A 56,425-nucleotide genomic window follows, 5' to 3' on the forward strand; every position below is an offset into this window, starting at 1 on the left:
AGGCTGTCCCTGCTGATGATGAGCGTTCTCATGGTGTCCTCTTCGTTCGCAATGTCAGGAGCAGCTCGCCATGCCCGGCCGCCATCCCAGCGACTGCGCGGGGATCAGGGCCGGCGAGGGCGGCACGTTCACGGGTATCGGCAGCAAAGGCGTCATCGGCACATAGGGCACAGGGTCGCAGGCGCCGGACGCCGTACTGCAAATGGCGGCGCGCACGTAGCGGATGCAGTCGCCGCCATTAGGGTCGCGCGCGCAGTTCGCCTTGTTCGCAGCCGGGCAGGCGGGCATGGAGCTGACCGGCGACAGCGCGCCGCTGCCGGCCTGCGACAGGTATTCGATACGCAGCCGCGCCGTGGTCAGGAAAGGCGCCAGCGGCACGCTGGCGCCGCCCAGGATGGCATTGCTGCGCAGCTGGCCGATGGCACCGGCATCGGAGAAGTCGGTAACAGCGGCGGCGCGCGCGGCGCGGCGCGTCACCTCCTGCACCGTGGTCCAGACGTAGAGCATGCGCGCGAATTCGAGCGTGAGCAGCATCACCGTGAAGAAGATCAGCACGCAGAGTGCGAACTCCACGGTCACAACCCCGTACTGGACATTTGGCTCAGGGCGCATAAGGCACCGTGTCGTCCGTGATAATCGTCGTGCTGCTGGAACCCAGCATGTACTGCACCAGGCCGTCGCCGACACCGTCCGCCGACACGGGCATCGACATGATCAGCCGGAAGCTCTGCGGCTGCGTCAAGCTGGCGCAGACATTGCCGTCGCATTCGATGCCGATGCCCGCGGGATTGATCGGCGTGGTGACGCCCGCGTCCTGCAGCAGCTCGGCAACCGTGCTGCGCGCGTTCGCCATCACCTGCGCCGTCGCTGCGGGATCCATCATCTGCTCGGGCGAGGCGTCGGCCATCACCAGTGCTGCGGAATACATGGCCCGGTGCAGCACGATCGCATGCCAGCCCAGCCGCGCGCAGAATAGCAAGGACGCCAGTAGCAGACTCGCCGAGAACAGCACCAGCGCCAGCTCGACGGCGGCAACGCCGCCCTGGAATCGTGTATGACGGGGCGCCTTCATCGGTACAGCTCCGCGGCGTACATCAGCGAGGCCGGATCGACCACACCGGTGAATTCCCCCGGCACCACGGTGCTTGTGGCGGGCGCCGTGAGCAGGAAGCGCGCCACCGCCAGCACCTGGGCCTGCACCTGCGTCCCGGCGGGCACCGGACAGGAGAGCAATGGGATGTACATCAGCCTGCGCCCCTTGCGGCCGGGCAGCGCGGGCGCGGTCTGGTAGGAGGAACCCGAGTTTGAATATGGCGCAATCAGCGGATAGCCGATGGCGGTGGTGGATGGGGAGCCGGGATAGAGCGAAGGCATCTGCGTACGCGACAGCGCCGCATTGGCCGGATAGCTGCGCGCAGGACCGTAGGCCCACAGCACGCCATAGTTGCCGGGCGCCGTGGCCGCCAGCGGCGGCGCGAGGTCGGCGATAGTTTGCAGCGGCAGGCCGGCGCCGGTCGGCGCCGTTTGCGCGGTGATACCGGTGACGGCGTTGTTCATCCAGCTCGGCGCAGCGTAGGACTTCACATTGGTATCCGGCGGCGCGCCGCCGGTGCTGCAGGCGGGCGTGCCGGTGTAGGTGCCGAAGCGCGAATTGAGCCGGCTCCACATGTCCGCGCCGCTACTGCGGCGCAGGTTCAGCGCACCGCCCGCGAGGTTCAGGTAGGCCACTTCGCCGTTGCAGAGAAAGGGCGCCATCGCGGCATCCTCGGTGTTGGACGGCACGTTCGGGCGGCCCGGCGCATCCACCGGGTTCACCAGGAACAGCTCGCCGCTGGTGGCGCCTGCCGCGGGGTTCATCTGCAGCAGGTTGTAGTTCACGCCATGGCGGAAACCGTATTCCACGATCTCGCTGACCGGCGTGGCGGCCGGGTTGAGGCGCTGTGCAGTGGGCGTGCTGCTCATTGCGCAGATGGCGAAAGGCGTGATGCCCAGCCGTGATTTGCCCGCCACCGCCACCGCGCTGAGATCCGCCGCGACTGCGCTGGGCAGGAAAGCGTCGATGAACACGGCGGACACGCTGCGCAGCGAGGCGGCCAGCTGGCCGGTATCGACGCGCGCATAACGCATGGTGTCGGCGCTGGCGGCCGCCGCGCCCGCACTGAGCCAGGCGCTGTCCGGTGCGTCCGGATCGGCACTGAAGCTCAGCGCCCGCGGGTTCCATGTGATCGGTGCACCGGCCACCAGGGCCTGCTGCGCAATCAGCTGCGCGCGCGCCGCGGCATTATTGATGCCGGCTGCCGTGCCGTTCAGCTGGTGCGCCGCCGCCATCGCAATCTTGTCCGCCGCATTCTGCAGCTGCAGCTTGCGGTAGTACACCAGGCTCAGGTCCAGCGACATGCCGACGAAGGCCAGGATGACCGTGACCATCACGGCATAGATCACCAGGAAGGCGCCGCGCTGGCGATGCAGGGACTCGTTCATTTTTGCCCCGTTACGCCGACGGTGAAAGCGCCGGTCTGCTGCACCGGCTCGGAGAAGGACTTCTGGTAACGCTGCTGCGCAGACGCCGCGCTGCGGCCATCCTGGCCTGCCGTACTGTCGCGGCGGCGGCTCGTATCCGGCTCGAGCACCTGCTGCGCAAAAGCGGCGCGGGTAATTTCGCCCTCGGGCTGGCGCGGCGGCGGCGCGCTCGCGTGCAGTGCCGCGCAGCCGGCGGCGCCGGCGCAGAGCATGAGCAGTAATTGGCGTGTCATGGCGATGCTCCTCATTTGAGGCGGTAGCCGGAGGGGCGCGGCGCATCCGCGCCGGCGGCAGGCGGTGCGGCAGGCTCCAGCCGCCCGCCGAGAAAGAGTTCCGCCCGGCCCGTGCTGCCCACCGCATCGGTCGGCAGCACGGGCGCGGCGGGCAGCGGCTTGACCAGGCGTGCCGTAATCACGAACAGCAGCTCGCTGCGGTCCTGCTGGAAGTCGGTGCTGCGGAACAGGGCGCCGAGCACGGGAACCTCGCCCAGCAGCGGCAGGCCGTGGATGCTGCTCACCTGGTTGTTGCGGATCAGGCCACCGATGGCGAAGCTCTGGCCGTCATGCAGCTGCACCGTGGTCATGGCGCGGCGCGTGGTGATCAGCGGCAGGATGGCGCGCGCATTGATTCCCTGCGCATTGATGCCCACGCCGTCGCGCGACAGTTCGGATACCTCGGGCGCCACATGCAGGCTGATACGGCCGCCGGACAGCACGGTGGGCGTGAAGCGCAGGCCCACGCCGAACTCCTTTTCCTCCAGCGTTACCTTGTTGTTCTCCTGCTCCACCGGCACCAGGATCTTGCCGCCCGCGAGGAAGCTGCCTTCCTGCCCGCTGATGGCCACCAGCGTAGGCTCGGCCAGCAGGCGCACCAGGCCATTCTGCCGGTCCGCTTCAATGGCCAGGCGGTTGCCATTCGATTTGGTGAGGTTGATGCCACCGCCCGCCATGCCGCTCAGGAAATCGGCCGCCACCGTCGCGGTCCAGCTGCCGATGCCGCGTTTGAGGGCAAGGCCGCCTTCCAGCGTATCCAGCAGGGTGCGCGAGACTTCGGCGATCTTCACTTCCAGCATCACCTGCTGCGGCGCACGCACGTTCAGCAGGTTCACGATGCGGGCCTGGGATGGCGTGGGCGCCGCATTGGCCTGCAGCGGCGGCAAGGTGGGACCGCGCTGGTCGTCCTCGCCGCGCGTGTCGCCGCGGGCATCCCGGCTGTCGCGCAGGTTGCGCAGGGGGCGGCGCACATAGGCCTGCGCGAGTTCCAGCGCCCGCGCCAGCACCACGCCGTCTTCCACGGTGCCGCTCAGCACCAGCGAATCCGCCGCCGCGCTGACGCGTATGTCCTTCTCTTCCGGCAGGTGCCGGGCCAGTGCCGCCTGCAGTCCGCCTGCGTCCATGGCCACCGTCACATCCAGCATGGTGCAGGCGCCGCTGCGGCCCTGCACGATCAGGTTGGTGGCGCCGATTTCGGCGCCCAGCAGATAAAGGGTTTGCGGCGCCACCAGCATGGCCTGCAGCACGCCCGGGTTGCCTACGCTGCGGCTGGCCACCGGCTCCGGCAGGCGGTAGAGCATGGATTTTCCCAGCTGGATCGAGAGCGCAGCAGGCGTGCCGGGCTCGCCGCTGCATTGCGGCCCTTCGCTGCGCACGGCTGCGGCAGCTGCTGCAGGGGTTGCGCCGGCGCTGGAAGCCAGCAACAGCCCGGCCGCGGCGGCAAGGATTCGATGGCGGTGCATGGCTGCTCCTCAAAGGCATTCCTTGCTGCTGCGAAGACCATCGATCGCGCCGATGCAGTAGCGCGGCGGCTCGGCGCGGCTCTGGGCCGGCGCGGGTGCAGGCGGCGGCAAGACAGCAAGCTGTGTTGCCGGCGGCGCCCCCGGCAGGCCGGCGGCGCCAAGCAAAGTTCCTTTGGTTGCGCCGGATGTGGTGCCGGGATGCGGATCGACCTGGTTGCGCAGCACCAGCGACAGGCTGCCCACGCTGCGCGCCAGGTCCAGTTCCTCCGCCTGCTCCGGCGTTACTTCAAGAGTCACCGCGTTCACTACGCGGGGCCGCGTTTCGTCGCGCCCTACTTCCTGGGCCACGGCCAGCACCAGGATCCGTTCCAGCACGATTTTCGAGATGGCGTGTTCGTGCCTGGCGCCGGCTTCGGTCTGCGTGTTGACCAGGATATCGACGAAGTTGCCGGGCAGGGCGAAGCCCGCCACGCCCACCACGTCGTTCACGCGCACGGTAATGGCGCGCTTGCCTTCGCCGATCAGTGCGGACAAGCCGCCCATGGTGCCGGCCGGCGCCAGCCGCGCCTCGGTCAGCGCTTCGCCGCGCAGGATGCTGGTTTTCAGCACGCGGCCATTCAGGGTGGAGGGATCGCGCACGGCGCCTGCGGGCAGGCTGTCCGAGGGCCAGTCGGCCAGCTTCAGCATGTCCGGCGTCAGGCGCTGGCCAAGGCTGACGTCCGCCGCGGCCACCACCACGCGCTCGGCGTTCGGCGTCTGGCGCAGCAGCCAGCGCGAGGCCAGCATGACTGCGGCCAGCCCGGACACCACGGCCAGCGCCAGCATCAGCAGTGCGCGCCGGTACTTCATTCTATCCTCGCAAACAGGCTGGATTCGCTGCCGGAGGACAGCTGCGGCGCGGCGGCGGCGAACATGCTGGCCCAGGCCTGGTCCATGGCCGCGACGCTGGCGCGCGGCGGCTGGCCGCCATAGGCGGCGAAGTCCACGATGCGGCCCAGGATCTCGCGCGGGAAGCAGGCCAGCAGCGGCTGGCCGCTGCCCCGGTGCAGTTCATCGACCAGGTAGGCCAGCGCGCCTTCATCCGCGTCCACGCCGATGGCGCGGCACTGCTGGCGGAACAGCAGGCGGTAAGCCGCATCCGGCAGCGGCCCCAAATGCAGCTTGTAGCCGACCCGGCGCAGCGCGCCCGCATCGAGCAGCAGCTCCGGCTCCTGGCTCGTCACCAGCGCCAGCACGGCGTGGAAAGGCACGGCGAATTCGCTGGCGCCCTGCAGCGAGAGCACGTCCTGCTGCTGTTCCAGCGGGCGGGCAAAGCGCGCCAGCAGTTCGTCCGCCGGCACGCGCTGGCGGCCCAGGTCATCCACGATCAGCAGGCCGTGGTTCGCCTTCAGGTGCGATGGCGCCTGATGGCAGCCGTGCAGCGCGTCGCGCCGCAGGTCCAGCATGGGCTGCGTGAGTTCGGCGCCCAGTTGCACCACGGGGCGCTGGCACAGGGCCCAGCGCGCGTCCGTATTGCGGCCGCCGCCATGGCGCGTCTGCTGCGGCAGCGTGGGCGCCTGGTGCACGGCGGGATCGTAGAGGCGCACGATCTCGGGCCCCACCGCCAGCGCATACGGCACGCCGATCACGCCCTGCAGCAGGCTGCCCAGCTTGCGCGCCAGCGTCGATTTGCCGCTGCCCGAAGGACCGTAGAGAAACAGCGCGCGGCCCGAATGCAGCGCCGCGCCGATCACCTCGCGCGCCTGCGGCGGCGTGCAGTCTTCGGCAAACACCGCGGCAATGTCCTGCGCCGTCACGCGCGGCAGCGCGGCAGCCTGGCGCTGGGCGATGGCGCGGTACACGTCCAGCGGCACCGGCGCCGGGCCGGTATAGGCGCTGCGTTCCAGCCAGGCCGCGGCGCGCTGCCGGCCGGGGCCGGTGAGCTGGTACTGGATATCGATATCGGATTCGCCGCGCCAGGCAATTTCCGCCATCTGCTCGGCCACCAGGTAGTCGAGCACTTCGCGCAGCACGCTGACCGGCAGGCGCAGGCGGGTGGCCAGCACCGGCAGGTGCGCCTTGCCGCAGACATACAGGGTCTTTGCGCACAGCTCGCACAGCAGGCTCAGTTCAAGGCCGGTTTCCTGTACCGAGCGCGGCGCTTGCGGCAGTACCGGCCAGCCGGCGTCCTTGTCTTGCCCTGTGCTTGCTTGGGAATGCTCGATCATGCCGTTTCTCCTGTTGAGGACACGATGTTAGCGAGACGTTTCCTGTTGGATATTGACGCGCAGCAAAAGCTAGCGTTGCTGCCAGACCAGCCAGGCCATGGTGCCGAACGCGATGGCCACGCCGTAAGGCATGCCGCTGCGCTCCTGTTCCGCCGCATGGCCGTAGGACAGCCACAGCATGGCGAGCACGCCGCCGCACAGCGCCGCCAGCATGGCGGCCACGAGGGCGGCAGCCGGGCCGAGGAAGGCGCCCACCATCGCCATCAGCTTCACATCGCCGGCGGCCATGCCGCGCAGCAGGTACAAGGGCAGGAAGACCAGCAGTCCCGCCACGGCGCCGCCGGCGCAGTCCAGTGCAACAGACCACTCCGGTTCGGCAAGGCAGCGCAGCACCAGCGCCAGCAGCAGGCCCGCCGCCACCAGCACATTCGGTATCTTGCGCAGCGCCAGGTCTGTGGCGGCCGCCTGGGTAACGAGCCACAGCAATACCATTTCGCTCGCGCTGAGCATGGCAAAAAAGACCCCCGGTCCGGAGACCGGGGATCAACCTCGTTCAGGCGCCGTTCAGCTGATTGACTATCGAGGCAAAAGCAGAGGTCAGGCCGCCGTTCAGCGTGGCGAACAGGGTGCCGAGCGCGGCCGCCATCAAGGCCGCGATCAGACCATATTCGATGGCCGTAATGCCCCCTTCGTCCCGCACGAACTGCCGTACTGCTCCTATCAGTGCGTTCATGATGTGCTCCTTGAAGTAGTAAGAAGACTCTGACGCCGACTGCGCGCCATTGCCTCCACTATAGGAGTTATGCCTCGTGGCAAGTTGACGGTACGCAAGTTTTCCGCATGGAATCTTTTGATCTGGCGCGACGCAGAAATGCGACAACTACGGGCTCTCTGCCAAGTTGGAGAGCTCCAAGGCCCGCCCAGCAGCTGAGCTTGATCTGGCGGGCGCTGCTGCCGAAAAGTGAACGGTAAAATCGCAAAGATTACAAAGAAATTTCGCAAAGGATAATTGCCTGAAATGCAAAAAGCCTTTATGCTGATCAGCTGTCCTTCAGAAAGGCTCCGTGCTTCTCGTCACTGCGCGCCTTGATACAAGGAAACACTGGCGGCTTGCTGCAATGAGTATTGAATTATTCAGAGATCGAGCATGGATTCCCTACTGAAACACATGGTGGACATGACCGGCCACCGCGATCACACGATGCTGGACATCTCCGTGATCTCGGCGGTGCAGGAACTCGCGTGTGCCAGCCGCACCCGCGTGCTCTCGCTCGCCGCCGTGCGGGGACAACTCTTTGTGCGGCCGCGCGCTGTGATCAATGCCGGCTCGGCGGCCCGCATGGAGGACCTGAGCGATCCCTCCAACCCCGGTGAACCGATCAGCAACTTCCCGGCACTGGCGGCCTGCATCGTGCGCCACGAATCGAATGCAGATACGGTGGATGCGCAAGGCAACCATACGCTGTGGATGCCGATCTGGATCGGCGACAAGGCCAGCACCTGCCTGGAGATCGTCAATCCCACGCCCTACACCAGCGACACCATCCACATCATCGGCGGCGTGGTCAGCGTGTACCGCAACTTCCAGAACCTGCTGGACTACAGCGAGCGCGATTCGCTTACCGGCCTGCTGAACCGCAAGACCTTCGACGACCAGCTGGCCAAGATGCTCAGCGCCAGCAACGAAAGCGACACGGTGTCGCTGCCGCCGGGCGACACGGAACGCCGCCATCACCACGAAGAAGAGAAGCAGTGGCTGGCCGTGGTGGACGTGGACCACTTCAAGCATGTGAACGACAAGTTCGGCCACCTGTACGGCGACGAAGTGCTGATCCTCATCGCCAACCTGCTGCAGTCTTCCTTCCGCGCCCAGGACCGCGTGTTCCGCTTCGGCGGCGAGGAGTTCGTGGTGCTGCTGCGTTCCACCACGCTGGAGAACGCGAAGAAGATCATCGACCGCTTCCGCATGAATGTGGAGCAGCACGACTTCCCGCAGGTGGGCAAAGTGACCGTGAGCGTGGGCTTCGTCAGCATCAGCGCCTTCGAAGCGCCGGTGATCATCCTGGGCCGCGCCGACCAGGCGCTGTATTACGCGAAGAGCCACGGCAGGAATATGTCCTGCCATTACGATGAACTGGTGAGCGGCGGCCTGCTGCAGACCGTCGAATCGAACGATACCGCTGAATTCTTCTAATTCAGCGTCATAAACCGCATCGGGTCTACATTCCACTTGGCCGGCGTTTCGTGGCCAACGATCTTGTCCGCGCCGCCCGCCCCCATGGGGCGCGACAGGTCCACCGTTTCCGGCTTGATGTAGAGGTTCTTCTTGGTGTGGAAGAACACGTTCACTTTCGGCGCCAGCAGGTTGGTTTCATGCGGCTCCACCACCACGCCCAGGCGGCCCGATTCCAGCAGCACCAGCGTGCCCACCGGGTAGATGCCCACGCAGCGCATGAACTCCTGCACCATCTGCGGATTGAAGTGGAATTTGCTCCACTCGTAGATCTTGCGCAACGCCGCCGCGGCGGACATGCCCTTGTGGTAGCAGCGGTCCGCCGTAATGGCGTCGTACACGTCCACAATGGCCGCCATCTGGGCCAGTTCGCTGATGCTGTCGCCGGCCTGCTTGTCGGGATAGCCGCTGCCGTCGCGCCGCTCGTGGTGGTGGCGCGTGATGTCGAGCGCAATCTGCGGCACTTCCGGCGACTGGCGCAGGATGTTGTAGCCGTCTTCCGGATGCTTGCGGATGATGGCGAATTCCTCGTCCGTCAGCGGGCCGGGTTTATTCAGGATGGCGTCCGGCACCAGGGCCTTGCCCGTATCGTGCAGCAGGCCGCCGAGGCCGGCCTGGCGCGTGATTTCGGGGTCCATGCCGCGCGAATTGCAGAAGGCCACCAGCAGCGCGCACACGCTTACCGAATGCAGGAAGGTGTAGTCGTCCTTGGTCTTGATGCGCAGGAGGCCCAGCAGCGCGCCCGGATTGCGCAGGATGGATTCGGTAATGTTCTGAACCACTGGCTGCACGGCGCCGATTTCCACCGCCTTGCCAAGGCGCACGTCGGCCATCACATTGCGCACCACGCCGGAAGCTTGGTTGCGGATCTGGGCCGCGCGCTGCAGCTCCTCGCTCAGCGAGGTCTTGACGATGCGGATAGGCTGCGCCGCCAGCTCCTCCACCTCGCGCTCGGTGGCCTGCTGCGCTTCTGCCAGCGTGGGCGCATCCTGCACGTCGAGGCCTTTGCTGGCATCGATGACAACATCGTGAATGCCTGCCTTGATGATCTTGCGGATTTCCTCTTCCTCCGTCAGCAAAAAGCGGTTGCGGACGAATGGATGGGTCATCCAGTCGCAGCTAAGGTCATGAATGAACATGCCCACCTTGAGCTGGGACGAATCGACTTTCTTTAACATGATCGGCCAGAAGTGAGGGGAGAAGGGATCGGGAGGAGCTAGAATGAGTATATCAAAAATAGTTGCCCAAAAGGACTAACTGAGGCCGGGGGAGACAAACTTTCACATGGAATTGCGACAACTTCGGTATTTCGTCGCCATCGTCGACCACGGCTCCCTGTCGCGCGCGGCGCTGGTGCTGCACGTGGCGCAGCCTGCGCTCACGCAGCAGTTGCGCCAGCTCGAGGAGGAGCTGGGCACACAGCTGCTGCACCGCAGCGCGCAGGGTGTGCACAGCACGGATGCGGGCAAAGTGTTCTATGAACACGCGCTGGCCATCCTGAAGCAGGTGGCCGATGCCAAATCGGCGGTCACGCAGTCCGCCGAACGTCCGGCGGGTGCGGTCACGCTCGGCCTGCCGCACAGTATCTCCGGCGCGCTGGCGCTGCCGCTGCTGACAGCCGTGCGCGAACGCTATCCGGAAATTACGCTGCAGCTCACCGAAGAACTGACCGGCAATCTTGGCGAACAGCTAAAATCCGGCCGCGTCAACCTGGCCGTGCTGTTCGACGACGGGCAGCTGGCAAGCTTCGCCACCACGCCGCTGGCGGAAGAAGAACTGCGCTTCATCTGCCGCAGCGACGCCGCCCCGGCGCAGGACAGCATGACGCTGGCCGAAGCGCTGGCAAAGACGCTGATCCTGCCCGGCCTGCAGCATGGCGTGCGGCCGCGTATCGAGAGCACGGCGCGCAACGCCGGGCTGCACACGGCGAACGTCATCGAAATCAATTCGATCGCCATCCTCAAGTCGGCCATCCTGGCCGACATGGGCGCCACCATCCTGCCGGTGGCGCCGGTGCTGGCCGAGGTGGAGCGCGGCGCCATGCGCGCGCTGCCGATCCGCGATCCCGCCATTTCGCGCACGGTGGTGCTGTGCGCATCGAAGAATATTCCGCTGACGAACGCCGCCAATGCGGTGAGCCGCCTGGTGTCGCAGGTTGCCGGCTCGCTGTGCGAAAGCGGCAAGTGGATCGGTGCGCACGCCATTACGGCTCCCTGAGCACGGCCTGCATCGCTGAGCGGTCCAGGCTCCCTTCCCGCGCGGCCGACACCACGCAGGCCACACCGTGGCCGATGACATTGGTGAGCGCGCGGCATTTCATGGTGCGGTCGATGCCGAGCAACAGCGCCACCATATCGACCGGCACAATCTGCAGCACGGCTACCGTGGCCGCCAGCGTGGTGATGCCGGAACCGGCAATGCCGACAGCGCCTTTGCTGGTCAGCAGCGCAACGCCCAGCAAGGCCGCCAGTTCCTGCCAGCCCAGCCGCACATGGGCTGCCTGCGCAAGGAACAGCAGCGCCAGCGCGATATACAGGTTGGTTCCCGCCAGGTTAAGCGAATAGGAAAAAGGCAGCACCACGCTGCTGACGGGACGCGGGCATCCCATGCGTTCCAGCTTCTCCGACATGGGCGCCAGTGCGGCCAGCGAGGAACTGGTGAAGAACACCAGATAGAGCTCGGTGCGGATATAGCGGATGAAGCGCAGCAGCGGCATGCCGGCGAAGCGTGCCGCGGCGCCCAGCACCAGCAGCACGAACAGCACCGAGCTGGCATTGATCGCCACAATGAACTGCAGCAGCGGCAGCAGGGCCATGCTGCCGTAGCGGCCCACGGTGTACGACATGGCGCCGAAGGCCGCCACGGGCGCTAGCCGCAGCAGCGCACCCACGGCCAAGAACAGCATGCCGCGCGCACGTTCCACCCAGGCCAGTGCACGGTCGCCGCGTCCGCCCGCACGGCCGAGTAGCAGGCCAACGGGCACCGCCGCCAGCAGCAACCACAGATTGTTGACGTGCAGCGCGGGCACGGCGAGCAGGAAAGCGAAAAGCCCCTGCGCGGCAGGCGCCGGCGCCAGCGCGCCTTCCGCCGCCTCGCTGGCCTGTGCGGCGTCAAAGCCCGCGCCGGGCTGCATCACGACGCCCGCCAGCAATCCGGCCGCCAGCGACAGCACAGACATCAGCAGGAAGTACAGCAGCGCGCCCGCAGCCACCCGGCCCAGTTTATGGCCGCGGCTCATGCTGGCGGCGCCGGACAGCAGCATGCACACAACGAGAGGATTCATCAGCCAGGCCAGCAGGCGCACGAAGGCGTCACTCAGGGGCTTCATCTGCATCGCCGCCGCGGGCGCCGCCAGGCCGAACGCCAGTCCGGCGCACACCGTGAGCGTGAGCAGCAGGAAGGGCCGGCGGTAAAAGCGCATGGCGTTCAGCGCTGCTTCGCCTGGCGCAGGCTCAGTTTCAGGAAATGCTTCATGGTCGGCGTCTGCCCTTCATCGCGGCACACGAGCGTGAGCGGCGCGCCAAGCGCGGATGTAGCATCGCGGATGCTGCAATACACCACGCTTTCGCTATGGAAGCCCTGCATCGACGCGGGCACCGCCGAGACGCCCGCACCGGCGGCCACCAGGCTGATATTGGTCAGCATGCGGTCCACCTCCATCGCCACGTTCGGCACAAAGCCCGCCTGCACGCAGGCTTCCACCAGGTTGGCATACATGCCCGGCGCGCCGTTGCGGCGCACCAGGATGAAACGCTCATCGCGCAAGGCCGTGAGGGGAATGCTGGGCCGCGCCTTGCCCTTGTGCTTTGCCAATGCGGCATGGCCAACCGGCAGCACCAGCAGCAGTTCTTCTTCCAGCAAGGTGTGGAACTGCAGGCCCGGCGGCTGGCTCACCGGCCGCCGCAGGAAGGCGATATCGAGCTTTTCGCGCGCTACCGCTTCCGTGAGTTCAGCCGCATTGCCTTCCCTGAATTCCACGTTCACTGCGGGCCAGGCTTCGCGGTAGGCACGCATCACGCGCGGAATCAGCGGATGCGCGGCGGCGGAACTGGTGAAGCCTACGGAGAGCTGGCCTTCCGTTCCTTCGCTGGCACGCGCGGCCCGGGCCGCAGCGGCGCTCACGTTGGCAAGGATGGCGCGCGCCTCCTGCAGGAACACTTCGCCTCCTGCGGTCAGCGCGGCGCCTTTGGGATGGCGGCGGAACAGCTCGAAGCCAAGCTCCTGTTCCAGCGCGCGAATCTGCTGGCTCAGGGGCGGCTGCTGCATATGCAGGCGTTCCGCGGCGCGTGTGAAATGGCCTTCTTCCGCCACCACAACGAAGTAGCGCAGGTGTCTCAGCTCCATCCGTCTATCGATATATTCTAAGTATGGGACTGCTATTTTCAAGATATTTTACATTGATGAGGCGCCTCGGTAGCATCGGCTCATCAAAAAAGGAGGAGACGATGCACACTTCGATACACCGCGCTGCCTGCGTGGTCCTGGCGCTCGCCGGCACGCCGCTGTGGGCCCATGAAACGGCCACCTGCCCTGCCGGGCTGGAAGCGGTGGCGCAGTGCTACCGCGGCAGCGACGCGAACGGCGCCAAATACTGGATCGCGATTCCACGCCAGTGGAACCATATGCTGGTTGTGCATGCCCACGGCGGGCCGCGCCTGTCGCAGGCCACCAATGACAACAACGTGGAAGACCTGGAACGCTTCGCCGTCACCGTGAGGCAGGGGTTTGCCTGGGCCGGCTCTACCTACCGCCGTCCCGGTTACGGCGTGAAGATGGCGGCGGAAGATACCGAGAACCTGCGCAAGATATTCATCGAACGCTTCGGCAAGCCCGAGCGCACCATCCTGCATGGCCAGTCCTGGGGCGGTAACGTCGCCGCCAAGGCAGTGGAACTGTATGGCGGCAGCTACGACGGCGTTGTGCTGACCAACGGCATGCTGGCGGGCGGCACCCTGAACTACCTGCACCGCGCCGACCTGCGCGCCGTCTACCAGTACTACTGCAACAATCATCCCAGGCCCGAGGAACCGCAGTATCCGCTGTGGATGGGGCTACCCGAAAACTCGCAGCTGAAGAGCAAGGACCTGGAAGCGCGCGCCAACGAATGCCTCGGCCTGAAACTGCCCGCAGCACAGCGCAGCGCGGAACAGCAGCGCAAGCTGCGCAATATCCTCGCCGTGGTGCCGGTGCCGGAACGCACCCTGCTCTCGCACCTGACCTGGGCCACCTTCACCTTCCGTGACCTGATCAAACGGGTGGGCGGCAAAAATCCTTTCGACAACCGCCATGTAGCCTATCGCGGCACCGACGACGATGCGGCATTGAACCGCGGCGTGCAGCGCTTCGATGCCGATCCTTCCGCACTGGCCCAGCTGGCCGACGATTCGGACCTGAGCGGCAAGCTGCCGGTACCCGTCATCACCCTGCACGCCATCGATGACCCCACCGCGCTGGTGGAATACGAAGACGTTTATCGCAGCAAGGTGGCGGCAGCGGGACAGTCCGGCAGGCTGCTGCAGACCTTCACCCGCGAACACGATCACAGCAAGCTGTCGGATGCCGAGTATGCGGCCGTCTTCAATACCCTGCTGCAGTGGACCGCCAGCGGCAAGAAGCCTTCGCGCGCCGACGTGGATGCGGCCTGCGCCCGCGCCGAAGCGCAGTTTCAGGGCGGCTGCCATTTCGACCTGAACTACCAGCCGAAGGCGCTGTTCGAACGCGTGCCGCCGCGTAAGCCGGCCAACTGAATCACCACACCACAATAAAACGGAGACATACAATGAAGCGTTCTACCCTCGTAGCAGCGATGCTCGCTGCCCTGTCCAGCCACGCCTATGCCCAATCGGGCGTGGTGGTTTACGGTTCCTTCGACGGCGGCCTGCGCCACGAAAGCAATATCGACCCGGCGGGCAATGGCGTTACCACCATGAGCTCCAACGGCACATTCCGCTCGAACCGCCTCGGCTTTCGCGGCAGCGAAGATATCGGCGGGGGCATGAAAGTGAACTTCGTGCTGGAGGCAGGCTTCGACTCCGGCACCGGCGCGCTGAACAACAGCAACGGCGTGCTGTTCCAGCGCGAAGCGCACGTGGGCGTGTCCGGCAAATTCGGCGCCATCGATGTGGGCCGCAACTACACGGCAGCCTACCGCACCATCATCGCTTTCGATCCGTTCAAGTACCGCTATCCCAGTGTGACTTATACGCTCTCGTCCACCGCCGGCACGCGCAAGGACAACGACATCCAGTACACCGGGCGCTTCGGCAACTGGACGGCGCGCGCCGAGTACGCGCTCGGCGAACAGCCGGGCAGCAGCGATAACGGCACCACCAAGGCGCTGGGCCTGAACTACGCCTCCGGCGGCCTGAAGGCGGGCGCGGTGTACACGATGTCCGAACAGAACGTGGGCACCACGGCCAACCAGAACTACCGCGACTTCGACCACTACGCACTGGGGGCCTCATACGATTTCGGCGCCCTCACCCTGGCCATCGGCCACGTGAAGCAGGAGCAGGCCACCGCCACCACGCGCGACAACACCTCGGCCTGGGACTGGTTCGGCGGCAGCTACCAGATTACGGAGCGTTTCGACATCACGGCCGCCGTCTACCGCAACAAGGCCTACAACACCAAGGCTACCGGCCCGGCGGCAGTGGGCGACTCGCGCAAGGACCTGTACATGGTCGGCGTGACTTACGATCTCTCGAAACGGACCATTTTCTATGCGGAACTGGACCGCACTCACCTGGAAGGCGGCTTCGCTACCGGTGGCAACACCAAACTGGGCCAGACTCGCCAGCGTGGCATGGCAGCGGGGATCATGCACCAGTTCTAGGCCATCATTTTTTCTTATAGCCCCATCCCCAATCCGTATTTCCGTATACGTTAACTTGGCTCTAAACTGGTAAGAAATCCGCTAACAGCGGCGACGCCAGCCCGATCCTGCCAGCGCTTACCCGGCGCAAGGCGGGAGTCGGGCTGCTTCTGAATACCATTTGGAGACAAGCCATGCCCGATACCACGGCGCCTGCAGAGCCAGTCACGCTCAATTCCGTCAGCCTCGACGACAAGTACACCGCCACCTCCGGCAAAATTTTCCTCTCCGGCATTCAGGCACTGGTGCGCCTGCCGATGATGCAGCGCCTGCGTGACGCGAAAACGGGCCTGAACACCGCCGGCTTCATCTCCGGCTATCGCGGCTCGCCGCTGGGCGGCCTCGATGAAACGCTGTGGAAAACCCAGAAGCACCTGGAAGCCAACCATATCCAGTTTGTGCCGGGCGTGAACGAGGACCTGGCGGCAACTGCCGTGTGGGGCACGCAGCAGGTGGACCTGATCGGCCCGGCCAAGTACGACGGCGTGTTCGCCATGTGGTACGGCAAGGGCCCGGGCGTGGACCGCTGCGGCGACGTCTTCAAGCACATGAACCACGCCGGCACGGCGAAAAACGGCGGCATCCTGCTGGTGGCGGGCGACGACCATGGCGCGTACTCCTCCACGCTGCCGCACCAGTCGGACCATATTTTCTCGGCTTGCATGATTCCCGTGCTGTATCCCTGCAATGTGCAGGAATACCTGGACCTGGGGGTGCATGGCTGGGCCATGTCGCGCTTCTCCGGCTGCGCGGTGGCCTTCAAGGCGCTGGCCGATACCGTGGAATCCAGCGCATCGGTGGATGCCGACCCGTTCCGCGTTGAAGTGAAGATTCCGAAGGACTTCGCGATGCCGGAAGGCGGCCTGAATGCACGCCTGTCCAGCATCCCGCTGGGCCAGCAGGCGCGCAACCAGGAAGCGCTGATGCAGGACTATAAGATCTACGCGGCGCTGGCCTATGCGCGCGAGAACAAGCTGAATCACACCACCATCGATTCGAAGGACGCGAAGCTGGGCATCATCGCCAGCGGCAAATCCTATCTCGACGTGCTGGAAGCGCTGGAAGAACTGGGCATCGACGAAGAGATGGCCGCCAAGGTCGGCCTGCGCCTGTTCAAGGTCGCCATGCCCTGGCCGCTGGAACCGGACAGCGTGCGCGAGTTCGCACAGGGCCTGGACGAGATCCTGGTGGTGGAAGAAAAGCGCCAGTTCGTGGAATACCAGCTCAAGGAACAGCTGTACAACTGGCGCGACGACGTGCGCCCGCGCGTGATCGGCAAGTTCGACGACAAGGGCGAGTGGGTGGCGCCGCGCGGCGAATGGCTGCTGCCGCCGAAGGCCGACTTCTCCGTGTCGCAGGTGGCGCGCGTGATCGCCAGCCGCGTGAAGCAATACATCACCGACACCAATATCCAGGACCAGATCAAGGCGCGCCTCACCTTCCTCGATGCGAAGGATGCAGTGCTGAAGAAGGCCATCAACACGCCCTTCCGCCCGGCCTTCTATTGCTCCGGCTGCCCGCACAATACCTCGACCAAGGTGCCGGACGGCAGCTTCGCGCTGGCCGGTATCGGCTGCCACGTGATGGCGACGTCGATCTACCCTGAGATGAACAAGCTGACCACCCATATGGGCGGCGAAGGCGCACCGTGGATCGGCCAGGCCGCCTTCTCGCAGGTGCCGCACGTGTTCCAGAACCTGGGCGACGGCACCTACTTCCACTCCGGCTACCTGGCGATCCGCGCTGCGGTGGCGGCCAAGGTCAACATCACCTACAAGATCCTGTACAACGATGCTGTGGCAATGACGGGCGGCCAGCCAGTGGACGGCACTGTGTCCGTGCCGATGATTGCGCAGCAGATGGCTGCGGAAGGCATCAAGCGCATCGCACTGGTGACGGAAGACCTGTCGCGCTACACCGACCGTTCGGCGCTGCCGTCGATCGTGTCGCTGCATGACCGCAAGGATATGGACGCCGTGCAGCGCGAACTGCGTGAAGTCTCCGGCGTATCCGTGCTGATTTACGACCAGACCTGCGCGGCCGAGAAACGCCGCCGCCGCAAGAAAGGCGAATTCGCCGATCCGAACAAGCGCATGGTGATCAATGAAGCCGTGTGCGAAGGCTGCGGCGACTGCGGCATCCAGTCCAACTGCGTGTCCATCCTGCCGAAAGAAACGGAATTCGGCCGCAAGCGCGCCATCGACCAGAGCTCCTGCAACAAGGACTACTCCTGCGTAAAGGGCTTCTGCCCGAGCTTCGTGACGGTGGAAGGCGGCACGCTGAAGAAATCGAAGGCCGGCGCCAGCAAGGAAGCGGCTGCCGCCGACGACTGGAACCTGCCGATGCCGGTGCTGCCATCGTGCGAGCATCCATACAACATCCTGATCAACGGCATCGGCGGCACGGGTGTGATCACCGTCGGCGCGCTGATGGGCATGGCCGCCCACCTGGAAGGCAAAGGTGCTTCCGTGCTGGACATGACCGGCATGTCGCAGAAAAACGGCTCTGTTACCTCGCACGTGAAAGTGGCGAAATCGCCGGCCCACCTGCGCGCGCAGCGCATCGCCACCGGCGAGGCCGACCTGGTGCTGGGCTGCGACATGCTGACGGCGGGCGCCGCGGATGCGGTGTCGAAGATGCGTCCGGGCCGAACCATGGCCGTGGTGAACCTGCACGAACAGCCGCCGGGCACCTTTGCGCAGAACGCCGACTGGGAATATCCGGCAGAAGATGTGCGCGCGCTGATTACGGAATCCGTTGGTAACGATGCGAACGCCGTGGACTTCGTGGACGCCACCAAGCTGGCCACGGCGCTGATGGGCGACTCCATCGCCGCCAACCTGTTCATGCTGGGTTACGCATGGCAAAAAGGCCGCATCCCGCTGAGCGAAGCATCGCTGCTGCGCGCCATCGAGATGAACGGCGTGGCCGTGGAATCGAACAAGAAGAGCTTCCTGTGGGGCCGCCGCGCCGCGGTGGACCTGAAGCGCGTTGAACGTGTGGCCACGCCGGCTCAGGCGATTGTGGTGCAGATGCCGCAAAGCCTGGACAACGTGATCAAGAAGCGCGTGGAACACCTCACCGGCTACCAGAACGCGGCCTATGCGGCATCGTTCGAAGAACTGGTGTCGCAGGTGCGCAGCAAGGAAACCGCGCTGGGCCTGGGCAACAAGCTGACGATGGCGGTTGCCAAGTCGCTGTCCAAGCTGATGGCCTACAAGGATGAATACGAAGTCGCCCGCCTTTACACCGACGGCCGCTTCGTGGAGCAGATGGCGCAGCAGTTCGAAGGCAACTTCTCGATGAAGTTCAACCTTGCGCCGCCGATCTTCGCGAAGAAAGACGCGAAAGGCCGCCTGGTGAAGGCCGAATACGGTTCGTGGATGTGGAGTGCCTTCAAGCTGCTGGCCAAGTTCAAGGGCGTGCGCGGCACGGCGCTGGACATCTTCGGCCACACCGCCGAGCGCAAGATGGAACGCGCGCTGATCGTGGAATACCGCCAGCTGGTGAGCGACATCCTCGCGCGCCTGACGGCCGAAAACCACGAGCAGGCGGTAGCGCTGGCCAACCTGCCGGAGAAGATCCGTGGCTTCGGCCACGTGAAAGAGGCGGCAGTTGAAGCCTACCACGCCGAAAAAGCCCGCCTTTTCGCCACTTTCAGCAATCCCCAGGCCCACGCGGCCTAATTAAATGGGGACAGACGGGGGCGCCGAGCCCCGGATTAATTAGGGTCTGTCCCCAATTTTTAAGCAACATTCGCTTGACTTGACGTTAACGTAAACGTCATATAATGAAAGCTCCTCTCGGAAGGACACCCATGAACGATCTCTCCAACGCCAAGAAAATTGCCGCTGAGCCTGAGCTGAAGCTGGCTAACAAGGTGCGCTTCGTGACGGCGGCCTCGCTGTTCGACGGCCACGACGCTTCCATCAACATCATGCGCCGTATCCTGCAGTCGAACGGTACCGAGGTGGTGCACCTGGGACACAACCGCTCGGTCGACGAGGTGGTGACTGCGGCCCTGGCGGAAGATGTGCAGGGCATCGCCATCTCCAGCTACCAGGGCGGCCACGTTGAATACTTCAAGTACATGATCGACCTGCTGCGCCAGCGCGGCGGTTCGCATATCAAGGTGTTCGGCGGCGGCGGCGGCGTGATTGTGCCGAGTGAGATCAAGGAGCTGCACGAGTATGGCGTGACCCGCATCTTTTCGCCCGAAGACGGCCAGCGCATGGGCCTCGCCGGCATGATCCAGTGGATGGTGCAGCAGTGCGATATCGACCTGTCGCAGTATTCGCCAACTTCGCTGGCCCCGCTGCGCGAAGGCGATATCACGGCACGCCATCGTCCGCTGGCACAGCTGATTACGGCGCTGGAGAACGGCAAGGCTTCCGATGAACTGCGCAAGGAACTGAATGCCGCCGCCGAAGGCCTGGCAGTGCCGACGCTGGGTATTACCGGCACCGGCGGCGCGGGCAAGTCTTCGCTGACCGATGAACTGATCCGCCGCATCCGCCTGGACCAGGGCGATGCACTGAATATCGCCGTGATTTCCATCGACCCTTCGCGCCGCAAATCCGGCGGCGCGCTGCTGGGCGACCGTATCCGCATGAATGCGATCAATCCGTGGAACGGCAATGCCCGCGTGTTCATGCGTTCGCTGGCCACCCGCGAGGCGGGGTCCGAGATTTCGCAGGCGCTGCCGGACGTGATCGCGGCCTGCAAGGTGGCGGGCTTCGACCTGGTGATCGTGGAAACCTCCGGCATCGGCCAGGGCGACGCCGCCATCGTGCCGCACGTGGATGTGTCCATGTATGTGATGACGCCGGAATTCGGCGCCGCATCGCAGCTGGAAAAAATCGATATGCTCGATTTCGCGGACTTCATCGCGATCAACAAATTCGACCGCAAGGGCGCGCAGGACGCGCTGCGCGACGTCGCCAAGCAATACCAGCGCAACCGCGAGCTGTGGAGCCAGAGCCCGGACACGATGCCGGTGTTCGGGACCCAGGCATCGCGCTTCAACGACGATGGCGTGACCGCGCTGTACCAAGGCCTGTTGCCCAAGCTGGCGGAATTCGGCCTGCGTTCGCAGCCGGGCAAGCTGCCGGCCGTGAACGTGCGCTTCAGCAGCGGCAAGAATGTGATCGTGCCGCCTGCGCGCGCCCGCTACCTGGCGGAGATTTCGGATACTGTCCGCGCCTATCACAAGAACACCCGCAAACAGGCCAAGCTGGCCCGTGAACGCCAGCAGCTGCTGGAATCGAAGCGCATGATGGCCGCCGCAGGCAAGGATGTTTCCGAGTTCGACGACGTGATCGTGGACCGCGACCATTCGATGGACACCGCCGCCAAGAAGCTGCTGGCCATGTGGCCGGACATGCAGGAGGCCTACGCGGGCGACGAATACGTGGTGAAGATCCGCGACAAGGAAATCCGCACCGGCCTGATTCAGGAAACGCTGTCCGGCACCAAGATCCGCAAGGTATCGCTGCCTAAGTATGAGGACCACGGCGAGCTGCTGCGCTGGCTGATGCTGGAAAACGTGCCGGGCTCCTTCCCGTTTACGGCCGGCGTGTTTGCCTTCAAGCGGGAGGGCGAAGATCCAACCCGCATGTTTGCGGGCGAAGGCGACGCATTCCGTACCAACCGCCGCTTCAAGCTGGTGTCCGAAGGCCTGGATGCGAAGCGCCTGTCCACCGCATTCGACTCGGTCACGCTGTATGGCGCCGACCCTGCGCTGCGTCCGGACATCTACGGCAAGGTGGGCAACTCCGGCGTGTCCATCGCGACGCTGGACGATATGAAGGTGCTGTACGACGGCTTCAACCTGTGCAGCCCAAGCACTTCGGTGTCGATGACCATCAACGGCCCCGCGCCGACCATCCTGGCGATGTTCATGAACACCGCCATCGACCAGCAGATGGACAAGTTCGTGGCCGAGAACCACCGCCAGCCCACCGATGACGAAGCGGCGAAGATCAAGGCATGGGTGCTGCAGAACGTGCGCGGCACCGTGCAGGCGGACATCCTGAAGGAAGACCAGGGCCAGAATACCTGCATCTTCTCGACCGAGTTTTCGCTGAAGGTGATGGGCGATATCCAGGAATACTTCGTGCACCACCAGGTGCGCAATTTCTACTCGGTGTCGATCTCCGGCTATCACATTGCGGAAGCGGGGGCGAACCCGATCTCGCAGCTGGCCTTCACGCTGTCGAACGGCTTCACCTTTGTGGAAGCCTACCTCGCGCGCGGCATGCACATTGACGATTTTGCGCCGAACCTGTCCTTCTTCTTCTCGAACGGCATGGACCCGGAATACACGGTACTGGGCCGCGTGGCCCGCCGTATCTGGGCCGTGACCATGCGCGACAAGTACGGCGCGAACGACCGCAGCCAGAAGCTGAAGTACCACATCCAGACTTCCGGCCGCTCGCTGCACGCGCAGGAGATCGACTTCAACGATATCCGCACCACGCTGCAGGCGCTGATCGCCATCTACGACAACTGCAACTCGCTGCACACCAACGCCTACGACGAAGCCATTACCACGCCGACCGACGAATCGGTGCGCCGCGCGCTGGCGATCCAGCTGATCATCAACCGCGAGTGGGGCCTGGCGAAGAACGAGAATCCGAACCAGGGCTCCTTCATCATCGAGGAGCTGACCGACCTGGTGGAAGAAGCCGTACTGCAGGAGTTCGAGCGCATCGCGGAACGTGGCGGCGTGCTGGGCGCCATGGAAACCGGCTACCAGCGCGGCAAGATCCAGGAAGAGTCGCTGCTGTACGAACACCGCAAGCACGACGGCTCGCTGCCTATCATCGGCGTCAACACCTTCCGCAATCCGAAAGGCAGCGAAGCGCCGCAGACCATCGAGTTGGCGCGTTCCACCGACGACGAAAAGCAATCGCAGCTCAAGCGCCTGGAAGAGTTCCACCAGCGCCATGCCGACGTGGCGCCCGCCGCGCTGGCAGCCCTGCAGAAAGCTGCTATCGACAACGAGAACGTGTTCGCGAAGCTGATGGACGCTGCGCGCGTCTGCTCCCTGGGCCAGATCACCACCGCGCTGTTCGAGGTGGGCGGCCAGTACCGCCGCAATATGTAAGTCCTGCCGCGTTTGCGGCGCATCAATGCAATGATGTGCCGCAAACGCTACCGTTGTAGCTCACTGCCATGGCCTCCACCCGCAAGAGGACAGGAAATGAGATACGCACGCCTGACGCCGGGCCACGGCTTCAAACCTGCCAACAGCTTCCTCTATTATTTGCAGCGCCTGATCGTATCGCCACCGCTGCGTGGCGTGTGCGTACGCCTGCTGCGCCAATGGGTGCGCCTGCGCCAGGGGGACAGCGGCGGCCTGCCCGCTTCCTCACGGCTGTTTGCCACCCTGAGTGCGGACGGTTACGTCGCCCTTGGCCTCCTGCTCGACCGCGGGCAGTGCGAGGACATTTACCGCCACTTCGAAGACCGTATCATGACCGACCGGCACAACGCGCGCCGGCAATTCACCATCGGCCGCGTGCCGCCAGAAACGCGGCTGGCCGAGTATTCCCTGCGCGATATCGTGGCCTGCCCGCACATCATCGAACTGGCCAATTCGGAGTTGCTGCTGGCGCTCGCCGAGCGCTACATCGGCTGCAAGCCGACCATCTCCCAACTAGGCGTGCGCTGGTCCTTCCCGATTCCGGAAGGCCGCAGCGACTTGCAGACCTTTCACCGCGATTCGGAAGACTGGCGCTACTTCAAGGTGCTGGTCTACCTCACCGACGTGGGCGACGACGCGGGGCCGCACGTCTACGTGCGCGGCACCCATCTCACCCGGGCGCCGCTGCGCCTGCAACTGCAGTCCGATACCGAAATCAGCGGCATGTACGGAGCGGACAAGTTGATCACTGCAACAGGTCCGCGCGGATTTGGCTTCGCCGTCGATACCGCCGGGGTGCATAAAGGCGCCTCGCCCACAGGCAGCAGGCGGCTGATGCTCCAGATTCAGTATTCGCTGTTCCCCAGCTACGCCTACCTCTATCAGCCGGAGCCTTACCGGGGCTCGCAGCAGCTCGACCCTTACATCAACCGGCTGATTGTTGCCTGACCGATGCCGTCAGCACGAGTTCCGGCTGCCATAAGGTTTGCAGCTCCGCCGCCGGCTTGCCTTCGTTCAGGGCCAGCAGCATATCGGCCATGACGCGGCCTGCCTCGCGGGCACGCGGCTGTTCGATGGTGCTGACCGCAACGGGACTGTCCTGCAGGCTGCCCCACACGATCAGCGAGATCTCGTCACCGATCGCAATGCCGGCATCCAGCAGCGCACGCACGGCGCCGGCGCCGGCGAAATGGTTGTCCACGATAACGCCCGTAGGGCGTGGCGAGAGCTCCAGCAGCCGGCGCATGGCGAGATAGCCGCTACGCTGCTCGATGGTGGTTTCGATCAGGTAGCGCGGGTTCACCGTCGCGCCGTCCAGGGACGAGATGAAGGCGGCCCGCCGCTGCGCTGCGAAGTTCAGCTCCAGCGGCGCGCTGATCATGGCAATGCGCTGGTGCCCATGTGCGCGCAGGCATTCAACGGCCTTGCGGATGCCCGCCTCGTTGTCGTAATCGAACCAGGCATAGGGCTCGCTCAGCTGCGTGCGGCCATGCGCCACAAAGGGGAAGCGGGATTTCGCCAGGTAGGCGATACGTTCGTCATGCACCAGCGTGCGGCTGACGACCAGGCCATCCACGCGTTTGCCGCGCACCATCTGCTCATAGGATGGAAGTTCGTTCGCCGCCGACACAGGCGCGATGATGAGGTTCATGTGCGCCGCCTCCAGCGCTTCGGACATGCCACCTACCACATCGAGGAACATGGGGTCGCCCAGGTCGGCGGGCAGCAGCGGATAGATGATGCCGAATACATTGCTGCGGCCCACCGCCAGCGTGCGCGCCGCGGGGTTGGCCTGGTAGCCCGCCGCCTGCGCCGCTGCCAGCACGCGCTGGCGCGTGCGGTCGCTGACCTCGGGATATCCGTTGAGGGCCCGGCTCACTGTCGTTTTCGACATGCCGAGCAGGTCAGCGAGGCTCTTGAGATTCATCCGCTGATTATAGCCGAGCCATCCAGGCCGTTATCCGGCGTGCTGTCCACGGCGCGCTTGAAGAACCAGAGCATTACCAGCACCACGGCGATCGGCACCAGCGTGAGGTAGAAAGCGGTGTGGCCGCTGAAGGCGCCGAACACATAGCCGGTGATCAGCGAACCGGTGGTGCCGCCCAACGCGGAGAAAATCACCAGCAGGCCGGTCATGGCCGAGTGCTGGTTCTTCGGCAAAGAGCTGAGCATCACGGAATTGATGCCGGGGTAGATGGGCGCCATGAAGAGGCCAATCAGGGGGAAGATGAAGGCGGCCACCGGCGCGTTCAGCCAGCCGATATCCGGGTTTGCTTCCACGCCGTGCGTAAGCGGCAGCGCCACCAGCACCACCGCGCCCATGCCGACCAGGCAGGCATTCATCACAGGATACCAGTTCAGGCGGCGCAGCAGGAAACCTGCGGACAGGCGGCCCGCAGCCAGGCAGGCCGCAAAGATGCTCGTCACCTGTACGCTCATCGCCGCAGGCAGCTTGAGGATTTCGTTGTTGAAGGTGGGCAGCCAGGTGCCCACGCTCTGCTCGATCAGCACATACAGGAAGGCGGTGATGACGAAGACGCAGACCAGCGGCTTGAAGAACAGGCGCAGCATGGCGGTGAAGTCCTGCGCCAGCGAGCGGTCTTCCGGCAGCGCGGCCAGCGATTCGTCGAAATGCGTAGTCGCCAGCAGTACGAAGGTGAGCGCGCACAGGGCGGCCAGCACCCAGTAGACGTGCAGCCAGCTTTGCGACCTGGGATCGCTGGAATCGATGAAGAAGCTGAACACCCAGTAGGCGCACAGCACGCCAATCATGAAGAAGCCTTCCAGCGTGTTCATGATGCCCGCGTGGTGCTTGCGGCTGGTGGCGATGAGCCCCAGCGTGGAGTAGACCGAAACCTTGGTCAGTGCGAACGCCACGCCAACGGAGAGGAACAGCAGCTTGGTGGTGAGGAAGCTCGGCACCAGCGGCATGGAGAGCGATGCCAAAGTGACGATGGCCAGCGCGATCAGCATCGCCTTCTTGTAGCCCAGGCGTGGCAGGAAGGAGGCTACAAGGAAGGACACCACGGCAATCGGCAGGTCCTTGAACCCTTCCAGCACGCTGGCGGCGGACTTGCTCACGTCGTAATTGCCGATCACCTGCAGGATGACCGTGCCCACACTGTTCAGCAGAATGGCGAACACGAAGTAGATCAGGAACAGGATATACAGGATGCGCTGGTTTTTCATTTTGTCTCCTCAGCCTCTCTCGTTTTTTTAGTAGGCGTTCAGTTGGAAGTGCTGCAATCCCGGTATGACGACGTCGGCCTGCGCCAGTATCGCCGGATCGCCGATGCCGAGGGCGAACATGCCGGCCGACTTGATCGATGCTACGCCAGCGACGGCGTCTTCAACGCCCAGGCACTCTTCCGGCGCCACGCCAAGTTCGCGCGCGGCCTTGAGGAAGATTTCGGGATCGGGCTTGCCGCGGGCGATGGTCGCCGCATCCACCACATAGTCGAACTTGTCGCGGATGCCCAGCGAATCCAGCACCGAGAAGGCGTTCTTGCTGACAGACGCGAGGCCGATCTTCAGGCCTGCAGCGCGGCAGGCATCGAGCGCTTGCACGGCGCCGGGCAGCAGGTCGGCCGGCGACATGGACGAAATCAGCTCTTTATAGTGCTCGTTCTTGTCGTGCGCCAGCGCCAGCTTTTCTTCCGGCGTGTATTGGCGCTTCGCGCCGGCGAGGATCAGGTCCAGTGAACCCATGCGGTCGATGCCTTTCAGGTGCTCATTCGCCTCTTCGTCGAAGTGCACGCCCTGGGAATCGGCCAGACGTTTCCAGGCGAGGTAGTGATAGCGCGCGGTGTCGGTAATGACGCCGTCGAGATCGAAGATGACTGCTTTGAATCGGCTCATGGTTTCTCCTCAGGCCAGCGCACGGCTGGCTGCCGCTTGCGTCAGTTCCACTGCCTGGCCGCGATGGCTGAAGGCCAGCGACTCGCCGCGCAGCAGCGTGTAATCCGTTTGATTGCCGCTCACGCGCACCTGCAGCAGGCAGCCCTTGATGTGAATCTTGAACTGGTAGTGCTGCCACTGCTTCGGCAGCGTGGGCGCGAAACGCAGCTCGCCGTTCACCACGCGCATACCGGCAAAGCCGTAGGCCACGCCCATCCAGGTGCCGGCCATTGCCGCCGTGTGGATGCCGTAGTGCGTGTTGCCGTGCGTGTCGTCCAGATCGAGGCGGGCCGTCTCCATGAAGTAGTCGTAGGCTTTGTCGTGGTAGCCCACTTCGGAGGCGATGATGCTGAAAATGCAGGAGGACAGCGAGGAGTCGTGCGTGGTAACGGCTTCGTAGTAGTCGAAGTCGCGGCGCTTGTCTTCCAGCGAGAACTGTTCGCTCAGGAGCAGCAGCGCCAGCACCACGTCCGCCTGCTTGCACACCTGGTGGCGGTAGATCACCATCGGGTGGTAGTTCAGCAGCAGCGGGAATTTGTCCTTCGGCGTGTTGGCGATGTCCCACACTTTCTTCGACAGGAAGCTGTCGTCCTGCGCATGGATCTGCAGCGCGTCGTCGTATGGCAGCAGCATCAGGTCTGCCGCGCGGCGCCATTCGGCCGCTTCCGAAGCGTCGAGCTGCATGGCGGCCGCGATGCGGGCGTAGTCCGCCGGGTATTCGGCTGCCAGCTTGTCCGCCAGCGAGGCTGCGAAGCGCAGGTGCAGCTGCGCCATCGCGTTGGTGTAGTAGTTGTTGTTGACCAGCGCCGTGTATTCGTCCGGGCCCGTTACCTCGTTGATGACGAAGCGGCCGTCGCGGTTGTAGCTGCCGATGCCGGCCCAGATACGCGCCGTTTCCATCACGATTTCGGCGCCGGCCTGCACCAGGTAGGCCTCGTCACCGGTGGCGTCCAGATAGAGCTTGATGGAATAGGCGATGTCCGCATTGATGTGGTACTGCGCGGTGCCGGCCGGGAAATAGGCCGAGCATTCCTCGCCTGCGATGGTGCGCCATGGGTAGAGCGCGCCCTTCTCGTGCGACATCTGGCGTGCGCGCTTGCGCGCCATTTCCAGGCCCGCCCAGCGGTAATCCAGCAGCTTGCGCGCGATCTCCGGCTTGTTATACAGGAAGAAGGGGAAGATGTAGATCTCGGTATCCCAGAAGTAGTGGCCTTCGTAGCCTTCGCCCGTGACACCCTTCGCCGAGATGTTCGTTTTGCCGTCGCGGCCCACCGATTGAAGCAGGTGGAACTGGTTGAAGCGGATGCCTTGCTGGAGCGCGTCGTCGCCCGCGATTTCCACGTCGGCCTGCTGCCAGAAGTCCGCGAGATAGGCGGCCTGGCGCGCGGCCAGCGCATCGAAGCCATCGGCGCGCGCGCGGTCCAGCGCTTCCTGGCTGCGCGCCATCAGTTCCGATTCCGCGTAGTCGCGCGAGGAGAAGTAGCTGCCGTACTTGGTGAGCGCCACCGTCTGGCCGCGTGCCGCCTGCACCGTGTAGCGCTGCTCCAGGCGCAGGCCCGCCTGGCCGTAGCTCAGCACATGCGGCACATCCAGTTCCGATGCATTGGCCGATACCAGCGTGAAGCCGCTGTTGCGCGTGTCCTGGATCAGGGCCGAGAAATGCTCGCGCTGTTCCACGCCCTGCAGGTGCAGCGCGGGGCCGCTTACTGCGGAACCCACGCGCGGGTCATCGCCTGCTTCCAGGTTCTTCACGGCGCCGTCCAGCGTGGACACCAGCCGCACCGCGCCGGCGAAGTTCAGCGGCGTAACTTCGAAGCGGATGGCGAACAGGTGCTTGTTCTCGAAGCAGACCACGCGCCGGCTGTGGATCGCCACCTTGCGGCCGAACGGCGAGGTCCATTCCAGGCGGCGCTCCAGGATGCCGGTACGGAAATCGAGGCTGCGTTCATACTTTTCCACGGTGCCGGTGAGCAGGTCGAAGCGCTCTTCCTCCAGCCACAGCGACACCCCCTTGGCGTTCGGCACATTCAGCATGAACTGATTGGTGCGCGCCAGCGCGTAGGCGTTTTCCGGATAGTGGATCGGCTCCGATTCGTAAAAGCCGTTCAGGTAGCTGCCGTCCAGCGAGGTGCCCGCCGGGCCGCTGTAGCCTTCTTCCGCCGTGCCGCGCAGGCCGATATAACCGTTCCCCAGCGCGAACAGGGTCTCGTCCAGAAAATGCGAAGCGGTGTCGAAGCTGGTCTCCCGAATGCACCACGCGTCCAGAGGAAAAGTATGCACAATCCGTCCCTTTTTCTAATTCAAACCGGTTTGGATTCCGGTTTCTGTGATTTTTTAAGAGCAAACATCGTAAGGAAAATCAGGTCTGGCGAACCATCAGCGTGGTGGGCAGGACTTCCGATGCCACCGGCTGGCCGTTCATCAGGTCCAGCATCTTCTTCGCCAGCAGCACGCCGCCGTCACGCAGATACTGGTGCACGCTGGTCAGCGGCGGCACAAAGCTGGCCGCGCCCGGCGTGTCGTCGTAGCCGATGACGGAAACGATTTCCGGCACCCGCAGGTTTTTCTCGGCCAGGGCACGGATGGCGCCCATGGCCAGCAGGTCGCTCGCGGCAAACACGCCGTCGCAGACCTGGCCCTTCTTTTTGAGCAGCGCCGAAATGCAATCGAAGCCCGCCTCAAAGGTGAATGCCTTGGGACGCATGATGTGCACCGAGCCCTGCCCGCCCATGCCGTCGATAAAGCCGGCACAGCGTTCCTGCACCTCGGCGTGGTCTACGTCGCCAAGGAAAACCAGTTTCTTGCGCCCCTGTTCCAGGAAACGCTGCGCCGCGCTGAAACCGCCCTTGCGGTTGTCGCTGCCGACCACGATGGTGTCCGAGCCCGCTTCGGGCGCACCCCATACCACCAGCGGCAGGCCGGTCTGTTTCAGCGCCGTCACCGCCTCGCCGTGCGAACCCTGGCCCAGCAGGATCAAGCCATCGGCGCCCTGCACCGGCGCCGTGTCCAGCAGCTGCTTCGAAGTCAGCACCACGCTGTAGCCTGCCGTCGTCAGCTCCTGGGTAATGCCACCCAACAGCTCCAGCGGATAGGGATCGGACATCGGCCGGCCGCGCGCGGGTGTCATTTCCACCACAACCGCCACCGAATATGAGCGCCCCATGCGCAGGTTGCGCGCGCTGACGTTCAGCCGGTAGCCCTGTTCGCTGGCAATCTGTTGCACTTTCTGGCGCGTTTCCTCGGTAACGAGCGGGCTGTTGCGCAGGGCGCGGGAGACGGTGATCTTGGACACGCCGGCCAGCTTGGCCAGGTCTTCCATCGTCAGTCCGGCTTCGCCGTTGCGCACGTTTTTCGTTGATGCCATTCAGTCGCTCATTCTTATAAACAGGCCAGCGAAATCATTATGACAGATTTCGCACAACTGTTGAAAGAAAATGACATCGATAACATTTCGATTGACATCGATATCATTTATTGATTCAATGACAGTTCCTACCGTGGCATCGCGCATTCAAGGTGCGTATTGTCCAGGAGACGACAATTTCCTATAAGAAAGCCCAAGCCCATGAAAACCCCGCGTAAGCTCCTGCTGTCCTCCATTTCCCTTGCCGTCCTGACCCTCATCAACCAGGCTCAGGCGGCTGAACCGCAAGCCGCTGCTGCCGAACAAGCGGCCGCCCCGGCGCAAAAAGACGCTGCCCAGTCCGATATCCAGCAAGTGGTGGTGACGGGCGTGGCGACCGGCGGCCTGCGCCGCCTCGATTCCGCCTTCTCCATCAGTACCGCGAACGAAGAACAGCTGAAAGCCGCGGCGCCCAGCAGCACCGCCGATATCCTGAAGCTGGTGCCTGGCGTGTATGCCGAATCCACCGGCGGCCAGTCCGGCGCCAACATCGAAGTGCGCGGTTTCCCGTCCGGCTCGGATTCGCCTTTCGTGTCCGTGCAGATGATGGGCAACCCGATCTATCCGGTGCCTACCCTGTCCTTCTTCGAAGGCTCCTCCGCCTTCCGCCTGGACGACACCATCGAACGCGTGGAAGTGCTGCGCGGCGGCCCGAGCACCATCTTCTCGAACGGCCAGCCGGGCGCGACGATGAACTTCATCCTGAAAAAAGGCAGCGATACGCCGGAAGGCTCGATCCGCTTCTCCACCGGCACGGGCGAACTGCGCCGTGTTGACGTGTTCTACGGCGGCAAGATCAGCGATGGCTGGTACGGCACCGTGGGCGGCTTCTACCGCAACACCAATGGCGTGCGCGACGCCGGCTTCCCGGCCGACAAAGGTGGCCAGATCACCGGTACGCTGACCCGCAAGCTGCAGGATGGCGAACTGACCTTCTATGCGCGCCGCACCGACGACAAGAACGCCTTCTACACCGGTGTTCCGCTGATTTCCAGCAACGAAGGCCGCACCATCACCGAGTTCCCCGGCTTCGACCCGCTGACCGGCACCCTGATGAGCGGTGAAATGCGCCGCTTCACGGTGGAAGCCGCGCCGGGCAAGACCCTGAATTACGACCTGGGCGACGGCCGCGGCCTGAAGGCCACCGTGCTGGGCGCCGACCTGGACACGAAGTTCAGCGGCTGGAACCTGTCCAACAAGTTCAACTACTTCAAGGGCGACCTGAACACCATCGCCATGTTCACGGGTAATAACCCGCTGACGATGGGCGCCTACAACGCGGCGGCCATCAATACCCACCGCAATGCCGTGGCGGGCCAGACTGCCACCACGGCAACCGCCACCTACCTGGACGGCACGCCGGTGGACGCGAACCAGCAGGTGGTGCAGGCCGGCCTGTGGGCAGTGGAGAAGAAGCTGGAATCCTTCACCAACGAGCTGCGCGTGAGCAAGGAGTGGATGAAAGATAACACCGTCACCATCGGCGGCTACTTCGCCAACTACTCGTCCGATGACGTGTGGTACCTGGGCAGCAGCCACCTGATGACGGCCGTGCCGAATGCGCGCCTGATCAATGTGAAGCTGAACAACGGCGTGATCGTGTCCAACAACGGCAAGGACGGCAATGTGTTCTATGCGCCGGTGGCTTCCTATGACGGCAGCAACACCGCCTTCTTCATCTCGAACGACTGGAAAGTGAACGACACCATCCGCGTGGACGCCGGTGTGCGCCGCGAACGCCAGAAGATCGACGGCACCATCTCGAACCTGACTTCGGCCGATACCGACAACAATCCGCTGACCGTGTACAACAACGGTACCTCGATGCCGAACGGCTCGAATACCTACCTCACGCGCACCGATTCGGCGAATTCCTTCACCATCGGCGGTAACTACAAGCTGAGCCGCGACGCCAGCGTGTTCGCCCGCGCCAATACCGGCCACACCTTCATTGCCTTCGATGACCTGCGCAATGCCGGCAACCAGAAGAGCGTGGATGACCGCAACTTCCTGCCGACGCCGAAGATCAAGCAGTTCGAGGCAGGCTTCAAGACGGCAAACCAGCTGTACACGGTCTACCTGAACTACTTCCACACCGAGTTCGATGGCATCGCTTTCCAGCAGATCCTGTCCAACGGCCAGGTGCTGAACTCGACCAGCGGCTCGAAAGGCAACGGCGTGGAATGGGAACTGGCGCTGCGCCCGGTAACCAACCTGACCCTGCAGCTGTCCGGCGACTACCAGAAATCGGAGTACAAGGATAATCCGGCCACCGCCGGCAAGGTGGTGCAGCGCCAGCCGAAGCTGCAGTACCGCTTCACGCCGACCTACCGCATCCCGCTGGGCGACAACGAGCTGAAGCTGTACGGCACCTACACCCACATCGGCGACCGCTGGGCTGACCAGGCCAACCTGCAGTACCTGCCTTCGTACAAGACCGTGGACCTGGGCGCCCTGTTCATCATGAACGACAAGGTGGAATTCCGCATCAACGCCACCAACGTCACCAATGAGCTGGGCCTGACTGAAGGCAATTCCCGCCTGACCACCGGCGGCAGCGGCCCGATCAACGCCCGTCCGCTGTTCGGCCGCACCTGGGAAGCTTCGCTGACCTATCGCTTCTAAGCAGAATTGGCGCTCCTGCGGGAGCGCCTGCAGTCCCCTTGCAGTGCCCGGGGACGGGCGGTTTCCAAGGCTGCCTGTCCCCATCCTCCCCGCAGTTTCCTCACAGATTTTTCTTGATTACGCAGCAATATTGACCTACCCTTGAATTGATGCCTGCTCGGCAGTAAGCCCCATTCAAGGTCAATATGGTCAGCTCAATTAACTCTTTGCAAACTGCTGTTGCCAGCGCGGAACGCCGCGTGCAGCAGAGCCGCGCCCAGGTAGCGGCGGATGAAGAGCAACTGGATGCCAGCCGCAACGAGCTGGACAATGCAAATGAAGGACTGCGCAAAACGCAGCTGGAAAGCCAGCGCGCGCAGTCTGGCGAACCCGCCCGTACCGCGCGCACCATTGAACGTGCCATCGAAACCCCGGTCCCTTCGGACCTCATCACCAAGCCGTCCTACGAATTTGGCGCCTCAGGCCGCAGCCTGGGTACGCTGATCGACGTTACTGCGTAGCGCCGGCCGCCTCGCGCGGCACTTCCGCCGCGTTGGAATCCACCAGCTTCCGCCACCATTTCTGTTCCGCTTTCGGCTGCTCAAGGCTCAGCGGCTGGCCGATCTCCGGCGTAGCGAGTACTTGCTCACGCTGCTTCGCCAGCGCCGTGATGCGTTCGAAAGGCTCATACCAGGCATGCAGGGCCAAGTCGAAAGTGCCGTTGTGGATGGGCATCAGCACCTTGCCGCGCAGGTCGATGTGGGCCTGCATGGTTTCTTCCGGCTGCATGTGGATGTCCGGCCATTGTGGATCGTAGGCGCCGGTTTCCATCATGGTCAGGTCGAAGGGGCCGAATTTTTCGCCGATGGCCTTGAAGCCGGGGAAGTAGCCGGTGTCGCCGCTGAAGAAAATGTTCACGCCGGGACTGCGAATCACCCAGGACGACCAGAGCGTGCTGTTGCTGTCGAAAATGCCGCGGCCGGAGAAGTGCTGGGCCGGGGTGGACACCAGCTGCACGCCATCCAGCGTGACGGACCTCCACCAGTCCAGCTGGCGTATTTTTTCGGCCGGCACGCCCCACTCAACCAGCCGGTCGCCCACGCCCAGCGGCGCCACGAAGTACTCCGTTTTGGCGGCCAGTGCGGTGACGGCGGCGCGGTCCAGGTGGTCGTAATGGTCGTGGGACAGGATCACGCCCTTGATGGGCGGCAGCTCTTCGATACTGATCGGCGTTTCATGGAAGCGCGCCGGTCCTGCCCACTGCACCGGTGAGGCGCGTTTCGAGAACACCGGGTCGGTCAGCCAGAACTGGTTCTGCAGCTTCAGCAGCATGGTGGAATGGCCGAGGCGGTAGAGCGTGTTGTCCGGCGCGGCCAGCAGCTGCTCGCGGCTCAGGGTGTGCACCGGAATCGGCTGGGAAGGCACGCTGGTAGCCGGTTTCTCGAAGATCATGCGCCACATGATTTTGGCGACGGTGCCGATGCTGTTCTTGTGCATGCGGGCCGGATTGCGGAACTTGCCGTCCTGAACCTGGGGCGACACGTGGGCGGTGGTTTGTTCAGACATTACGATGCAGGCCATGGCTATAACTCCAGTCAGTGTCACAACGGCGAGGGTGCGGCGGGAGAACAGTTTCATCGTTGTGTAAGCGTTAAATGTACACTACACAGTGTAGTTCCTATTTTTGGAAAAGTAAACTACCCGGTGTAAAATAACTGCATGAGCACCGATACCCCCCTGCGCCTGACCGACCGCAAGCGCGCCGCTATTGTTGAGGCTGCTATCGCCGAATTCCGCAGCAGCGGCTTCGAGGCGACCAGCATGGACCGCATTGCGGCCAGGGCCGGCGTGTCCAAGCGCACCGTCTATAACCATTTCCCGAGCAAGGACGAGCTGTTCGGGCAGATCCTGCGCGAGCTGTGGGAGTGCAGTGCGGCGCTCAACGCGGTGGCTTACGATCCGGCCCGGCCATTGAAGGAGCAGCTGACGGCGCTGCTGCAGCAGAAGATGGTGATGCTGCGCGATCCTTATTTCCTGGACCTGGCGCGGGTGGCGATTGCGGAAGCGATCCACACGCCGGAGCGCGCGCGCGATATGGTGGCGAAGCTGGGGGACAAGGAGGAAGGCGTTACCGCTTTCCTGCGCGCTGCGCAGCAGGACGGGAAGCTGAAGCCCGGCGACCCGCTCTTCCTCTCCCACCTGCTGCAAGGGCAGCTAAAGACTTTCGCCTTCTGGCCGCAGGTGGCCATGGGCCAGCCGCCGCTGGACGATGCGCAGCAGGAGCTCATCGTGCAAAACGCGGTCGGAATGTTCCTGAATTCCTACGGCGCCTGATCAGGCGAAGCGCACCGCATACACCGGCGGCAGCGTGGTGGACACCGTCTGCCATTGCGCGCCGCCATTCTCCGACAGCCAGACGCCGCCCGTGGTGGACGCCATCAGCAGGGTTTTACCATCATCGGCTACCGCCAGGCCATGGCGGTAGACCAGGTCATAACAGTGCTCCTGCGGCAGCCCGGCGCGCTCCGTGACGAAGTGGCCGCCGCCATCATTGGTGCGGTTGACCGCTAGCGCGGCATCGACCGGCACCCGCTGCTGGTCCGCCACCGCCGGTGCGAACCATGCGGTGCCGCCATCTTTCGGATGTGCCGCGACGGCGAAGCCGAAGCTCGACAGCGGCGCGTTGACTTCCTCCCAGCTCCTGCCGTTGTCGGCGGAGCGCCAGATGCCGCAATGATGCTGGCACCACAGGACATCCGGTTCGCCCGCGCAGCGCACAATGCGGTGTGGATCCTGCACTTCGCCGAGATCCTGCATCTCGGGCGGCATGTAGCGCGCGGCCATGCCCTTCGTGCGCAACTGCCAGCTCGCGCCGCCGTCTTCCGTCAGCCATGCGCCGCCGCAGGAAATGCCAACCAGTACGCTGCGGCTGTCGCGCGGGTCCACGCAGATGCTGTGGATGCCCGGCACGTCGTAACCGCCGCCGAACCATTGGCTGCGGCCTTCCACATTCCATAGCGATTCCACCAGCTGCCAGCTCTCGCCCCGGTCTTCCGAGCGGAACAGGCCACCGGGCAGCGTGCCGGCCCACAGCACGCCCGGCTGGTCCGGGCCGCCCGTTTCCAGGGACCAGATCTGGCGCAGCTTCCAGTCCGTTTTGTCTTCGCTGTCTTCCGGTTTTGCCGGGTAGACCGGCACCGCCACTTCCTTCCACTCGCCGCCCGCATCGCGGCGGTGCAGCTTGGCGCCGAAGTGGCCGAGGTTGAGCGCCGCGTACAGGGCGCCGTCGCGCGCATCGTGCAGCACCATCGATACCGGCTCGCCGTAGAAGTGCTTGTCCTGCAGTTGCCAGCCCTGGACGCTGCGTATCAGTTCGAACAGGCCCTTGCGGGTTGCAATGTATGCGCGGTCTGCCATGTCAGCCTCCTGAAAGAGCTTGCAAGATGTAGATGCGTGATTCGGGAAGGAGGGGATCGTCCAGCAGCACGCGGTCGCGCGAACGGCGGCCATCGATGAAGATGACCACGTTCTCGCGCAGGTGGCCCTGATCGTCGAGCACATAGGCGCCCAGCCGCGGATTATCGGCAAATGCCTCATCCAGCGCTGCGCGCAGCGTTGCGGCTGCCGTCTGCAGTTCGGGCACGGGCAGGAAGCGCGCCAGTTGTTGTGTAAAGGTGATGTGCGCCAAGGTCGTCTCCCCCAGGTGCAGCGATTCTAGCGCGGATTGCAGCTGGTTTGGCCTAAAATGAAATCAGGCGAACTTTGGGAGCCCGAGATGTCGATCAGCCAGCAGGACCTCGAAATACTGATGCACGAAGTCGAACAGGAAGACCCGATCGACTTTGCCGACCTGCCCTTCGACGAACAGGATTTGCGCAGCCTGGTGGCGAGCCACCTGTGCGAAATGGCGGACGCCATGGAGTCCTTCAGCGAGGAGGACAGGCGGCTTACGCTGCTGGCCGTATCGGCCAAGCTGGTGCTGGAAAATCTTGTATTGCATGTGCAGCTGCTGCGGCGCCACGGCCTGCCTTTGAACGAACAGACCGAGGCGCTGCTGTCCCGGCTCCGCAAGGGGCCGGGAGGTGAGGCTTAGGCTGCCGGCGCGGCCGGGAAGTCCACTGCGGTATCGTTCACACGGTTGAACAGGTTGGTGAAGGTGATGCTGGCGACGGCCAGCAGCACGTCCACAATCTGCGCATCGGTGACGCCTGCGGCCTGCACCGCACGCACTGCCGCTTCCGGCACCGTGCCGCTGGTAGTGACCAGCGTGTGAACGAAGTGCACCAGCGCATCGGTACGTGCATCGCCGGTTGCTTCGTCACGGCGCAGCGCAACCATGCTGTCCGCCGGAATGCCGGCCTTGCGGCCCGCCAGCGTGTGTGCGGCCAAGCAGTAGTCACAGCCTGCGCGCTGGCTGACGGCCAGCTTCACAGCTTCGATATCCTTTGCACTCAGGCTGCTTTTACGCAGCGCGCCATCCAGGTTCAGTGCCGCTTCCAGTGCTACGGCGCTGTTATTGCCGATTGCAGCGTAAGCGTTCGGCACCATGCCGATGGCTTTGCGGATGCCGGCGAAAACTTCTGCTGCGTGGCCGGTGGCTTGTTCTACGGGCTGGTTGAAAAGACGGCTCATGATTTTGCTCCTTCAAAGTGTTTGTCGATGGAAGAAGTCTATGCCTTCACGATGAATGTTTGAATGCTCAAACTGATCTATAATTTGCTCATTCGTCTCACGAGTGCATTATGGACACCCTCAGCCGCCTGCTGTCGCTTTACCCGGTAGATACCGTCATCAATATCCGCTGCCACTTCCGGGCCCCATGGCTGCTGGATCTTCCGGCTTCCGGGCGCGGCACCGCGCGCTACCACCTGCTGGCCGGCGGCGAAGCGGTGCTGGAAGGCGATGACGGCAGTGAGATCGCCCTGCAGGCCGGCGATGCGCTGGTGTTCCCGCATGGCGGTGCGCACCGCATCCGCAGCCTCGGCGAAGGCGCCCCCCTCCCGAAGCACGAGCATCAGGCGAGCCATGGGCTTGCAGTGCACGAGACGGGAGGCGACGGCTCGGCCAGCGACATCCTGTGCGGCGAATTCCACTTCGGCGCCGGCAGCGAGGCGCTACTGGCGGCATTGCCGGACGTGCTGGTAGTGCGCACCGCCGGCCAGCCCGCGGTGGCGGGATTGCGCAGCCTGATCGCCATCCTGCAGGAAGAAGCGGTGGCGGAGCGGCCCGGTTCCAGCGGCGTTTTGCAGCACTTGTCGGCCGCGCTGTTCGCGCTGATGCTGCGGGCATGGATGGAGCAGACTTCCGGCGCCAGCGGAATCCTTTCCGTGCTGGCGGAGAAGCGGCTGCAGCCCGCACTGCAAGGCATGCTGGCGGCGCCAGGCAGGGACTGGACGCTGGAGACCCTGGCTGCCGCATGCCACCTGTCCCGCGCCACTTTTGCCCGCCTGTTCAGTGCAGCGGCGGGCGTTCCGCCGGCGACCATGCTTACGCATATCCGCATGACGCAGGCCGCGCAATTGCTTTCCCAGCGGCGCCTTGGTGCGGCCGCAGTAGGAGAGCTGGTGGGCTATCAGTCAGAGGCGGCTTTCCACCGCGCCTTCCACCGCCACCACGGCGTGGGACCGGGTCAATTCCGGCGCGCGGCCGGTGCAAACAAGGTGAGATCGGATTCCGCCACGGCCACGCAGGGCAGCACGTAGCCTTCGCGCTTTTCGTCGAAGCTCAGGCCCGGCCAATCAATGAGATAGCGCACGGCGCCGCCGGCGGACTGGCAGAAGCAGGTGCGGCAGGTGCCATTGCGGCAGGAACTGGGCAGGCGGATGCCAGCCGCTTCGGCAGCTTTGAGCAAGGTTTCGCCGTCCGGCGCGTCGAACTGCCAGCCCTGGGGCATGATGGTGATGCGGTGCATGCCGCGATGGTAGCAGCATCAGGCCATCGGCGCGCGGCGCAGCATATTGGCGGCGAGACGCAGCAGAAAACGGCCCGGGCTGCGGTCCCAGGGCGTGAAGCGCGGCAGCTGGTACAGGTCAGGCGCGCGGCGGCAGCTGCCCCATGCGGTTGATACCGCGCCCCTGAATCCCAGTTCCCGCACCAGGGCCACATGCTCAGCGCTGTAATCCTGCCGAGGCTTGCCGTTCGGGTAAGCGAACATGGCGACGTCCGCGCCAATCAGCTGCTGCAGCTTGTTGCGGCCCTCCTCGATCTCGCGTTTCGCTGCGGCCAGCGGCAGGCGCGCGAGGATCGGGTGGCGCAGCGTATGCGCCCCCACCCCCATGCCGCAACGGTGCAGCTGGCGCACCTGGGCGCTGCTCATCATGAGCTTTTCCGGCAGCGTGCAATCGGTCAGTTCCGCCAGCCGCCGCACCTGCACGCTGCGCTGTGCCATGGGCAGGTATTTCAGCTTGTCCAGCAAGGCGCCAATGGCGTGCTGGCGGTCGGCCAGCGAATCCAGGGGAAACTGGCCGTAGCCAAGCCGCCGCGCGTCGAGCATGCCGGATGGCGCCCGCCGCACCACCTCGATCACGCAGTCATTCCACATGCGGCCGCCGTCCAGGAAGCCGGAAGCGATGAAGAAGGTAGCGTGCAAGCCATGCCTGCGCAGCAGGGGCAGCGCCAGTTCGGCGTTATCGGCATAGCCGTCGTCGAAGGTGATGCAGGCGGCGCCTGGCGGCAAGGCGCCCTCCCGCATCAGCTCAACCGCCTCGTGCAGCGGCAGCACTGTGAAGCAGGACTTCAGGATCTTCAGCTGGCGGTCGAAGGTCTCCACATCCACTTCGCTGGGAAACAGCGGATCGCGCCGCCGCAGCACGCGGTGATAGATCAGGATTGCGGGTGCGGCGCGCCCGCCGCGCGACAGCATGGAGAACGCCGCACGCTGCGCCGCCATGCTTCCCTCAACCATTGGCCGGCCTCACTTTGCTGACCACGTAGCGGAATTTTCCCGACAGTTCAGGCGTGATCGCTGCCACCTGATGCACCTGCACGGCTACCTGCTGACCCAGGCGGGCCTTGAACCCGTGTTCGATATGCTGCTGCAGCGGTGGCGCAAGCGGCGCGTCGAGCACCACCTGAACATTGGTGTGCGCAATGCTTTCCTGCGTGATCTTGAAAGCCTTCACCTGCGGCAGTTCGCGCAGCACATACACCAGCGACAGGCCGTGCATGACCGTGCCGTCATGAGCGATGACGAAATCCGTGCTGCGTCCCTGGATCTCTTCCAGCAGCGGCAGGCCGCGGCCGCAGCCGCATTGCCGCTTGCTGAGCACACCGATGTCGCCGGTGCGGTAGCGGATGAAGGGGAAAGAGGCCGTGGCCAGGTGCGTGACCACGATCTCGCCCGGCCGGCCCTCCGCAACCGGCTCGCCGCATGCGTCCACCGTTTCCAGAATGATGTCCTCCGCGCTGATGTGCATGCCGCCATGCGGGCATTCGTGCGCGATGAAACCTGCATCGCGGCCGCCGTAACCGTTTGCCACCGCGCAGCCGAAGACCTGCGCAATCTGTTCGCGCTGTTCGGCGTACAGTCTTTCCGCCGTCACGAAGGCGACCCGGATTCCCAGGTCGTCCATGCGCTGTCCTTTTGCCGCCGCATGCCGGGCGATATGCGAGAGCGCCGATGGATAGCCGAACAGCATGCGCGGACGCCGCGCACGAATACTGAGCAGGAAACCGTCCAGCCGCTCCGGCGACATCTCGAAGGCAGGCAGGAGCCAGGTTCTCAGCAGCCGGTCGCGCAGGCCGCGCAGCCGGTCCTGGGCCCCAAGCTCGATCGGCGAGCCCCAGACCACGATCTCCGGATCGCCGATATCGACGCCCCACCAGCGCGTGGCGCGCCATTTCGCCGCAACGTCGTGGCTGATCCGGTCGCGGCCGACGTAGAACACGAGCGGCTCGCCGCTCGACCCCCCGGTGTTGTAGCGCAGCAGCCTGCGTGCAGTATCGGCCCTCATCTGCTCGCGATGCGACCGGATAGTGGCCTTGTCGAGCAAGGGCAATGCAGGGAGGTCTTCAAGCGTCATGAAATCACGCTGCGGTTCGAAGTCCAGGCTGCGGAACAGGTCGCGGTAATAAGGCACATGCACCGCCGAGTGGACCAGCAATGCGCGCAGGCGCTCGAGCTGGAGCGCGCGCAATTGCGCCGGCTGCCAGTACTGCGACGCTTCGAGCTGCTTGCGCCGGCTGACGGTGTCATGCCGCTTCGCCCACTCGTGAAACGGGAACATCATTTGCGCCACGAGCGCCGTGTAGGGGCGCATCCTCATGGCCGGTTCACCATGGCGGTGCCGCAGCGGGCCGCCACGGCGCGTTCATAGACTTCGATCAGGCGCGGGCGCACACCGGCCCAGGTGTAGCGCTGCACGTCGCGCAGCGCTGCCTGGCGGATGGCTCCGTACAGCGCTGCATCGTCCAGCAGGCGTGCAACCGCCTGCGCCATGGCCACCGGCGACTGCGGCGGCACCAGCAACGCCGTGCGTTCATGCTCGATGAGGTAGGGCACGCCGCCGACAGCACTGCTCACTACCGGCACGCCGCTGGCCATGGCTTCCAGCACGGAGTTGGGCATATTGTCGGCCAGGCTGCAGTTGAGCATGACGTCAGCCTTGCGGTACAGCGCGGCCATGCCGTGATGCGCCAGGGGGCCGGTGAAGGTTACGGATGACGTAATTCCCAGCTCGGCCGCCAGCGCTTCCAGCTGCTGCCGCTGCGGTCCGGTACCGGCGATGAGCAGGGTGGCGCGGTGGTGCGTTTTCTTCAGGAGTGCCAGTGTCCGCAGCGCAGTGGCATTGTCGTAGATGGCCTCCAGGTTGCGCGCTATCAGCAGGCAAGGCGCCTGCCTTGCCGCCGGCACCAGCGAGCGTTGCGGAAAGCGCGCCAGGTCCACAACGTTCGGCACCACTTCGGACGGCATGCCGTGACGCGCAAAGATCGCCTCCAGGAAGCCGGATGGCACAATCAGCCTGTCGCTGCGGCGCATGGTGAAGCGGACGATGCGCGCCGAGCGCGCGAGGAAGGATTCCGCTTCTCCGCCGCGGTAGTTCACGATCACGGGAATGCCGCGCAGCCGCCCGGCCCAGATTGCAGGCGCCGCGAACAGGTGCCAGGACCAGCCGGAGTTCGCCATCACATGCAGCATCTGGACCCGCCCCGCCACCTGCCACAAGTGCCACAGGTAGGGGAACAGGCGCACCACGGCGCGCAACATGCGTATGCGCCCGGTCCATGCGGGACGGTATGGCGCATTGCATTGCACCGTTTCGACAAGATAGCCCTCGGCGCGCAGCAGGGCGGCCAGCTGGAGCGTCTGGTTGGCAATGCCGCCCGAGGGCGGCGGCAGGGGACCGGCGAGACCGATGCGCAGTACTGGATTCATGAGACCCTCGTTTGCAGCGCGCGCGCGTAAATCTCCTGGTACACCGCCGCGCTGCCGGCCCAGGTGCGTTCCGCCTCCACATAGCGGCGCGCCCGGTCGCGCAGCATCGGCCATTGCCACGGCGCGTCCAGCAATTCCACTACTTTTTGCGCAAGATCGGCGGCGTCGCCCGCTTCGAACAGGATGCCGGTGCGGCCATCCTGTATCAGTTCGCGGTGGCCGCCCACATTGGAGGCCACAATCAGCTTGCCCTGGGCCATGGCCTCCAGGGGTTTGAGCGGTGTCACCAGTTCGGTCAGGCGCATGCGCAGGCGCGGATAGCACAGCACATCAATGAGGCTGTAGTAGCGGTGCACCTCGTCGTGCGGCACCTGGCCGGTGAATACCACATAGCGCTCCAGCCCCAGCGCCACAGTCTCGCGGCGTAATGCCGCCTCCTGCGGTCCCCCGCCCACCAGCAGCAGGCGCAGTTCCGCATGGCGGGCCAGCATGGCGGGCAGTGCGCGCAACAGCAGCAGCAGGCCTTCGTAGGCGTAGAAGGAGCCGGCAAAGCCGATCACCGTGCAGCCCTCCAGGCCCAGCGAGCGCGCCGAAGGCAGGTCGCTCTGGCGCTGCGGCATGAAACTGGCGATATCCACGGCGTTGGGCACAACCCGGACTTTATCGGCAGGCAGGCCGCGCTCAATCAGCTCGCCGCGCAGGCCCTGGCAGATGGTGGCCGTGCCGGCACTGCGCTTGAGTGCCCAGGTTTCCAGTCCGCGCGTGAGCCAGTAGCGCGGCCCCCAGCGGCGGCTGGTGCCGTGGTCCAGCGCCGCGTCCTCCCAGAAGGCGCGCACCTCGTACACCACCGGCAGATGCAGGCGGCGCCCGGCCGCCAGCGCGGCAACGGCATTCAGGACCGGGGAATGGGCATGCAGGACGTGGGGCCGCGTTTCCCGGCTGATTTCGATGATGCGGCGCGCCAGCTGCCAGATCAACAGCACATGCCCGATCACCGGCAAGCGGCTGGCGTGGCCATTCAGGGGCGCGCAGCGGTAGAAGGCGATGCCGTCGACCAGCGCCTCCGGATAATCGGCGCCGCCCTGCTTGGCGCTTGTAAGATGGAAGGTGTCCCATCCGAGCGCGCGCTGGGCGCGGATGATGGCGCTGGTCCGCATTGCGTAGCCGCTCATCAGCGGCACCGAGTGGTCCAGCACGTGCAGGATGCGTAAGGGCTGATCATTTTGCATAGGCGTTCCCCAGTTCCTTGCGCAGGAAGGCGTCGAACATCAACAGGGTCCAGATCGGCGCGCTGAAATCGCGCCGCCCGGAGAGGTGCTGGGCTGCCAGCTGGTGCAGGTAATCGCTGCGGAAGATGCCGGTCGAGAGCAGGCCATTTCCGGTCAGGGCCTGGCAGACCCGCTCGCGCAGCGGGCCGCGGAACCACGCCGCGAGCGGCACTGCAAAGCCCTGCTTGCGGCGGTAAAGGATGTTGTGCGGCAGGTGTCCCGTCATCGCACGCTTGAAAATGTGCTTGCCTTCGCCCCCCCGCAGCTTGAAATGCGGCGGCAGCGTAGCTGCCCACTCCACCAGCTCATGGTCCAGCAGGGGCGACCGTACTTCCAGCGCATGCGCCATGCTGGCGCGGTCGACCTTGGTCAGGATATCGCCCGGCAGATAGGTCTTGATGTCGAGGTACTGGATCAGCGACAGCGGATCGTCGAGCTTTGCCGTGCTGGCATGCGCACGCAGCACATCCGCCGCGCGGTAGCCCTGCAGGCTGGCGCGGAAGGACGGCGTGAAGAGCTGCTCGCGCATGCTGTCGCTCATCAGGGACACGCCGTGGAAGTAGCCGTCCACCAGATCGCGCGCCAGTGACTCGAAAGTGCTGCGCGCGCGGAAAATGCGCGGCGCCCAGTCGGCTTTCGGATACAGCTTGCCCAGCACGCCGAACAGCGGCCGCCTCGCCACGGCAGGCATAAGGCGCCGCAGCCGTTCCTCCGCCACCGCGTACCGGTAGCGGCGGTAGCCTGCGAAGCTTTCGTCGCCGCCATCGCCCGACAGGACGACCGTGACCCGCTGCCGCGCCAGCTGGCAGACGCGGTAGGTAGGAATGGCGGAACTGTCCGCATAGGGCTCGTCGTACAACGCCGCCAGCGTATCGATCAGCGCGTAATCGTCGGTATCCACGGTTTGCACGTAGTGCCGGGTGCCGTACTGCCGCGCCACCTCGGCGGCGTATGGCGACTCGTCGTAGGCCTTGTCCGCGAAAGCGATGGAGCAGGTGTTGACGGGCGTGCTGCTTACGCCGGCCATCAGGGCAACCACGGCGCTCGAATCGACGCCGCCGGACAGGAAGGCGCCCAGCGGAACTTCCGCGATGAGGCGCATGCGCACCGCATCGGACAGGCGTTCCACCAGCTCCTGCCGCGCTTCGTCCTCGCCCAGCCGGGTATTCTGCTGGAAGGAGACGTCCCAGTAGCGCTGCGGCTGCGCCAGCGGTTCGAACATCTGCTGGGTGAGCCGGTAGCCGGGCGGCAGTTTTTCCACCGACTGGAAAATGGTGCGCGGCTCGGGAATGTAACCGTAGGCGAAATAGTCTTCGATGGCCTGCGGCGCCATGGCGCGCGACAGGCCGGGCAGCGCCAGCAGCGATTTGAGCTCGGAGCCGAACGCGAACATGCCGTCCGGCCGCATGGTATAAAACATGGGCTTCACGCCCAGCCGGTCGCGCGCGATGAACAGGCAGCGGCGGTTGCGGTCCCACAGGCCGAAGGCGAACATGCCGCGGAAGTGTTCAACGCAGGCTTCGCCCCACTGCTCCCAGGCGTGCACGATCACTTCCGTGTCGCTGCGGGTACGGAAGCGGTGGCCGTGTTCCAGCAGTTCGGTGCGCAGCTGCTGGAAGTTGTAGATCTCGCCGTTGTAGCAGACCAGAACGCTGCCGTCTTCGTTCGCCAGCGGCTGCTGGCCAAGCGATATATCGATGACGGAAAGCCGCCGGTGGCCGAAGGCCAGGCCGGGCTCGCAGTGAATGCCGCTTTCGTCGGGGCCGCGATGGCGCTGGGTATCGTTCATGTGCCGCACCAGTGCGGCATCGATATCGCGCTGCCCACGGGTGTCAAACAGGCCTACAATTCCACACATTGCGGCACCATCCTTTCCGCGCGCAGCTTGCGCGCGCACAGTGCGTCATACATGGCGAGATAGGCATCGGCAGAGGCCTGCATCGAGCGCTCTTCCGCAGCCTGCCTTGCCGCCCAGGCGTGCTGCCGTGCCAGCCATGGCGTGCAGAGATAGCGCTCGATGGCGGAGGCCAGCGCCTGGGCGTTGCCCGGCCCGACCAGCGTTCCCGAAACGCCATCTTCGACCAGTTCCGGCACACCGCCTACCCGGCTGGCGACGATGGGCAGTCCGCATGCCATCGCCTCCAGCACTGCGCCCGGCGTACCTTCCGCGAGCGAGGGCAGCACAAACACCGTCATCTGCTGCAGCAAAGGCAACACATCCGCCCGCGACACGATCGAGCAAAGATGCGCGACACCGCGCCGTTGCGCGCGCAGGCGCAGCTCGCGCAGGCATGGGCCGCCGCCGACGATAATGAGCCGCACCGCGGCAACACGCTGCTGCAGCAGGGCCAGCGCATCGATCAGCGTTGCCTGGTCTTTCACAGGGTCCAGGCGCCCTACCGTGCCCACCACGGCGCCGGCGCCGCCACGGTCAGGCCGGGGCATGAAGCGGTCGGTATCGACACCGTTCGGCAGGAAACGGCTGCGCCCCGCCGGCACGCCGACGCATTCACGGTTCCACGCTTCCATGGCGCGGGAGTTGGCGTAGCAGCAGTCGTAGAAAGGCACCAGGCAGCGGCGCAGCAGGCGGTGGCGCGTGCGTTCGCCCTGCAGGTCTTCGGCCTCGCGTCCGTGGGCGCCGTTGATACGCACCGGCACACCGGCAGCAAGGGCGGTCACGCCATATTCCATCGCAGACAGGTTGTAGGTATGCAGGACCGCAGGCCGAAGGTGGCGCAGCAGGCGCCACAGCTTCACATGCGCGGCAAGGCCAAGGCCGGGCTGCTTACCCAGGTCGTAGATGGCCACGTCGCACCGCTTCAGGCGTTTGACAAATTCCCTGTCGGTTCCAGCCAGGCTCACAACGGTATGGCGATAGCGTTCCTCGGGTATGCGGTTCAGGCGTTCGGTCAGCTGGACCTCCATGCCGCCCAGCGCGTAGCGGTAGATCAGGTGAACGATCAGTGGAGGGTTCGTGGTCTGCATCGTTATTCCCTGTCGTTGGCACGCACGGCCGCATGCAGCGCGTTCAACTGCGGTGCAAGCAGGGCACGCAGCACTGCACGTGCCGCGGCCTTGTCTTCATCCATCGGAGCAAAGGCCACGAGAATGGCGCCGTCACCGTGGCCCGACTGCAGGCGCAGCCGCATCTGCTGCAGCTTGGCACGGTAGTCGCCCGCTTCCAGCGCATCGCCGACCACATACCACTGCCAGGCCAGCAGGCGGTCCTGGCCGGCTATCGTCACTTCGCGTATGGGGAGCGTGGTACCGGCGATCCGCTCCGCGCGGTACGCCGTGCTGGTTTCGTGCCAGGCGGCGCGCTGGCCGGTAAGCTTGTTGATGGAACTGACAAGGCGGCCCTTGCCTCCATCGCGGTAGTAGTACACCAGCAGGCCTGCCGGATCAGGTGTACCCTGGAACTGGCGCAGCGTGGCGCTGGCCGGACTGAACGCAGGCAGCCATTCGGTGAAGGGAGCGGTGAACGGATGCACGGGCGGCAGTGCCGCCAGCAAGGCCGGTGGCGGGGCGCTCTGGCGCCGCTGCAGCTGCCAGGCATAGGCGGGCCAGGCGGCGACAGCGAGCGCTGTGCAGGCTATGGCCAGCAACTGCGGCTTGCGGCGGGCAGCTGTCCGCGCCTTGGCAGGAGCGCGGGCCATGCGTTCTTCGTCCGGCTGCTGCCAGATGCGGCCTGTCCAGAACAGCGCCGCCATCAGCAGGCCGAAGAAAACCCAGCCGTACAGCACATGGTCGATACCGACTGCCAGCTGCATGCCGCTGCTGTGGCCTATCATCACGATCATATAGGCCCGCACGCCGTTGGCCAGCACCGGCAAGGCCATCGAGGCCAGGATGAATGCAGCCCGGCGCCGCCAGCTGCGATAGGTGAGGTAGCCGTAGAGGCTTCCCAGCGTGACCGAGGAAATCAGGTAGCGCAGGCCGCTGCAGGCTTCGACCACCGACCAGTCGCCGGTGGGAATGCTGAAGTTGTTTCCCTCCCGGATGACGGGTATGCCGCTGAGGCGCAGCGCATCGACCGTGAAACTCGCCGTCAGCTCGATCAGCGGATTGATCAGCGTTTCGCCGGCAGGCACGGCAAACAGCATGAACAGCAGCGGAAAAGCAATGGCCCGTGCAATGGGCATGCCGAATACAGCGGGAACGGCAAGCACCAGCATGAAGGCCAGCATGTATTGCCGCACAATTCGTACATCCCCCAGTGTGGCGAGCAGCCACATTGCACCGCATAGCGCAATGGCTGCCGTCGCGGGCCAGCAGCTCGAGAACGGCAGCCTCGCCAGCAGGTCCCGGCGGCGCCATACCAGGCCTGCGCTGATCGGCAGGATCAGGTAGCAGTGCGCGAAGGTGCCGGAACGGCTCCAGATGGCGACGATCGAGCGCGCCGTCTCGGCATAGACCAGCGGCACCAGGGCAATCACGCCGAATCCCAGCAAAAGAATGGCCCGGCTACGGCCGCGCGGCCCGGCATTGCGTGCGGGTGCATGCCGGTGCAGCGGCATTGGCGCAGGCGCCGTCATGCTCCGCTCCATGTGCGGGCGCTGCCATCCATCTTCCATTGGTCTTCCAGCAGCTCCGCAAGGCCGGACAGGCGCGCCTGCCAGCCGTAGCTCATTTCGGCACGGCGGCGCGCGGCGCGGCCGATGGCCGCGAGCGAGGCAGGCGGCAGTTCCAGCGCCGCCCTGAGCATGCCCACTAATTCGTCGGCGCTGTGCGCCAGCAGCAATTCCATGCCCGATTCGGCATCGATTCCCTCCAGCGCCGGAGGCGTAAGGATGACGGGTTTCGCCATTGCCATCGCCTCCAGCACCTTGGTCTGCACGCCACGCGCCACCCGCATCGGCGCCACCGAGATAACGGCGTGGGCAATATAGGGCCGCACGTCCGGCACGGCGGCGGTGACTGACACGCCGGGCAAGGCAGCAAGGGCCTTCACCTGCGGCGTGGGCCGTGCGCCGACGATCCAGAAAGTGACCTCCGGATGCTTGCTGCGCACTCCGGGCAGTATCTGCTGCGCAAACCAGGTAGCCGCGTCCGCGTTGGGCCAGTAGTCCATGGCGCCGCAGAACACCAGCGGCTGGGTGCCCTGCGGGTAAGGATTGTCATAAGCGCGTTTGGGCGACAGGAAGGCCGTGTCAACGCCGCTGCACAGGACATGGGTGCGCCCTGCCGCCTCCGGCGCGAGGCGGCGAAACAGGTTCACTTCAGCTTTCGATATGAACAGCGCTGCATCGCAGGCCATGGCCATTTTCTGCTCATAGCGCAACAGGCGAATGGCCTCATAGCGGTACATGAGCGACGCCGGCCAGCGCCTGCGTTCGGCGAACTGGCGCCATTTGTCGGAATCCACATCGCAGAAATCGACTACCCTGCGGGCAGCAGGATAGTCCGCCAGGTACTGCCCCATTGGCGACGAGAACGCGACCATACGTGCAATTCCGTGCTGCGACACGGTGTTGCGCACCCATTCGCGCATGGCGGGCCGCCGGTAGTAGTGCAGGGACAGGGATTCGTTGCGCAGCACCGCTCCCGCACAACGCATGCGTGCGAGCCCGGGGCGCAGGCGTTCGAAATGGGTGGACGTGCAGCTTGCCTCCACCTGGGGAATATGGGGAATGTCGGCCTTGTCGTCGATGAACGCCCCCAGATGGACGCGGTAGCGGCGCGCAAGGAACAGCAGCAGCTGCCAGGTGCGGATCTTGTCGCCCTTGTTGGGCGGGAATGGCAGGCGCGGAACGAGCAGCAGCAGGTCGTCCATGGCCTACCCCAGGTTCCGCGCGATATGCGGACCGATAAGGTTCGCCAGCGAAAGCGGCATGCGCCGCCATGCGCGGATGGCAAGCTGGTAGCGCGGGTTGAACGGATTCAGGTTCGGCACCTCGTTGCGGCCGTTAAGCCACCATGCATATGGCAGCGGTGAAGCGGAGAAGCCCCAGTTCTTCTTGAAATCGAAGGCGCCGGTGCCTGCCTTGCTGCGCCCGAAGTCGAACACGGTGCAGCCGCGTTCCACGGCGGCCTGCATCAGGGTCCAGTACATGAAGTCATTGGCCCCGCAAGCACGTGCTGCGGCGATGCCGCCACCGTAGTACGGCAGCACTTCATCGCGGAAGTAGAAGCTGAGCACCGCGGACATGGTCTTGCGCTGCCGCGAAATCACGCGGATTTCGCAGTCTTCGCCGAACTCCTTCTTCAGCAGCTGGAAGTAGCGGCGCGACAGCACCGGGGTGCCGAGGTGATGGACGCTGGCCGAATAGGCGCCGAAAAAGGCTTGGGTGTCGTCCTCAACGCTGCTCCCGAGTCCGGCGCTGAAGCTCTTTCGCAGCACGGCCCGCTGCTTGCGGGGAATGGCGGCAAAGTTAGCGTCGTTGTCGGCGCTGATCTGCTTGCGGAAGGTGTAGTAGAGATCTTTCTGCGCCCAGCCGGCCGATTCGGCGGCATGCGCACTGTGACGCAGCTCCAGGTGCCGTGCGCCGATGCGGCAGGCCAGCGACTGCGCTGCTTCGACCAGCACGCGGCGCGCGGCGCGGCAGCTGCCCGCCACGCCGCCGTAGACGCAGAAGGGCAGCGACACCAGCCCGTGACCGAACAGGCGGCTGCGCATCTCCGCCATCGGCAGGATGGCGCGGATCTGGCCTTCCTGCTCCACATAGTAGAACCAGGTGCGGTGGCCGAATGCCTCCTCGATCACCGTTTGCCAGCCCGACCGGTGAAAGAATGTGGCATCCTCCGTTTGCTGGACGAATGCGTCCCAGCGGCGGCGTTCCACCATGTCGGAACCCAGCAGGCGCAAAGCGGGCATGCTCATGACGGCTCCAGGAACAGGCGGTCCATGCGCTGCCACGGGAAATCGCGCAGCAGGGCGCGCAGCCGGGGCTCGGTGCGATGCAGGTTCAGGTAGTGGCGGAAGCGCGCCTTGAGCGGTGCCTGGCGCTGGCGCGGCTGGGCGGGGTCGATCTCCCAGGGATGGAAGTAGAACACAGCCGGCTTGCCGTCCGCCTCATTCACGCGGCGGATCAGGCTTCGCGACAGTACATAGGGCAGCAGCCTGAAATAGCCGCCGCCACCGGCCGGCAGCTTTTGCCGCATCAGCAGCGCGGTGCTGATTGGTATTTCGAGCAGGCTGCTGTTACGGAAGCGGAATGGAAAGCGTGGCGCATCCGGCATGCCGTAATGGTCATGGCGGATCGGGTAAATGCTGGAGCTGTAGCGGTATCCTGCGGCTTCCAGTGCCTGCAAGGCCCACAGGTTGCCGCTGCCGATCGAGAAACTGGGCGCGCGGTAGCCGCGCACACACTGGCCGCAGGCATCTTCGAGTATGGCCTTGCTCAGGACGATATCACGGCTGAATTCCTGCATGGTCTGTTCCGACGCGCGCCGGTGCGCATAGCCATGGCTGGCGATTTCGTGGCCGGCTTCCGCGATCCGCCGCACCATCCTCGCGTTACGTTCGGCCACCCAGCCCAGCGTGAAGAAGGTAGCGGTGGCGCCGGCGCCGGCAAACAGGGCGAGGATCCGGTCTACATTGCGCTCTACCCTGCTCTCCATGCCGGCCCAGGCTTCGCGGCGGATATGCGCTTCGAATGCCGAGACCTGGAAATAGTCTTCGACATCGACCGTCATCGCGTTGGATATCGCCGGTGCTGGAGAAGCGGCAGGCATTGCGGTGCTCCCGGAAGGATGCGCAGCGTTCATTCTTTCATTGCAGCGCCCACCGCGTTCTGCGCAATGTCAAACTCTGCCGGGTCAGAAGCTTGCGGCGAGACTGGCGGCGATGGCATGTTCACGCACCGGGCGGGGGTCGAGTGCCGAACGGGTATGCAGCATGCGCAGCTCAATGGTGCCGGTCAGCCTTGGCTGCAGGCGGCTGCTCAGGAACAGGCGCAGGCTCGCGTGACGCGCAGGGTCCGGCAAAGCGCCGGCGAAGGACTCGTTGAAGTTCGCCGCCAGGCTGATATGGCTGCGGCTTGTGAGCGTGTAGTCCACGACCGCCGTCGCACCGCGCTGGCGCACCTTGTCGTTGACCAGTCCTCCGCTGCTGCCCAGCAGGACGCTGTCGGCCTGGAACAGGGACAGCGCCTCGCGCCGGCTGTGGAAAACGCTCAGGAGCGCCGTGGTGCGCGCGAGCTGCAGTCCCGCGGATGCCTGGAACTGCCGTTGCAGCATATAGCGGTTGGTGAAGTAGTTGACGCTGTCCGGCAGCGAACGTGGCAGGCCGCTGGCGCGGATGTAGGCCTCGACGGCAATGGCGCGCTGCACCGGGTCGGGAAAAGCCGGAATGAAGAGGCGGTTCAGCATGGCGGCCGTATCCACGGCGGAAGGCAGCAGGAACTGCGAGCGCGTGGTCGTGACATCGTCGCTGTAACTGATGTTCCAGACGGTATGGCGGCTGCGGTGGCTGCCGGCGAGGAAGTAACTGTTGCCGTAGTAGCGCCGCCCGCCGGACACGGTGAGGCTGGTGCGCGGCGATGGCTGCCAGGCGAAACCGGTCGACCATGAGGCGCCCTGCGTGTCGCTGCCCATGCTTTCGTAGTCGAATTTATCGTAGCCGCCGCCAAGGGTCCAGCTCAGCTCCGGCGTGAGCGTGTAGCGAAGGGAGAGATTGGCGAAACGGCTGGAGGATGGCGGCGCAATGCTGTCGTCCAGATGCTGGCTGCTCAGGGCCAATGTCCAGCCTATACGCCGGAATACCCCACCGCTGGCCAGCGTCAGGTTCAGGGTATCGGCCGTGCTGCGCCCGAAACCGAGGTTATCGCTGTCCACCATATCGTGGGCGTAGCGCAGCTTGGCCGTCGCAAAGGCGCCAAACGCATAGCGAATGTAGGGAGAGACGCGGTAGCTGCGCACCTCGTTCCGGTTGTCGCTCGCGTATCCGTTGCCAGGCCCCGCCAGCAAGGGCGTAACCGGCTGCTGCGAGATCGATGCGGAAGCATCGAGAAACAGCAGGTCACTAAGCACTTCCGCCAGCGCGGCCGCATCCAGCTGCTGCGTAAAGCGGTCGGTTCCGCTGACCCGGTCGCGGGCGTACTCATAAAGATGCCCCTGCCATGAAGCGTTGAACTGCAGGCGCGGCGTGCGGTCGCTGACGACGAGGCTGGGCGCCAGCTCCATCACGAACTGGCCGGTGCCCTGCCCCGCGGGGCGCAGGTTCACATTATCCGAGTAGCTGAGCCGCCCGGATATGCCCGGCGTGACGCTCCATTCGCCACGCGCGGCGGGCGCCAGGAGCAGGGCGGCGACTGTGCATGCTTTGCGCACGCTCAAGGGCAATATGGTCATTTCTGCCATCGTTAATCTCATGTGGATCGGGGGTTTGCCATGAAATTTCTCGCCCGCCTTGTTCAGTTTTTGCTAGCGGCTGCGCTCTGCCTGGCCGCCGGTTCCATGCGCGCCGGGCCCCTGGCCACCACGGTTGCGGCGGTGAAGCCGTCGGTCGTCGGCATCGGCACCTTGCAGCGCACCCGCAGTCCGCCGGTGCAGTTTCTCGCCACGGGTTTTATCGTGGGCGATGGACTGAGTGTGATCACTGCGGCGCACGCGGTTCCGCTGCTGCTCGATTCGGCCCGCATGGAGGTGTTAGGCATCATCACCGGCCAGGGCGAGCAGCTTGATTTTCGCCCCGTCACCGTGAAGAACATTGACCGGGAACATGATCTGGCGCATTTGCGGCTGATGGGCGCTCCCCTGCCCGCCTTGCGTGTGGCGGAAAACGACAATGCGGCGGAAGGCCAGGCCCTGGCTTTCACGGGTTTTCCGCTCGGGATGGCGCTCGGCATGGTGCCGGTGACGCACCGCGCCACGCTGGCTGCAATTACGCCGGTCACGCAGCCGCCCTTCCGTTCGCGCCAGCTGGATGCGCAAACGATTCGCCGCCTGCAAAAGCCTTTCAGCCTGTTCCAGCTGGACGGCACGGCGTATCCGGGCAACAGCGGCAGCCCCTTGTACGACCCCGACACCGGCACTGTGCACGGCGTGGTGAATGCCACCGCATTGAAAGGGGCGAAAGAAAACGCGATCAGCCAGCCGAGCGGCATTACCTATGCCGTTCCGGCCCGTTATCTGCGTGAACTGATCGACCGAATCTGAAGAGAGGAGATTCCGATGAAACGACTATTCGCACTGCTGGCCGCAACGCTGCTCACTGCGTGCGCCTCCACATCGCCCAATGCGCCGCTGGATCCGGGCCCCCTGCCGCCTGTCGAATACCTGATTGGGCCGGGGGACAACATCAACATCATCGTCTGGCGCAACCCGGAAGTATCGCAATCCGTGCCGGTGCGGCCGGACGGGCGCATCACCACCCCGCTGGTGGAAGACCTGGAAGCCAGCGGCAAGACTTCCACGCAACTGGCACGCGATATCGAGAAGGCGCTGTCGCGCTATATCCAGCAGCCGGTAGTGACCGTGATCGTTACCGGTTTCGTCGGCACCTACGACCGCCAGATCCGCGTGATCGGCCAGGCCGCACGCCCGCAGTCGCTGCCTTACCGCACCGGCATGTCGCTGATGGATGTGCTGATTGCCGTGGGCGGCATCACTGAATTTGCTGCCGGCAACCGCGCCAGCATCATCCGCGACGTCAACGGCACCCGGCAGCAGTTCACCGTGCGCCTCAGCGACCTGCTGAAGCGCGGCGACATCAGCGCTGATGTGCCGATGCGGCCGGGCGATGTGCTGGTGGTGCCGGAGAGCTTCTTCTGAGTCAGCGCCCTTCGCGCTGCCGGTACCATTGCTCCAGCATCATCAGCACCCATACCATGGTGCCGTGGTAGCCGGCATGTTCCGCAACATGCTCGCTCATCAGCCTTTCGGTGAAGGCGGCGCGCACAATGCCGCGCCGCGACAGGCCGGAGAGGCTGTCCTTTGCCATTTCCTGCAGCGGCTTGTGCGTTTGCAGCCACACGCCGAAAGGGAGCCCGAAGCCATGCTTGGGCTTCGCAAGGATTTCGTCCGGCAGGAAACCGCGCAAGGCCTCCTTGAAAAACCAGCGCAGCTGCGTGCCGCGCAGTTTCTGGCGCGGCGAGAGCTGTGCCGAAAAAGCGACCATGGCGTCGTCCAAGAAGGGGAAGGCGGCTTCAATTCCCGCCAGCTCGCAGGCCTTGCTCACTTTGGGCAAGTCGTTGTCCGCCAGCGTGGTCTTGAGGTCGAGCGCCAGCATACGGTTCACCAGGCTTTCCGCATCGCTGTGCCCATAGCTTTCGCGCAGCATGGCCAGGGGCGCCGCGGCCGACACGGCTTCGAGGAAATCCGCTTCAAACACTTCCTCGCCGCCGTAGCGTTCGAGCAGGTTATAGCTTTCCAGCCGGGCCGGCATGGCCACCGACGCTTGCCGCACATAGCTGCGCGCCTTCTGCAGCAGCCGTACGCGCTGCGCGCCCGGCAAGGCAGACAGCAGCGGTTCCAGCACGGATGCGCGGAGCCTGCGCGGAAGCCTTCCGTACAAGTCGAACAGCTGCTGGCGCGCATAGCGCTCGTTGCCGCCGAAAAGTTCGTCGCCGCCGTCGCCGCCTATCATGCGGCTGATACCGTCTTCCTGCGCCAGCAGCGCGCAATAGTAAGCCGGGACCGCCGAAGCATTGCCGGAAGGCTGGTCAAATGCGGCGGCGATGCTGGGGATGGCAGTCACCACGTCGTCCGGCGACACGTAGTACTCGTGATGGATGGTGCCAAAGTGCCGCGCGGTGATGCGTGCATACGCCATCTCGTCATAGCCATCGGCATCGAAGCCGATGGAATACGTGCGGGCCGGCCGCTTGCCGCAGGCCGTCAGCATGCCGGCAATGGTTGAACTGTCCGTGCCGCCGCTGAGGAAGGCGCCGGCCGAATCATCCCGGGCCAATGCGCCCATGCTTTCACGGAGCTGGGCGAGAAAAGCCTGGCGCAGGGCCGGAAAAGCCTGCTCGCGCTCTTCCACATAGTGCATGCGCCAGTAGGCACGGGTGCTGGCCCTGCCCTGCCGATAGTGCAGGTAATGGCCAGGCAGCAGGCGCTGCACGCCGCGATAGATCGTGGCCGGACCCGGAACCATGTGAAAGTAGACGTAGTTGTAGACGCTCTGCGGATCGATCTCCGCATGCCCGCGCAGGCAATCGGCGGAGGTGGCGAAACGCAGCGCTTCACCCTGCATGGCCCATAGCACGGGATGCACGCCCATGCGGTCGGTGGCGAGCAGCGCCTCGCCACGGCGGCTGTCCAGGATGGCCAGTGCAAAGGAGCCGGAAAGCTTTGCGCACAGGTCCGGCGTGTTGTTATGCCATGCCATGGCCAGCGCATGCGCATGGCCTTCGGCCTCGGCCAGCCCCGCCAGCCGGGGATCATTCCATCCGGGGCGTCCCCAAATGGCGACCAGCAGGCCATCGACACTGGCGAGATGTGCGGACGGCTGCGGCGCGCACAAGGCCACGGCACTGCGGTCGCCGCGCGCAAGATGCAGGGGGCTGCGATCGAAGCGCCGCAGCGGTGCGGCCATATCGTTGAGCAGCTCGTCGTTACCGGGTTGTTTGCCCATCCATCCGCACAAGCCGCTCATGGCACGCTCCTGTCAGATCAGAACCTCGACTGCATCGGGATGACTCAGGAAGGCAGACGGGCTGGCACTGCGGCCGTATGCGCCCGACTGCAACACGGCGACCAGGTCGCCCGGCTGGGCCCTGGCCAGCTCCATCTGGTCGGCCAGCAGGTCCAGCGGTGTACACAGCGGACCTACCACGGACACCGTTTCGCGCTCGCCGCCCTTCACGCGGTTGCCGATCACCACCGGATAATTCTTGCGGATGACCTGCCCGAAATTGCCGGATGCCGCCAGCTGGTGGTGCAGGCCGCCATCCGTCACCAGATAGACCTGGCCGCGTGATTCCTTGCGGTCGATAATGCGGGTGACGTAGACGCCCGCTTCACCCACCAGATAGCGGCCCAGTTCAATCACCACCTGCGCCGCAGGCATTTGCGGCATGTATTGCGCCAGCACCTCATGCAGATGGCTCCCGACAGCCTGGAGGTCGAGACGCTCTTCGCCGGGGAAGTAAGGAATGCCGAAACCGCCGCCGATATTCAGCAGGCGCAGCGCGCGCGGCGCATCCTGCGCCAGCCGTGCGGCGAGTGCAAAGGTCTTGTCATGCGCTTCCTGGATCGCAGCCGCCTTCAGGTTTTGCG

50 protein-coding genes (2 of these 50 cut by a window edge) are annotated in these 56,425 nt (G+C 64.8%); 14 read left to right on the forward strand and 36 right to left on the reverse strand.

The features are described from left to right. The 10 genes from ACJRPG_RS10850 to ACJRPG_RS10895 form a co-directional block, all read right to left on the reverse strand. Positions 1-32: the 5' portion of a CpaE/TadZ family protein gene (locus ACJRPG_RS10850; protein ID WP_408000093.1), read on the reverse strand. 1,150 nt of this gene lie to the left of the window's left edge; the window shows 32 of its 1,182 coding nt (coding positions 1-32); the start codon lies at positions 30-32; the stop codon falls past the left edge of the window. Positions 33-54: 22 nt separating this feature from the next. Next, positions 55-573, reverse strand: coding sequence for a TadE family protein (locus ACJRPG_RS10855; RefSeq protein WP_408000094.1), 519 nt, complete (start codon positions 571-573; stop codon positions 55-57). Between the two features lie 28 nt (positions 574-601). Further along, positions 602-1,072 (reverse strand): hypothetical protein, encoded by a 471-nt coding sequence (locus ACJRPG_RS10860; protein WP_408000095.1) that lies wholly within the window; start codon positions 1,070-1,072, stop codon positions 602-604. Further along, positions 1,069-2,481, reverse strand: coding sequence for a pilus assembly protein TadG-related protein (locus tag ACJRPG_RS10865; RefSeq protein WP_408000096.1), 1,413 nt, complete (start codon positions 2,479-2,481; stop codon positions 1,069-1,071). Before ACJRPG_RS10865 ends, ACJRPG_RS10860 begins: the two co-directional genes overlap by 4 nt. Then, a complete protein-coding gene (locus tag ACJRPG_RS10870; RefSeq protein WP_408000097.1) occupies positions 2,478-2,753 on the reverse strand; it encodes a hypothetical protein in 276 nt (91 codons plus the stop codon). Before ACJRPG_RS10870 ends, ACJRPG_RS10865 begins: the two co-directional genes overlap by 4 nt. 11 nt (positions 2,754-2,764) lie before the next feature. Then, positions 2,765-4,255 carry a type II and III secretion system protein family protein gene (locus ACJRPG_RS10875; protein ID WP_408000098.1) on the reverse strand — a complete coding sequence of 497 codons (1,491 nt, stop codon included), beginning with the start codon at positions 4,253-4,255 and terminating at the stop codon, positions 2,765-2,767. Positions 4,256-4,264: 9 nt separating this feature from the next. Next, positions 4,265-5,104, reverse strand: a complete 840-nt coding sequence (gene cpaB / locus ACJRPG_RS10880) for a Flp pilus assembly protein CpaB (protein WP_408000099.1) — start codon at positions 5,102-5,104, stop codon at positions 4,265-4,267. Continuing rightward, entirely contained in the window at positions 5,101-6,462 is a 1,362-nt protein-coding gene (locus ACJRPG_RS10885; RefSeq protein WP_408000100.1) for a DUF8689 domain-containing protein, read from the reverse strand. The genes cpaB and ACJRPG_RS10885 overlap by 4 nt, the downstream gene beginning before the upstream one ends. A 69-nt stretch (positions 6,463-6,531) precedes the next feature. Then, positions 6,532-6,954 (reverse strand): prepilin peptidase, encoded by a 423-nt coding sequence (locus ACJRPG_RS10890; protein ID WP_408000101.1) that lies wholly within the window; start codon positions 6,952-6,954, stop codon positions 6,532-6,534. A gap of 61 nt (positions 6,955-7,015) precedes the next feature. After that, the gene (locus ACJRPG_RS10895; protein ID WP_408000102.1) at positions 7,016-7,195 is read right to left on the reverse strand and encodes a Flp family type IVb pilin; all 180 of its coding nucleotides are present in this window, start codon (positions 7,193-7,195) and stop codon (positions 7,016-7,018) included. A 414-nt stretch (positions 7,196-7,609) separates the two neighbouring features. Between ACJRPG_RS10895 and ACJRPG_RS10900 the strand changes: the two genes are divergently transcribed. Next, entirely contained in the window at positions 7,610-8,656 is a 1,047-nt protein-coding gene (locus tag ACJRPG_RS10900; protein ID WP_408000103.1) for a GGDEF domain-containing protein, read from the forward strand. On the opposite strand, the gene ACJRPG_RS10905 is transcribed toward ACJRPG_RS10900, so the two are convergent. Next, positions 8,653-9,873 carry an HD-GYP domain-containing protein gene (locus ACJRPG_RS10905; RefSeq protein ID WP_408000104.1) on the reverse strand — a complete coding sequence of 407 codons (1,221 nt, stop codon included), beginning with the start codon at positions 9,871-9,873 and terminating at the stop codon, positions 8,653-8,655. The two genes, ACJRPG_RS10900 and ACJRPG_RS10905, sit on opposite strands and share 4 nt — an antisense overlap. A 106-nt stretch (positions 9,874-9,979) precedes the next feature. Between ACJRPG_RS10905 and ACJRPG_RS10910 the strand changes: the two genes are divergently transcribed. Beyond that, positions 9,980-10,912 (forward strand): LysR substrate-binding domain-containing protein, encoded by a 933-nt coding sequence (locus tag ACJRPG_RS10910; RefSeq protein WP_408000105.1) that lies wholly within the window; start codon positions 9,980-9,982, stop codon positions 10,910-10,912. Here the strand turns inward: ACJRPG_RS10910 and ACJRPG_RS10915 are convergent. Together ACJRPG_RS10915 and ACJRPG_RS10920 are read right to left on the reverse strand one after the other, a co-directional pair. Then, positions 10,899-12,116 carry a cation:dicarboxylate symporter family transporter gene (locus ACJRPG_RS10915; protein ID WP_408000106.1) on the reverse strand — a complete coding sequence of 406 codons (1,218 nt, stop codon included), beginning with the start codon at positions 12,114-12,116 and terminating at the stop codon, positions 10,899-10,901. The two genes, ACJRPG_RS10910 and ACJRPG_RS10915, sit on opposite strands and share 14 nt — an antisense overlap. Before the next feature lie 5 nt (positions 12,117-12,121). Further along, the gene (locus tag ACJRPG_RS10920) at positions 12,122-13,039 is read right to left on the reverse strand and encodes a LysR family transcriptional regulator (protein WP_408000107.1); all 918 of its coding nucleotides are present in this window, start codon (positions 13,037-13,039) and stop codon (positions 12,122-12,124) included. A gap of 101 nt (positions 13,040-13,140) precedes the next feature. Between ACJRPG_RS10920 and ACJRPG_RS10925 the strand changes: the two genes are divergently transcribed. The 5 genes from ACJRPG_RS10925 to ACJRPG_RS10945 all read left to right on the forward strand — a co-directional run bounded on the left by ACJRPG_RS10925 (position 13,141) and on the right by ACJRPG_RS10945 (position 23,664). Continuing rightward, positions 13,141-14,442, forward strand: a complete 1,302-nt coding sequence (locus ACJRPG_RS10925; RefSeq protein ID WP_408000108.1) for a DUF6351 family protein — start codon at positions 13,141-13,143, stop codon at positions 14,440-14,442. A gap of 32 nt (positions 14,443-14,474) precedes the next feature. Continuing rightward, a complete protein-coding gene (locus tag ACJRPG_RS10930; RefSeq protein WP_408000109.1) occupies positions 14,475-15,530 on the forward strand; it encodes a porin in 1,056 nt (351 codons plus the stop codon). Between the two features lie 173 nt (positions 15,531-15,703). Then, positions 15,704-19,255, forward strand: a complete 3,552-nt coding sequence (locus ACJRPG_RS10935) for an indolepyruvate ferredoxin oxidoreductase family protein (protein WP_408000110.1) — start codon at positions 15,704-15,706, stop codon at positions 19,253-19,255. A gap of 131 nt (positions 19,256-19,386) precedes the next feature. Further along, positions 19,387-22,677, forward strand: coding sequence for a fused isobutyryl-CoA mutase/GTPase IcmF (gene icmF / locus ACJRPG_RS10940; RefSeq protein WP_408000111.1), 3,291 nt, complete (start codon positions 19,387-19,389; stop codon positions 22,675-22,677). 96 nt (positions 22,678-22,773) lie between these two features. Beyond that, complete coding sequence (locus tag ACJRPG_RS10945; protein ID WP_408000112.1) at positions 22,774-23,664, forward strand: phytanoyl-CoA dioxygenase family protein; 891 nt, start codon at positions 22,774-22,776, stop codon at positions 23,662-23,664. On the opposite strand, the gene ACJRPG_RS10950 is transcribed toward ACJRPG_RS10945, so the two are convergent. From ACJRPG_RS10950 to ACJRPG_RS10970, 5 genes are all read right to left on the reverse strand, one after another. Next, entirely contained in the window at positions 23,642-24,643 is a 1,002-nt protein-coding gene (locus ACJRPG_RS10950; RefSeq protein ID WP_408000113.1) for a substrate-binding domain-containing protein, read from the reverse strand. The genes ACJRPG_RS10945 and ACJRPG_RS10950 overlap by 23 nt on opposite strands. Then, entirely contained in the window at positions 24,640-25,905 is a 1,266-nt protein-coding gene (locus ACJRPG_RS10955) for an MFS transporter (protein WP_408000114.1), read from the reverse strand. The genes ACJRPG_RS10950 and ACJRPG_RS10955 overlap by 4 nt, the downstream gene beginning before the upstream one ends. A 27-nt stretch (positions 25,906-25,932) precedes the next feature. After that, positions 25,933-26,574 (reverse strand): beta-phosphoglucomutase, encoded by a 642-nt coding sequence (pgmB, locus tag ACJRPG_RS10960; protein ID WP_408000115.1) that lies wholly within the window; start codon positions 26,572-26,574, stop codon positions 25,933-25,935. Between the two features lie 9 nt (positions 26,575-26,583). Further along, positions 26,584-28,893, reverse strand: coding sequence for a glycoside hydrolase family 65 protein (locus tag ACJRPG_RS10965; protein WP_408000116.1), 2,310 nt, complete (start codon positions 28,891-28,893; stop codon positions 26,584-26,586). A gap of 79 nt (positions 28,894-28,972) precedes the next feature. After that, on the reverse strand, positions 28,973-29,977 hold the full coding sequence (locus ACJRPG_RS10970; RefSeq protein ID WP_408000117.1) for a LacI family DNA-binding transcriptional regulator: 1,005 nt from the start codon (positions 29,975-29,977) through the stop codon (positions 28,973-28,975). Between the two features lie 201 nt (positions 29,978-30,178). Here ACJRPG_RS10970 and ACJRPG_RS10975 point away from each other — a divergent pair, with 201 nt between their 5' ends. Further along, positions 30,179-32,641, forward strand: coding sequence for a TonB-dependent receptor (locus ACJRPG_RS10975; RefSeq protein WP_408000118.1), 2,463 nt, complete (start codon positions 30,179-30,181; stop codon positions 32,639-32,641). Between the two features lie 206 nt (positions 32,642-32,847). Continuing rightward, entirely contained in the window at positions 32,848-33,141 is a 294-nt protein-coding gene (locus ACJRPG_RS10980; RefSeq protein WP_408000119.1) for a hypothetical protein, read from the forward strand. On the opposite strand, the gene ACJRPG_RS10985 is transcribed toward ACJRPG_RS10980, so the two are convergent. Further along, entirely contained in the window at positions 33,131-34,186 is a 1,056-nt protein-coding gene (locus tag ACJRPG_RS10985) for an MBL fold metallo-hydrolase (RefSeq protein ID WP_408000120.1), read from the reverse strand. The genes ACJRPG_RS10980 and ACJRPG_RS10985 overlap by 11 nt on opposite strands. A 153-nt stretch (positions 34,187-34,339) precedes the next feature. Here ACJRPG_RS10985 and ACJRPG_RS10990 point away from each other — a divergent pair, with 153 nt between their 5' ends. After that, positions 34,340-34,954 carry a TetR/AcrR family transcriptional regulator gene (locus ACJRPG_RS10990; RefSeq protein ID WP_408000121.1) on the forward strand — a complete coding sequence of 205 codons (615 nt, stop codon included), beginning with the start codon at positions 34,340-34,342 and terminating at the stop codon, positions 34,952-34,954. Here ACJRPG_RS10990 and ACJRPG_RS10995 read toward each other — a convergent pair whose 3' ends face one another. Next, positions 34,955-36,037, reverse strand: a complete 1,083-nt coding sequence (locus ACJRPG_RS10995; RefSeq protein WP_408000122.1) for a WD40/YVTN/BNR-like repeat-containing protein — start codon at positions 36,035-36,037, stop codon at positions 34,955-34,957. It lies immediately after the preceding gene. Position 36,038: 1 nt separating this feature from the next. Then, positions 36,039-36,308: a ubiquitin family protein gene (locus ACJRPG_RS11000; protein WP_408000123.1), complete on the reverse strand. Its 270-nt coding sequence runs from the start codon at positions 36,306-36,308 to the stop codon at positions 36,039-36,041. Positions 36,309-36,395: 87 nt separating this feature from the next. On the opposite strand from ACJRPG_RS11000, the gene ACJRPG_RS11005 reads away from it, so the two are divergent. Then, positions 36,396-36,713, forward strand: coding sequence for a hypothetical protein (locus ACJRPG_RS11005; protein WP_408000124.1), 318 nt, complete (start codon positions 36,396-36,398; stop codon positions 36,711-36,713). On the opposite strand, the gene ACJRPG_RS11010 is transcribed toward ACJRPG_RS11005, so the two are convergent. Next, entirely contained in the window at positions 36,710-37,252 is a 543-nt protein-coding gene (locus ACJRPG_RS11010; protein WP_408000125.1) for a carboxymuconolactone decarboxylase family protein, read from the reverse strand. The two genes, ACJRPG_RS11005 and ACJRPG_RS11010, sit on opposite strands and share 4 nt — an antisense overlap. A 110-nt stretch (positions 37,253-37,362) precedes the next feature. On the opposite strand from ACJRPG_RS11010, the gene ACJRPG_RS11015 reads away from it, so the two are divergent. Next, positions 37,363-38,322 (forward strand): AraC family transcriptional regulator, encoded by a 960-nt coding sequence (locus tag ACJRPG_RS11015; RefSeq protein WP_408000126.1) that lies wholly within the window; start codon positions 37,363-37,365, stop codon positions 38,320-38,322. On the opposite strand, the gene ACJRPG_RS11020 is transcribed toward ACJRPG_RS11015, so the two are convergent. The 12 genes from ACJRPG_RS11020 to ACJRPG_RS11075 all read right to left on the reverse strand — a co-directional run bounded on the left by ACJRPG_RS11020 (position 38,250) and on the right by ACJRPG_RS11075 (position 52,561). Beyond that, a complete protein-coding gene (locus ACJRPG_RS11020; RefSeq protein ID WP_408000127.1) occupies positions 38,250-38,531 on the reverse strand; it encodes a 2Fe-2S iron-sulfur cluster-binding protein in 282 nt (93 codons plus the stop codon). The two genes, ACJRPG_RS11015 and ACJRPG_RS11020, sit on opposite strands and share 73 nt — an antisense overlap. Positions 38,532-38,549: 18 nt before the next feature. Beyond that, positions 38,550-39,509, reverse strand: a complete 960-nt coding sequence (locus ACJRPG_RS11025; protein WP_408000128.1) for a polysaccharide deacetylase family protein — start codon at positions 39,507-39,509, stop codon at positions 38,550-38,552. A gap of 7 nt (positions 39,510-39,516) precedes the next feature. After that, on the reverse strand, positions 39,517-40,848 hold the full coding sequence (locus ACJRPG_RS11030) for a phenylacetate--CoA ligase family protein (RefSeq protein ID WP_408000129.1): 1,332 nt from the start codon (positions 40,846-40,848) through the stop codon (positions 39,517-39,519). Between the two features lie 32 nt (positions 40,849-40,880). After that, positions 40,881-41,993: a glycosyltransferase family 4 protein gene (locus tag ACJRPG_RS11035; protein ID WP_408000130.1), complete on the reverse strand. Its 1,113-nt coding sequence runs from the start codon at positions 41,991-41,993 to the stop codon at positions 40,881-40,883. Next, positions 41,990-43,222, reverse strand: a complete 1,233-nt coding sequence (locus ACJRPG_RS11040; RefSeq protein ID WP_408000131.1) for a TIGR04063 family PEP-CTERM/XrtA system glycosyltransferase — start codon at positions 43,220-43,222, stop codon at positions 41,990-41,992. Before ACJRPG_RS11040 ends, ACJRPG_RS11035 begins: the two co-directional genes overlap by 4 nt. After that, on the reverse strand, positions 43,212-45,119 hold the full coding sequence (locus ACJRPG_RS11045; RefSeq protein WP_408000132.1) for an XrtA/PEP-CTERM system amidotransferase: 1,908 nt from the start codon (positions 45,117-45,119) through the stop codon (positions 43,212-43,214). The genes ACJRPG_RS11040 and ACJRPG_RS11045 overlap by 11 nt, the downstream gene beginning before the upstream one ends. Beyond that, entirely contained in the window at positions 45,104-46,246 is a 1,143-nt protein-coding gene (locus tag ACJRPG_RS11050; protein ID WP_408000133.1) for a glycosyltransferase, read from the reverse strand. The genes ACJRPG_RS11045 and ACJRPG_RS11050 overlap by 16 nt, the downstream gene beginning before the upstream one ends. Positions 46,247-46,248: 2 nt before the next feature. Next, a complete protein-coding gene (xrtA, locus tag ACJRPG_RS11055; protein WP_408000134.1) occupies positions 46,249-47,796 on the reverse strand; it encodes an exosortase A in 1,548 nt (515 codons plus the stop codon). Beyond that, positions 47,793-49,034, reverse strand: a complete 1,242-nt coding sequence (locus ACJRPG_RS11060; RefSeq protein ID WP_408000135.1) for a TIGR03087 family PEP-CTERM/XrtA system glycosyltransferase — start codon at positions 49,032-49,034, stop codon at positions 47,793-47,795. Before ACJRPG_RS11060 ends, xrtA begins: the two co-directional genes overlap by 4 nt. Positions 49,035-49,037: 3 nt before the next feature. After that, positions 49,038-50,081, reverse strand: coding sequence for a FemAB family XrtA/PEP-CTERM system-associated protein (locus ACJRPG_RS11065; protein WP_408000136.1), 1,044 nt, complete (start codon positions 50,079-50,081; stop codon positions 49,038-49,040). Then, the gene (locus ACJRPG_RS11070; protein ID WP_408000137.1) at positions 50,078-50,935 is read right to left on the reverse strand and encodes an XrtA system polysaccharide deacetylase; all 858 of its coding nucleotides are present in this window, start codon (positions 50,933-50,935) and stop codon (positions 50,078-50,080) included. The genes ACJRPG_RS11065 and ACJRPG_RS11070 overlap by 4 nt, the downstream gene beginning before the upstream one ends. An 84-nt stretch (positions 50,936-51,019) precedes the next feature. Then, positions 51,020-52,561, reverse strand: a complete 1,542-nt coding sequence (locus ACJRPG_RS11075) for a TIGR03016 family PEP-CTERM system-associated outer membrane protein (protein WP_408000138.1) — start codon at positions 52,559-52,561, stop codon at positions 51,020-51,022. A gap of 30 nt (positions 52,562-52,591) precedes the next feature. Between ACJRPG_RS11075 and ACJRPG_RS11080 the strand changes: the two genes are divergently transcribed. Both ACJRPG_RS11080 and ACJRPG_RS11085 read left to right on the forward strand, forming a co-directional pair. Continuing rightward, positions 52,592-53,359 (forward strand): S1 family peptidase, encoded by a 768-nt coding sequence (locus tag ACJRPG_RS11080; protein ID WP_408000139.1) that lies wholly within the window; start codon positions 52,592-52,594, stop codon positions 53,357-53,359. A 15-nt stretch (positions 53,360-53,374) separates the two neighbouring features. Continuing rightward, positions 53,375-53,974: an XrtA/PEP-CTERM system exopolysaccharide export protein gene (locus tag ACJRPG_RS11085; RefSeq protein WP_408000140.1), complete on the forward strand. Its 600-nt coding sequence runs from the start codon at positions 53,375-53,377 to the stop codon at positions 53,972-53,974. Between the two features lies 1 nt (position 53,975). Here ACJRPG_RS11085 and ACJRPG_RS11090 read toward each other — a convergent pair whose 3' ends face one another. Together ACJRPG_RS11090 and ACJRPG_RS11095 are read right to left on the reverse strand one after the other, a co-directional pair. Further along, positions 53,976-55,802, reverse strand: a complete 1,827-nt coding sequence (locus ACJRPG_RS11090; RefSeq protein ID WP_408000141.1) for an asparagine synthetase B family protein — start codon at positions 55,800-55,802, stop codon at positions 53,976-53,978. Between the two features lie 12 nt (positions 55,803-55,814). Next, positions 55,815-56,425, reverse strand: partial view of a pyridoxal-dependent decarboxylase, exosortase A system-associated gene (locus ACJRPG_RS11095; protein WP_408000142.1) — the final stretch only. 625 nt of this gene lie beyond the right edge of the window; 611 of the gene's 1,236 nt are visible here — the last part of the coding sequence; its start codon lies beyond the right edge, outside the window; the stop codon is at positions 55,815-55,817.

The organism is Pseudoduganella rhizocola (genome assembly GCF_045984285.3).
In the GTDB taxonomy this organism is placed as follows: domain Bacteria; phylum Pseudomonadota; class Gammaproteobacteria; order Burkholderiales; family Burkholderiaceae_D; genus Rugamonas.

Excerpts from the sequence above, each read along its gene's own strand:
- pgmB (WP_408000115.1), bottom strand. The coding sequence starts at position 26,574 with ATGAGCCGATTCAAAGCAGTCATCTTCGATCTCGACGGCGTCATTACC.
- ACJRPG_RS11050 (WP_408000133.1), bottom strand. The coding sequence starts at position 46,246 with ATGCAGACCACGAACCCTCCACTGATCGTTCACCTGATCTACCGCTAC.
- ACJRPG_RS10925 (WP_408000108.1), top strand. The coding sequence starts at position 13,141 with ATGCACACTTCGATACACCGCGCTGCCTGCGTGGTCCTGGCGCTCGCC.
- ACJRPG_RS10885 (WP_408000100.1), bottom strand. The coding sequence starts at position 6,462 with ATGATCGAGCATTCCCAAGCAAGCACAGGGCAAGACAAGGACGCCGGC.
- ACJRPG_RS11040 (WP_408000131.1), bottom strand. The coding sequence starts at position 43,222 with ATGCAAAATGATCAGCCCTTACGCATCCTGCACGTGCTGGACCACTCG.
- ACJRPG_RS10900 (WP_408000103.1), top strand. The coding sequence starts at position 7,610 with ATGGATTCCCTACTGAAACACATGGTGGACATGACCGGCCACCGCGAT.
- cpaB (WP_408000099.1), bottom strand. The coding sequence starts at position 5,104 with ATGAAGTACCGGCGCGCACTGCTGATGCTGGCGCTGGCCGTGGTGTCC.
- ACJRPG_RS10970 (WP_408000117.1), bottom strand. The coding sequence starts at position 29,977 with ATGGCATCAACGAAAAACGTGCGCAACGGCGAAGCCGGACTGACGATG.
- ACJRPG_RS10895 (WP_408000102.1), bottom strand. The coding sequence starts at position 7,195 with ATGAACGCACTGATAGGAGCAGTACGGCAGTTCGTGCGGGACGAAGGG.
- ACJRPG_RS10905 (WP_408000104.1), bottom strand. The coding sequence starts at position 9,873 with ATGTTAAAGAAAGTCGATTCGTCCCAGCTCAAGGTGGGCATGTTCATT.
- icmF (WP_408000111.1), top strand. The coding sequence starts at position 19,387 with ATGAACGATCTCTCCAACGCCAAGAAAATTGCCGCTGAGCCTGAGCTG.
- ACJRPG_RS11090 (WP_408000141.1), bottom strand. The coding sequence starts at position 55,802 with ATGAGCGGCTTGTGCGGATGGATGGGCAAACAACCCGGTAACGACGAG.
- ACJRPG_RS10930 (WP_408000109.1), top strand. The coding sequence starts at position 14,475 with ATGAAGCGTTCTACCCTCGTAGCAGCGATGCTCGCTGCCCTGTCCAGC.
- ACJRPG_RS11075 (WP_408000138.1), bottom strand. The coding sequence starts at position 52,561 with ATGGCAGAAATGACCATATTGCCCTTGAGCGTGCGCAAAGCATGCACA.
- ACJRPG_RS10955 (WP_408000114.1), bottom strand. The coding sequence starts at position 25,905 with ATGAAAAACCAGCGCATCCTGTATATCCTGTTCCTGATCTACTTCGTG.
- ACJRPG_RS10890 (WP_408000101.1), bottom strand. The coding sequence starts at position 6,954 with ATGGTATTGCTGTGGCTCGTTACCCAGGCGGCCGCCACAGACCTGGCG.
- ACJRPG_RS11010 (WP_408000125.1), bottom strand. The coding sequence starts at position 37,252 with ATGAGCCGTCTTTTCAACCAGCCCGTAGAACAAGCCACCGGCCACGCA.
- ACJRPG_RS10865 (WP_408000096.1), bottom strand. The coding sequence starts at position 2,481 with ATGAACGAGTCCCTGCATCGCCAGCGCGGCGCCTTCCTGGTGATCTAT.
- ACJRPG_RS10995 (WP_408000122.1), bottom strand. The coding sequence starts at position 36,037 with ATGGCAGACCGCGCATACATTGCAACCCGCAAGGGCCTGTTCGAACTG.
- ACJRPG_RS11015 (WP_408000126.1), top strand. The coding sequence starts at position 37,363 with ATGGACACCCTCAGCCGCCTGCTGTCGCTTTACCCGGTAGATACCGTC.
- ACJRPG_RS11080 (WP_408000139.1), top strand. The coding sequence starts at position 52,592 with ATGAAATTTCTCGCCCGCCTTGTTCAGTTTTTGCTAGCGGCTGCGCTC.
- ACJRPG_RS10915 (WP_408000106.1), bottom strand. The coding sequence starts at position 12,116 with ATGCGCTTTTACCGCCGGCCCTTCCTGCTGCTCACGCTCACGGTGTGC.
- ACJRPG_RS10975 (WP_408000118.1), top strand. The coding sequence starts at position 30,179 with ATGAAAACCCCGCGTAAGCTCCTGCTGTCCTCCATTTCCCTTGCCGTC.
- ACJRPG_RS10910 (WP_408000105.1), top strand. The coding sequence starts at position 9,980 with ATGGAATTGCGACAACTTCGGTATTTCGTCGCCATCGTCGACCACGGC.
- ACJRPG_RS11020 (WP_408000127.1), bottom strand. The coding sequence starts at position 38,531 with ATGCACCGCATCACCATCATGCCCCAGGGCTGGCAGTTCGACGCGCCG.
- ACJRPG_RS11035 (WP_408000130.1), bottom strand. The coding sequence starts at position 41,993 with ATGAATCCAGTACTGCGCATCGGTCTCGCCGGTCCCCTGCCGCCGCCC.
- ACJRPG_RS10860 (WP_408000095.1), bottom strand. The coding sequence starts at position 1,072 with ATGAAGGCGCCCCGTCATACACGATTCCAGGGCGGCGTTGCCGCCGTC.
- ACJRPG_RS11065 (WP_408000136.1), bottom strand. The coding sequence starts at position 50,081 with ATGAGCATGCCCGCTTTGCGCCTGCTGGGTTCCGACATGGTGGAACGC.
- ACJRPG_RS11045 (WP_408000132.1), bottom strand. The coding sequence starts at position 45,119 with ATGTGTGGAATTGTAGGCCTGTTTGACACCCGTGGGCAGCGCGATATC.
- xrtA (WP_408000134.1), bottom strand. The coding sequence starts at position 47,796 with ATGACGGCGCCTGCGCCAATGCCGCTGCACCGGCATGCACCCGCACGC.
- ACJRPG_RS10990 (WP_408000121.1), top strand. The coding sequence starts at position 34,340 with ATGAGCACCGATACCCCCCTGCGCCTGACCGACCGCAAGCGCGCCGCT.
- ACJRPG_RS10870 (WP_408000097.1), bottom strand. The coding sequence starts at position 2,753 with ATGACACGCCAATTACTGCTCATGCTCTGCGCCGGCGCCGCCGGCTGC.
- ACJRPG_RS10875 (WP_408000098.1), bottom strand. The coding sequence starts at position 4,255 with ATGCACCGCCATCGAATCCTTGCCGCCGCGGCCGGGCTGTTGCTGGCT.
- ACJRPG_RS11085 (WP_408000140.1), top strand. The coding sequence starts at position 53,375 with ATGAAACGACTATTCGCACTGCTGGCCGCAACGCTGCTCACTGCGTGC.
- ACJRPG_RS11060 (WP_408000135.1), bottom strand. The coding sequence starts at position 49,034 with ATGGACGACCTGCTGCTGCTCGTTCCGCGCCTGCCATTCCCGCCCAAC.
- ACJRPG_RS11030 (WP_408000129.1), bottom strand. The coding sequence starts at position 40,848 with ATGATGTTCCCGTTTCACGAGTGGGCGAAGCGGCATGACACCGTCAGC.
- ACJRPG_RS10920 (WP_408000107.1), bottom strand. The coding sequence starts at position 13,039 with ATGGAGCTGAGACACCTGCGCTACTTCGTTGTGGTGGCGGAAGAAGGC.
- ACJRPG_RS11005 (WP_408000124.1), top strand. The coding sequence starts at position 36,396 with ATGTCGATCAGCCAGCAGGACCTCGAAATACTGATGCACGAAGTCGAA.
- ACJRPG_RS10935 (WP_408000110.1), top strand. The coding sequence starts at position 15,704 with ATGCCCGATACCACGGCGCCTGCAGAGCCAGTCACGCTCAATTCCGTC.
- ACJRPG_RS11025 (WP_408000128.1), bottom strand. The coding sequence starts at position 39,509 with ATGGCGGCGCAGCGTGCGGCGTTCTCCATGCTGTCGCGCGGCGGGCGC.
- ACJRPG_RS10950 (WP_408000113.1), bottom strand. The coding sequence starts at position 24,643 with ATGAATCTCAAGAGCCTCGCTGACCTGCTCGGCATGTCGAAAACGACA.
- ACJRPG_RS10985 (WP_408000120.1), bottom strand. The coding sequence starts at position 34,186 with ATGTCTGAACAAACCACCGCCCACGTGTCGCCCCAGGTTCAGGACGGC.
- ACJRPG_RS10945 (WP_408000112.1), top strand. The coding sequence starts at position 22,774 with ATGAGATACGCACGCCTGACGCCGGGCCACGGCTTCAAACCTGCCAAC.
- ACJRPG_RS11070 (WP_408000137.1), bottom strand. The coding sequence starts at position 50,935 with ATGCCTGCCGCTTCTCCAGCACCGGCGATATCCAACGCGATGACGGTC.